We start from the raw sequence: 57,671 nt of genomic DNA, 5'->3' as shown, positions 1-57,671 counted from the left end.
TTTTTGTACATCAATGGCTTTTGCTGCTTTGAAGCATTCAGTTAAATACTTTGCTTGTGGATATTCATGTAGCTCAAAGCCCGTTCTTCCACGAATATCGGCATGGCAAGCTATAAGTACTTGAGGTAGTCTTTCTGGCTTACGCCATGCGTCCATGTTATTAAAAAATTTCAGTACTGTTGCTGGTTTTAATTCAAAAGCAGTATGGACATTTTGATGTAAGTCACTTACCAGTAATGCTAAATCTCGATAGCCATTCGGCACTCTTAAACGTTCACACATCTTTTTTATTAAAGGCAATCCAAGTTGACCGTGACCATGATGACTAGGCCATTTATCTTTTGGTGTTAGGCTCTTTCCAAGATCATGAACCAATGCAGCAAAGCGCACTTGTTTATCTTCAGTGAGCCGGGCTGCTTGCTCAAGTACCATGAGGGTATGAATACCAGTATCAATCTCGGGGTGCCACTTTTCAGGTTGTGGTACACCAAATAATTGTTCAATTTCAGGAAACAGGACTTGAAGTGCTCCACAGTCTTTCAATACTTGGAAGAAAACTTGAGGTTGAGAGTAAGACAGCACTTTTTCCAACTCTTGCCAAACACGCTCGGCGCTTAACGCTTGCAGCTCACATGATGCTGATAGTTGAGTCATCAAAGTCATGGTTTCTGGAGCAATAGAAAACCCCTGTGGTGCAAATCTAGCGGCAAATCGTGCTACTCGTAATACTCTAAGTGGATCCTCAATAAAGGCTTCTGATACATGACGTAAGGTTTTATTCTTGATGTCGTCAATGCCCTTATAGGGATCGTGAAGTTTGCCTTGTTCATCCTGAGCGATAGCGTTAATGGTAAGATCACGTCGTAGCAAATCTTCCTCTAAGGTAACGGATTGACTCGCATCAACACTAAAGCCGCCATAACCCACACCTGTTTTTCGCTCGGTGCGCGCTAAAGCATATTCATCATGACTTTTGGGGTGAAGAAATACAGGGAAATCTTTTCCAACTTGTTGGTAGCCTAGGTTTAGCATTTCTTCTGGAGTGCTGCCCACTACCATGTAGTCTTTATCTTTTACGGGGAGGTCTAAAAGGGCGTCTCGAACAGCTCCACCGACAAGGTATATTTTCACGATTGTCTTCAACTCTAAGCGATATCTATCTAAAGCTTATCAGACAAAACTTTGACAATAAAAGCACTTAGCCGTAAGTTGTTGCCATATTTGTCGATTATTTAGTTCATTGGTATGTATAAAGCGTTTTTTGGTTTAAAGGATACTCCGTTTTCAATCGCTCCAAACCCTGAGTACTTGTTTTTAAGTGATCGCCACCGTGAAGCGTTGGCACATTTAAGCTATGGTCTTGGTGACACTGGCGGGTTTGTGTTGTTAACGGGGGAAGTGGGTACAGGAAAAACCACCGTCTCACGTACCTTGTTAAAGCAATTGCCAGAGAATACCGATACGGCCTTCATTCTTAATCCTGCGCTAACTGAATTAGAGTTACTGGCGACCTTATGTGATGAACTTAAAATAAACTACCCAGAATCGCCAACACTAAAACAGCTTACCGATCGCATTAGTGAATTTTTGCTTGAAAATCATAAGAATGGTCGTAATACCTTGATGATCATTGATGAAGCTCAACACCTCAAAGCCGAAGTGTTAGAGCAATTAAGGTTACTCACTAATTTAGAAACTGATACCAAAAAATTGCTGCAAGTGATCTTAATTGGTCAACCAGAATTACAACAGTTACTGAGACGCCAAGAGCTGAGGCAGTTAGCACAGCGGATCACTGCTCGTTACCATTTGTTGCCGTTAACAGAAGATGAAGTGGCGCTTTATGTGCAACATAGATTAGAAGTGGCTGGGCGATATGAGCCGTTATTTACCCGTAAATCTATAAAAGCGCTACATAAACATACAGGCGGTATACCAAGGCTGATCAATTTGTTGTGTGAACGTACTTTGATGGCTGGATATGGGCAATCTAAAGTGCCGCTGGATCATCGCATGGTCAACCAAGCCGCTCAAGAAATATTGGGCGTGGAAGAAACATCAACTTCAAAATATAAATGGCCACTAATTACTGGTGGTACTTTAGTCGCCAGTTTTGCTGTTGCTTATGTTGGTTTTACTCTACTGCAATCTCCTCAAGCTGACTCTAAATCAGTAAATCAAGCCAACGGCGTTACTGACTCTGTAAAGTTACCGAGAAAAAATGCAGCTTTGACTCAAATGATTTCTAAAAGCCGAAATATTGATACAGCGTTTGCGGTGTTGTTTGGACTTTGGAATAAAACTCCTTATCAAAATCTCACTAGTTGCCAAGCGGCGCAGGCACAACAACTAAATTGCTATCAAAAGCAAGGAGACTGGAAAAACCTATTGAAAATGGGCTATCCCGCCGTGCTCTACCTTAAAGATGACGCTGGACAACCATTCTATGCGGTGTTAGCGGCCGTTGATGGTCATAAGGCCTATATTCAGCTTGGTGAGCAGCAATTAAAGGTTGAGCAGGATTGGATTGATGCACATTATGATGGCACCTTTGAATTATTTTGGCAGAATGTAGGTGCGCCGAATCAAATCATCACCCGTTACGCTCCCATTGAACAAATTCAGTGGTTAGAAAATCAACTCGCCAATTATAATCACGAAAAACCAAGGGAAATGACGCATTTTGATGCATCGCTGATCCGCAGTTTGAAAGATTTTCAAAAGCAAAATGGTTTGTCGGATGATGGTATTGCAGGCAAGCAAACATTGATACTATTGAGTTTGTATGCTGAGCATTCTGGCCCAGATTTATCTGCGGCTAAGGAGTTATATTAATGTCGATTTTGCTTGATGCGGTAACCAAAAGTAAACAGAAGAATGCACCGCTAGACCCTACGCTTTCCCCACAGCGACAATTAGCTTCTATGAAATCTGACAGGCAACTACCGTGGCACTGGTTTGGACTAGTGTTAGCGATTACTATTGGTGTTTCCGCTGCTTGGTGGTGGCTAAAGCCTGTTGGAACGGTTCAAACTCCGATCAAGCCTGAAGAAAACGTTACTCAAAAACCGGCTGCGAAATCACAAATTACTTTAGTAGAAAAAGTAGCGTTGCCACTCCCTCAGGCTTATCAGGTACCCAGTCAATCTATATCGACTCAGCCAAGCTCTCAAACAATACAAACTCCCAAAGATGAATCAAGTCAGCCGCAATCTGTTGCTGTTACGGTAAAACCTAAACAGACTCAGCACATTATTTTAGGAAAACCGCTAGATAAGAACAGTCCGATAGCCAGTGAGTATGGTTCAGAGCAGACTCAATTAGATTTGGAACAAGCCAAAGACTTAATGCTTGGGGCGAAACCAAATAATAGTCAGGCGTTGGATTTAGAGGCATTAAAAAGACAAGTGGCGTTGGCTGCATCGGATGTTGGTCTGAAAACAGATGAGCAGCATAAGCAAGACAAAGTTATCAAAAACTTGAAACAAGAATTGAGTCAGGTTGAGCATGAAAGGGCGGTACAAAAACCGTTTTCTGATGATCCGAAATTAGAAGCAAATGGCAAAGATAAATATACGCAGGTGCCTAAATACGGAGAGTTGCCAGCAAGTATTCAATTGCAGGTGCCGGAATTTAGTATTAATGCACACCTATATTCCACTACACCATCACAACGTCGTTTAAGTGTAAATGGGAAAGAGCTAAAAGAGGGCGATACCATCAAAGGTAAATTGAAAATCTTAGAGATCCGCCCTCAGGATGTCGTTTTAGGAATCGCGGGTGAGAAGTTTTCGGTGCCCGCTACTTAGCAAATGTACTAACCAAAAAAGTAACGCCCAACAATGAGCGTAAGTCCATACCCTAAGCTGTAGCAAATGAGTAAAGCAGGGAAGAACTTTAGGTAGCTGCCGAAAGTCAGTTCTTTCACTTTACTCATGGCTATAACACCAGCTGCGCTTCCTATTATCAATAGCGAACCACCGACGCCCACACCGTAAGTAAGCCCCAACCATTCAGGTGTCGTTAGATTTGGGTCGGCTTTTAGTAGTGCAGCCGTGAGCGGAACATTATCCAACAAAGCAGAAAACGTACCTGCAATATAGTTTGATACACTGGCGCTATGTTGGCTGTAAACATGGGCTAGTGTGTCTAATACCCCAATTTCTTTGAGCATGCCAACTAATAACAAGATGCCTAAGAAAAACAGCAACGTGTCAAACTCAACTTGTCTAATGTATTCCAATATCTTGACTTCTTCTCGATTAGAGCGTGACAAGCTACCAACTAAGAACATAATTGATAAGCCCGTTAAAAAAGTCAGTACTGGAGGAATGGCAAATAGAATATTTAGAACCATAGTCAATACGATCGTACTAAAAAATAAAATCGTGATTGCGACATCAATACCATTGTAATTCTTTTCAACTTTGGTGGTACTTACCGTTCCTTTTAAGTTGTATGAAAACATGGAGGACAGCAAGATAACACTGATGGCTGAAGGAATGATTAAAGTCACCAACTCAGACATTTTTACATGACCGCTCAAAAAGATCATTAAGGTGGTTACATCACCCGTGATCAAAGCAACGCCACCTGAATTTACGGCGAATACCACCAACACCGCCATTTTTAATTTCACTTCAGAGCTAAGGTCAAAAGTACTTAAAAGTCCTAAGGTCACAAGCGTTGCAGTGACGTTATCGCAAAAAGTGGAGAGGACTAAAGCAAACAGAGATACCTGTATCATTAACAGCCGAACTGAAATCTGGCTCGGAAAGATTTTTTGAACTATCAGCTGGATCATACCTTTGGCATTTAAATAAGCCACAAAGGTCATGGTAGACATTAAAAACAACCATAAAGTCGCTATCTCAAGTAAGTTCTCATTTAAATCTTTGGTGATAATTTGCTGGTGAGTTGCAGATCCCGCTCCAACATATAAGCACACCCATGAAAAACACCCCAGAAACAAGGTAGTTTTAGCTTTGTTTATCTTAGTAATGTCTTCAAAAATAATGGTGACAAGTGCGAGGACAGAAAAACCGATGAGAAAATAATTGAGCATGTGTGGCTCCGATATGACGTCTTGAGTAAAGTAATTGATACCAGTATAGGTGCTTTTTTCAGCAAAAATTCTGGCGCATAAAACCACAAATTTATTTGAGATACAAATGCCAACTAAGTAACAGACTTAGTAAAACTTTCAGAGTTGTCCAGAGTGCTTGTCAACTAGGGGATTGGCCAATATGAGTGTTTAATTAAATATACTTAATGTGTTGAATCTCAATGTTTATCCAGAAAGCAGCAACTGATTATTGAAAATAATGGCGAGCCTCTGAGTTTATTACTTGCCGTAAAAACGAGTTGTTCTGTGTTAAGTGCTTGTTCAAGCTAAGTCATTAAAATTAATCGCCTTAATTATAAATATTAACGAGAGGACTTGTATGGCTCCGTTATCATCATTAAGCATGATTTCTGCGCAAGCTGAATTTGTAGGTAAAGCAACAGATATTGCTAAAGATAAGGCCAACGAAATTGCAAAAGTTGCAAGCTTAGGAGTCGTTTTAGGGGCTGTAGGTGCTGCATCAATTCCAGCCGCGATAGTTGGTGGAATTTATGGAGGACTTGAAGCTACGGGTTTTCATTATTTTTCTCAAGGAGTCGGATGGATCGTCGGTCGTTGTGTGGAGCAATGTGTTGAAAACAGAAAGTTAGCTGAATTTTTTTCGAACGCAGCAACATTCGGGCTTGGTATAACCTATATTAACACTAAAGTCCCAACTGTGGTTCATACCGCTGCAGTTATCGGTAGTGGGGTAGTTACAAAGGCTTTAAGTGATAGAATCTCTCCCCCAAATAAAGCGTTTTCTGTTGAAAAATTAGTTGTGGATGCTACATGCACTCTTGGCAGTAGCTATATTGCTGTAAAAATTACAGATTTTTCTCTGGATGCTTTTTTTTCTGGGGAGCCACTTATACTTGAACTCAGAAAATTAGGGCCCTGTATAAGACCAACAATAAAGTTAAACCCTAAGTATTTATACGAAAACGACGGGTTAGTTCATTGTATGCCAGATCATTGTAATTATACTTTTTTCTCGGGTGGACAACGCCAGTTGTATACGATCCGCATTCCCAATGCTCATTCACAAAGTACGAATCCACTAACGTTTGTTGCAGATTCTGAAATGTGCTTCCCTTATATGATGATGGAAGATATTAACTTTTATGTGAAAGGAGGGGTATGCATAGACAATATCATTGTTAAGTCGTCAAAACCTAGAGCTGAGGCGATGTGTAAGGCAATCATGGGAGTAAGTGTATTTGAAGGCACTAGTTTAAACAGAGGGCGATTTTATGCTGAACGTAAAATTGATTTCTGGTCAAACATTCTTTTTAAGGACGAAGCTGGTTTTCGTAGTTGCTCAAAAATTGATGGGAATTTTAGTGTGGAGTTATTAGATAGCTCAATGAAATACGCTCAAATAAAGTTACTAGGGGAGTCAACTGCGTTCGTTTCAGATAAATCTTTATCTGCAGGAATGCTTCAACTTATCAATGCTAAAGCTAACTTTTCAGGTTTATCAGGAGACGGGGCAGAAATTTTTATTGATGAAGATAGCTTAGTTGAGGCTTCTGGAAAAGCATTGAATGGAGCTGTATTGTACGTAAAAGGAACAATCATAATAAGTGGTGGCGCTTGCGATGATGCCATTATTTATCGGGCCCCAAGTAGTACTATATTGATTAGGAAGAAAGATAGGAATTTTCGTTTATTTAAGACGCTGTCACCTTCTAAATTGGATGAAGAATTGTCGAAATCAATAGAATTTAAACAATCGACTGAAAAGATTTAGATCGAAGAACACTGTAGGTATTCTTCAATCTTGGTTACTCGTTAAATTACAAACTTGCTAACACTTTATCTGCCGCCGCAAGTGTTTTTTCAAGCGTTTCATCATCATGAGCCGCAGACAAGAAGCTGGCTTCATAAGCACTTGGTGCTAAATAAACGCCTTCCTCTAACATACCATGATAGAAAGCTTTAAAGCGTTCAAGGTCACATTTAGTGACTTGATCAAAAGAGGTGACTTTTTCATCTTCAGTGAAGAAGAAACCAAACATAGCGCCCACATAGTTGATGGTCATCGGAATGCCATGTTTATCAGCTAAAGCTTTAAAGCCTTCGGCAACGTATTTAGTTTTACGTGCCAGTTCTTCGTATAGTCCTTCTTCTTCCAATGCTTCCATTTGGGCAAGGCCTGCGGCCATGGCAATTGGGTTACCTGAAAGCGTACCAGCTTGGTAAACAGGGCCCGTCGGAGCAATGTATTGCATCACTTCTTTACGACCACCAAAGGCTCCCACAGGCATACCACCGCCAATCACTTTACCAAGGCAGGTAAGATCGGGTTTGACGTCATAGTGAGCTTGAGCTCCCGCTTTAGCAACGCGGAATCCCGTCATTACTTCATCAATGATTAGTAGAGCACCGTATTGATCACAAACATCACGCAAACCTTGTAAGAAGCCATCAACAGGAGGGATGCAATTCATATTACCCGCTACTGGCTCAAGAATGATACAAGCGATGTCTTCAGGGTATTCTTCAAACAAGGCTTTTACCGATTCTAAATCGTTATAGATTGCGGTTAGTGTATGTTTAGCAAAATCAGCTGGTACGCCAGGAGAGCTTGGTTGGCCTAATGTTAGTGCGCCAGAGCCCGCATTTACCAATAAGCAGTCTGCATGACCGTGATAACAACCTTGGAATTTTAGAATTTTGTCACGGCTGGTAAAGCCACGAGCTAAACGAATGGCGCTCATGGTGGCTTCTGTACCAGAGCTAACCATACGAACTTGTTCCATAGACGGCACCATAGCGGTAACTTTTTCAGCCATGGTAATTTCAAGTTCAGTCGGTGCACCAAATGACAGTCCGTTTTCAACAGCATCAAGAACAGCTTGGCGAATTTTTGGGTGGTTATGGCCTAAAATCATTGGTCCCCATGAGCCAACATAGTCAATGTAGGCATTACCATCAGCATCATAAATATAAGCGCCATCGGCTTTTTCAATAAAGCGAGGCGTGCCGCCAACACCATTAAAAGCACGAACTGGCGAGTTTACTCCGCCAGGAATGGTCTGTTTTGCCTGTTCAAACAGCGTATCAGAACGGGTCATTTGGTTTTCCTTAAATATTAAATCAATTACTTTCTTACATACCAGTTGACTGGTAACTCGTGCTGTTCTAGTTGAGAGTCAACACCAAGCGTAAGCGCAAAAAGTGCCATGCGGATCAGCAGGCCATTGTCAGCTTGACGGAAAATCGCCAAGTTGGGATTTGTGTTTAGATCATCGTTTAGTTCATTCGCCTCAGGGCGAGAATCACGAGGTAACGGATGTAAAATTACCGTATCTTGATGACAATGTTGAGCATAAACTCGTTGGTTTAACCTAAATTGTCCTCGATACTTATTAGCTTCATCCTGTGATGGAAAACGCTCTTCTTGAATTCGGGTTTGATACAAAATATCAGCGTGTTCAAGATTACCTTGAATTTTATCTACGATGTTCACTTTATGCCCTGCATTAACCACTTGGTCAATCACATGTTGAGGCATTTGTAATTCAGTTGGAGAAAGCAGGGTAAAGGTCACATTTTTATAAAGGCTAAGTAACTTAGAAAGTGAGTGTACAGTACGACCATACTTTAAATCACCCATCATAGCGATGTTCATACCATTGATGTCTTTGTTTTTCTCTTTTAGCTCTTTTTCAATGGTAAATAAATCAAGTAATGCTTGGGTAGGGTGTTCATTTGAACCATCACCGCCATTAATCACTGGCACACAGCTGCCTTTGGCAAACTCTTGCACAGAAAAACTTTCTGGGTGACGCATGGCAATGACATCAGAGTAAGTGGCCATCATCTTGGCGGTATCGAACAGTGATTCCCCTTTGGATAAGGAAGAGGTTCCTGAGCCAACGGTTTCGGCCACATGACCACCGAGTAGATTAAATGCGGTTGAAAAGCTGACTCGGGTGCGAGTGCTTGCTTCAAAAAATAAATTTCCGAGAATCGCACCGTCAAGAACACGAGTGCGTCTTTGTCTTAAAGCGTATGGTTGCATGCGTTGGGCAACAGAAAAAATGGTTTGAATGGTATCCAAATCAAATTGGTTTACCGAGAGGATGTGGGATCCTTCTAATTGTATCATCAGCCTATCTTCCAATTTATAGAGTAATACTTAAGTAGGTATAGAGATATTGCTGAGGGGCTATGTTACCAGAACTACATAGAATTTAGTATGTTTTTGAAAATGAAAAGATGCCTCAAAGGTCATTTATACATGACCTTTGCGAACTTCCTTATAAATCATATTCCAACTTATCAGCCCAACAATATTGCATGTTTGTTTTTGGTAAATAGCGATTTCTCCGGAACGTGAGGGAGCAAGAAGATGGTATGCATCATCAAGGGTTGCCGTATCAGGCAGTAATTTTAGTGGCGTTGAAGAAACTTGGAGAACTTCTGCATTATCTTCATTTTTTGCTACTTGGTGAATGTTTCCATCGTCAGTTTTTATTAGCACTAGTGATCCATCAGCGCAATGAGTGGAAGCGCTTTGTTGGAATTGAGCATGGTCTAAAATCAATATTTCTTTTTCCATTACAGCGCGAACACCACGCTTTTGTAGCCCAAGGTTCAACGGTGGAACTCGATATCCTAGCCCCATCATATCGAGCTGTCGTAGGAGAATGGAACGGCAATTAAACCCTTGGAATGCTAGTAGAAAAGCGGGGATCATGACAAACATAGCAGGAAGCAAAATGTTGGCATCGTAAGTAAGCTCTAAAAGGGCGACTAATGCAGCTAAGGGAGCATTTAAGCATACTCCCATCATTACAGTCATCCCTATAATGGTATATGTGCCAATGTAAGGAGCGCTCTCAGGAATTAGGTAGGCATTTATCTCTGCTAATATTGCGCCTAGCATAGCACCAATACCGTAGAGTGGGCCGATTAACCCACCAGGGATCCCTAGCCCTATAGCGCTCACTGTCGCAATGGTTTTTGCAAATAAGATAACAAGTAAAAACGTCATACCAATCGAAGTGTCAGTGGCGGTCATTATGGCTAAACCATCGCTACCTAAGGCTTGTGGAACCAACATTCCAATAATCGTGGTGACCACTCCGGCTAAAAACAGTTTAGGGAGTAAAGGCCATTGTTGACTGACTTCAGTTATTTTCAGTAAAGATGAATTTAATAGTGCGGCGAAACAGCCAAGTAACAAACCATCGGCTAATAACGCTGGATAGAGATTGAGTGGCATATCATTGATGGTGATAGCATCAAATTCATGGATATCGCCAAAGACCAACTGACTACTCATCGCTCCGCATACGGCAGAGATTAATATAGGGAAGAAATAGTGGATACGGTATTCCCTGATAATGACTTCAAAAACAAAAATCACTGCCCCTAAAGGAGCATTAAACGTTGCGGCAATCCCTGCGGCCACTCCGCTAGCACTAAGGATACGAACACTGTTATCTGGAAGATTAAATTTTTCAGCCATAACGCTGGCACTTACGGCACCAAGATGAATTGCTGGCCCCTCTCGGCCGACTGAAAAATTAGTGGCTAAGGCAAATAGTGCTTGTAGAAATTGCCCAGGAGCAGAGGGGAGGGGAATTTTTCCATAATACAGTTTATAACGATGTAAAACGTAGGCAATGCCCATTTGTTTGTAGCGTTTAGACCCTAGTCGAGCAGTAAACCAAATGAGTAAAACACCGAGTAAAGGCAAATAACTGCGCCAGTCGGTAAAATCAGCTACAAAGTCAGTATGTTTGAGCTCTGTAATTTCAAATGAAGCTTGTAATAGCCACCGAAAAAGAATGATCACACTGGATGCCACAATAGCAAAGGCCAACGCTAGTAGACATAACTGAACATTTGTCTTACTCCCTGACAGCAAATCTCTGAACTCAGTAGAGAAATATTCTGATACTTTTGAAGAACTTTGCTTATTCAGTAATTTTTTTATTGTAGAATGCACCTATCAAATGGCTCCAAAGGTAGAAAGAAAACCATGTCGAGATCGGAACGCAGGCAAGATCGCCTCCGAAAATTTGAACAGCATTATTTTCCCATAAATCGCTATATATTTTTAGTGATTTTGTTCTCTTTTGTGGCGGGGGGAGCAAGCTATTTTTATTATGATCAGTTGTTGCCAGTTCCTAAGCAGGGTAATGCGCAACTCCTGCAGCTAAAAAATAAACTAAACACTCAGTCCCAAGAGTTAGCTCAACGAAACTTAGAACTTAATATTGCTCATCAAACGAATAAAACGTTAAGAGATCTATTTGCCAAAAAACAAGCTACACAATCAGAAATTGAGCGTGAACTGGCTTTTTATCGAAGTATTATGGCTCCTGAAACCAGTGCTCAAGGGGTCAGTATCTCTGATTTGAGATTAGATAAAGCAATTACAGGGGAAGGGTATGAATTACATTTGATTCTGACTCAACTAAAAAAGCGCCGTTCTTCACTTAAAGGTCAAGCTGAATTAACTATTGTTGGTGTAAAAAATGGTAAAGAGGTTAAGCAGTCAATCAACCAGCTGGCCAATTACGATTTCAAATTTAGCTTTCGATTTTTTCAATCATTACAAGCTCGCCTTATTTTGCCTAAGGGGGTTAATTGGAAGCAATTGCTTGTAAAAGTAAAAGTTCCCGCCAGTCGTTGGAGTAAAGCCGAAGAAACCGAGAGGCATTTTAATATTGATGACCTATTAAAAGAGTCAGAACAATAATAGGTTGTTATAGTTAAATACTTGAACGAAATACTAAGGTATTAGATAATTAATACTATCAGCAGTAGCTGGTATTGATATGCATAACTAAGAGGTAATCATGGCACAATTTACTGATGCTGCAGGAACAGTTGAAAAGGAGCAACCACAACAAGTGGTGGTTCAACAAGAAGAACAAACTCAAAACGCGCAGCCAGAAAGTGATGCACTACCTATCCAATTTACCGATGCCGCAGCCAGCAAGGTAAAAGAGCTTTTAGAAGAGGAAGAGAACCCAGAGTTGAAACTTCGCGTCTATGTTACAGGCGGTGGTTGCTCAGGATTCCAATATGGCTTTACCTTTGATGAAAAGCAAAACGACGGTGACTTTACGGTAGAAAAACAAGGAGTACTGTTAGTCGTTGATCCGATGAGTTTACAGTATTTGATAGGCGGGGAAGTAGATTATACCTCTGGTCTTGAAGGTTCTCGTTTCTTTGTGAAAAACCCAAATGCCACAACGACTTGTGGCTGTGGTGCAAGTTTCTCAGTTTAGTTCCTTCATTTAATGTAAGGCGCAGAAAGCGCCTTATTTATCAAATCTTAGGTTAAGTTATGGATAACACGACAGTTAGAAATCAACTTCGCCAGCAAATCCGCAAGCAAAGACGAGCCTTATCTCAATTGCAGCAACAGCTGTTTGCAGAGCAAGCTTCAGAAAGGTTACTGTCACATCTTATTGAAACACAATCTCACTCCGTAGCTTTGTATTTAAGTTTTGATGGTGAACTTGATACAACGCCATTAATAACAAAATTGTGGGCGTCGGGAATCAAAACATATTTACCTGTACTTCACCCTTTTACTCAAGGTCACTTATTGTTTGTTGAGTATCAAAGCTCATCACCTATGAAGCATAATAAATTTGGTATTGCTGAACCTGTTTTAGCTTGTGATAAGGTTTTACCAGTAGATCAACTTGATGTGATCATTACGCCGCTGGTGGCGTTTGATGAACAAGGGAATCGAATGGGGATGGGGGGGGGGTACTATGATCGAACACTGGCTTACCTTGAATCAAAAAATTCAATTAAAATCATCGGCTTCGCTCATGATTGTCAAAAAGTTGAATCACTGCCCGTAGAAGCTTGGGATAAACCATTGTCTAGTGTCATAACGCCAACATTACATCATCGTTTCTAGACAATTAAAAAAGACACCCATAATTATTTGCACTTTCCAGAACCTTGTCTAAGCTTACAAACCATAAAATTAGACAAGGATGTCGTGATTATGCCGAAAGCTAGAAAGACGATTGTGAGTGTTCAAGATACGCCCTTTTATCACTGTGTTTCCCGCTGTGTGCGAAGGGCGTTTTTGTGTGGAATTGATAGATACACTGGCGTTAACTACGAACATCGTCGTAAATGGGTTGAGTCAAGATTACTTGAGTTAGCCGAAGTATTTGCTATTGATGTGTGTGCTTATGCCGTAATGACGAATCATCTGCATGTTGTACTTAGAATTGATGCTGAATTAGTGAAGGCTTGGTCAGGTGAAGAGGTTATTACTCAATGGCATAAACTGTTCAGCGGTTCCTTGTTATCTCAGCGCTTTGTTAAAGGCGACAAACTAAACCAATGGGAGAAAAAACTACTGGAGATACAAGTGGTTGAATATCGACATCGTTTGAGCGATATCAGCTGGTTTATGCGTGCATTAAATGAGCCTGTTGCCCGAATGGCAAACAAAGAAGATGGTTGTAAAGGTCGATTTTGGGAAGGACGATTTAAGTCTCAAGCCTTATTAGATGAAGCCGCTATTTTATCTTGCATGGCTTATGTAGACTTAAATCCCATTCGAGCCCAAATAGCTAAAACTCCGGAACAATCTGATTTCACCAGTATTAAACGTAGAATCAAAGCTGCGCTGAATAACGAACAACCTGAAGAGTTACTGCCCTTTGTTGGCAACGAACGACTCAATATGCCGAATGGTCTTACTTTTTCTGTAGAAGATTACTTGGTCTTGGTTGAAGAAACGGGTTGTTGTATCCGTGAAGATAAATGTGGCTCAATTAAACAAAGTCTGCACATTCTTGAGCGACTTAATTTACCTACTAAAAATTGGTTAAAGCTATGCAACGAATTCGGTAAGCTGTTTAAGGGAGCCGCTGGTAACTTACAATCACTCTCAACTTATTGTGAACGGCTGAAACGATGTCGCCGCCAAGGTGCCGCAAATGCTAAGCGGTGGTTTGAAACTAAAAACGCAATAGGCTGAATGAGATTTTCTAATTTGAAAAAAACAAAACCAAAACCAATTTTCTAGCACTGAATTGTCCAATAACGTGTTTCGTTCGGTATGACACTTATGTAGGCTCCCCATGTGTCAACAATAAATTGCTTTCGAGATTCAATGCGTACTTATGTACGAGCTCTAATTGAGAAGCTATCTCAGGCTCTATGATATTTACGCGAACTAGTAAACCAATCTTTAATGCGAGCTTGAAGCTCTGTGTATCATGCTGTTTTTACTAGCTGATTTTTATCTTCGATTTTGCATTTTATTGTATGAACTCAAAATAATGGTTTAACAAAGTCAGCTCTGTATTCAGTGCCTTGGCTTAACATTGCAAAAGCCGTTCGAACCGTTTTATTTGCTAAAGCAACAGCAGCACATTTGATACCTCTGCGATCTACCACGCCTTGTATCCATATTTCTTTTGCCGTCTTAGCTTCACGCTTAATAACGTGATTTACAAAATTTGACGCGCCAGTGATCAAGTTACTTCGAACAATCGTATTTTTAACATGTTTTCCAATCGAGCCAATTTTATTTTTTCCACCACTGGAATGCTGCAGAGGTGTTAAACCTATACAAGCTGATGCATCTTTCCCCTTATTGAAGCCTCCTAAGTCGCCACAACCTAGAGCAATATATAAATTAATCGCATTTATAGGGCCGACACCTTCAAGCTTCAACAACTTTTTACAATCAGGGTGTTCTTCAATCGAGTTTTCTAAGCATTGATCATATATAACAAGGGATTTACTCAATTCAATGTAAAGTTTCCAGGCTGTATCTAATGAGCTTCTAAAGTGTTCTGAAAACTCGTTTTTACTGTCTGCAAGAGTTCTTTCCACTGCACCTTTTAATCCACCATTGCGATTTGATGAACTGATATTAAATTCAGATAGCAATGCAATAAGTTGGTTGCTGATAGCCGTTTTTTGTTTAACACAAAGCTCTCTTAATCTCATAATTGATTGAAGCTGTTGTTGCTGTGCCGATTTACCTGAAATGAATCTCACGTCGGGTAATAAGGCTGACTGAACAATCGCTAGTGCATCATTTTTATCAGTTTTTTGGCTTTGCCTTACTGAAGCAACCAATTTTGCAGATATGAGGTGAGCATCATGCCCAAAGAATAAAGCTTTCTGCTTCCAATAGCTTGATGTGCTGCAAGCTTCGAATACCACAGACATTGGTTTGGAATTAGCAAGAAATTGAGTAAATTCGTTAGGTGTCATCTCAACATTAGAACGCACAGTATGGTTTGTACATGTACAAACTTGAATTACTTTTTTGGCTAAATCAACACCAACAATGGTACTTTTCATATCAGACTCCAGAATCTAGCGGTGAATACTTAAAATACACCGCATGACTAGGTATGGGGAGCCTAATTATCTTTATTACTCGACCACATAATGGTTGGATGTTTTATAGATAGCGAGTTAGCTGATGAGTTTTTGTAAAACCTCTAGTCCGAATGAATGACTAATACAGGTCTTCTAAACTTTCTTAAATAGAATTTTGTAAGCAAAAGTAAAGCTGCTTGCGTGCGTTATCGGGGTCAGTAAAATTGGACAAAATCTCACTCTATTTTTCGTATAGGATTTTATGAAAAAGTTCTTTCTAGTTTCTCTTGTTATTGCACTTTGTGTTTTGGGGTATTACTTCTTAAATCCTGAATCTCAATCTCCTCAACACAAGCGTCCTAGCAATATCATCACTCCGGTCGTTGTCACTAAAGTTGAAACGAAAAAGCTGACTGACGAGCTTGAAGCTTTAGGTAACATTAAAGCCAATGAGTCGATTGATTTGACTTCAAAGGTCAGTGAATTGGTTACTCATTTGTATTTTGATGATGGTGCCATGGTTAGAAAGGGACAGTTATTAGTTCAACTAAGAGACGCCAGTCAGCAAGCGGCATTACGACAAGCGAAAGTGGCGCTGGCCAATGATGAAAGAGATCTGCGTCGTATTGTGCAACTGGTCAAAGATAAATCCATTGCCGAAACCGAAAAAGATCAAGCACAAACTCAAATTGACACCGCGAAAGCTCAAGTGAAAAGTGCGATTGCTGATGTGAGAGATCGTAAAATTGTCGCACCATTTTCCGGCCGTCTAGGATTAAGGCAAGTGAGTGTAGGTGCATTAGTAACACCATCAACTGTCATTACAACGCTAGATGATTTATCTACGGTAAAACTCGACTTTTCTGTGCCTGAGCGTTATTTGCAAACCTTACAAGTTGGCAAAGAGGTTGAAGCTAAGGCGATAGCGTATCCTGATGAAACCTTTAAAGGTAAGGTTAAATCCATTGATAGCCGTATTGATCCTGAAACGCGTGCAGTGGTCATTCGTGCGGTATTGAAAAACCCGCAAATGAAATTATTGCCGGGCATGTTAATGACGGTGAATTTGATTAAAGATCATAAAACCTCATTAGTATTACCTGAAGATGCCATTATTCCTCGCCAAAATCGTCAATATGTTTATGTGGTTGATGACAAAAACAAAGTGGTGCAAAAGCAAGTGACCGTCGGTATTCGTAAATTTGGTATAGTGGAGATCACTTCAGGCTTAAAAGAAGGTGAGTCAGTGATCACTCGCGGTCAACTTAAAGTTCGACCCGGCTCAACGGTACAACCTCATACCCAAGAAAACTTCACCTTTAAGAAGAACGCCCAAGGGGAAGATGCATGATACTGACCGATCTTTCCGTTAAGCGTCCGGTACTCGCTTCGGTTATCAGTTTGTTGTTGGTGGTGTTTGGTTTGGTGGCCTTTGATAAGCTGCCATTACGCGAATACCCTGACATTAACCCGCCTGTGGTTTCGATTTCGACCAGTTACCGAGGTGCTAGTGCTGCGGTTGTTGAAAGCCGTATTACTCAAGTGATTGAAAACCGTATCAGTGGGGTTCAAGGCTTAAAAACCATTTCTTCTTCTAGCCAAGATGGGCGTTCTCGTATTACGCTGCAATTTACGGTTAACACCGATTTAGACTCAGCAGCCAACGATATTCGTGACCGGATTTCGGGATTAAGAAATCGCTTACCAGTAGAAGCCGATCCGCCTGAAGTTGAAAAAGCGGATAGCGGTGATGATGTAGTAATGTGGTTGAACCTAGTATCGACCAATATGAACACGCTGCAACTGACTGATTATGCTGATCGCTATCTTAGAGATCGCTTTTCTGTGGTTGATGGCGTATCGAATATTCGCATTGGTGGTGGCAAACAATACGCAATGCGAGTCTGGCTAGACCGAAAAGCACTCGCTGCACGTAATCTCACCGTCAACGATGTTGAGAACAAACTGAGATCAGAAAACGTCGAACTACCTGCTGGCTCAATCGAATCCAAAGATCGTCAATTTACCGTACGATTGCAACGAGGTTTTCGAACTGCTGACGATTTTAAAGGCTTGGTGCTGAAAAAAGGCAGTGATGGTTATCTGGTCAAGCTTGGTGATGTGGCGAAAGTTGAAGTCGCAGCCGAAGAAAATCGTGTGATGTTCCGTGGTAACGGCCAAAACATGGTAGGGCTTGGTGTTGCCAAACAATCTACTGCCAATACCTTAGGCGTCGCCCGTCAAGTGAATAAGCTGGTGGATCAAATCAATCCGACTTTGCCTGAAGGAATGAAGATCATTCGCTCCTACGACAGCTCAATATTTATCGAAAAGTCGGTGCAAGAGGTATACAACACATTATTTATCGCCATTACCTTGGTGATCATTGTGATCTACCTATTTTTGGGTAGTGTGCGCGCCATGTTTATTCCAGCGGTGACGGTGCCTGTATCACTTATGGGAACTTTCATTGTTCTTTATTGGTTTGGCTACACCATTAATTTGTTGACCTTGCTCGCGATGATCCTCGCCATTGGTATGGTGGTGGATGACGCCATCGTGATGCTAGAGAATATACACCGCCGAATTGAAGACGGTGAGTCGCCATTGGTGGCGGCTTTTCTTGGTTCAAAACAAGTTTCGTTTGCCGTAATCGCTACCACAGCTGTTCTTATGTCGGTATTTATGCCGATCACTTTCTTAGATGGTGACTTAGGTCAGCTGTTTAAAGAGTTTGCGGTGACCATGAGTGCAGCGGTGTTCTTCTCAAGTATCGTTGCTTTAACCCTCAGCCCTATGATGTGTTCTAAACTTCTTCGTCCAGCCAGTGAAGATACGTGGATGGTGCGTAAAGTTGATGGTGGCATGAATTGGCTTATCGAGAAATATCGTGGTGCTTTGGAATTCTCACTGCGTCGTCCTGCTCTAATTTCTGTTATCGCTTTGATTGCAGTGGGCTTAAGCTATGGCTTGATTAAAAAGCTGCCGCAAGAAGTGTCGCCAAGAGAAGATCGTGGCTCGATTTTCTTGATTGTTTCTGGCCCTCAAGGTGCGACTTATGAGTACAGCAAAGAATACATCGACGAAATTGAAAAGCGTCTGATGCCTTTGGTTAAATCTGGTGACATCAAGCGTCTATTGATGAGAGCGCCAAGAGGGTTTGGTCGCGCGGCCGATTTCTCTGGTGGATTCGGCATCATAGTATTGGAAGATTGGAGTCAACGTCGTCCCGCTAATGCCATTATCAATGATATTCGCAGTCGCATCGCTGATTTATCCGGTGTTCGTGCTTTCCCAATTATGCGACAAGCGTTTGGGCGAGGGTTGAATAAACCGGTGCAATTTGTGATTGGTGGCCCTGACTATGAGCAATTGGCTCATTGGCGAGACATAATAATGGAGAAAGCCAAAGACAATCCAAACTTGATTGGCTTAGATGATGATTACAAAGAAACCAAACCTCAATTACGCGTTGTTATCAACCATGACCGTGCTGCACAAATGGGGGTTTCAGTTTCGCAAATTGGTCGCACATTAGAAACCATGCTGGGCTCAAAAGTTGTCACCACCTTCATGCGAGACGGTAAAGAGTATGATGTGGTGTTAGAAGGTATTCGCAAGCAACAAAATACCGCCGATGACATGAAAAATATTTATGTTCGTTCTGATACTTCACAAAAGTTAATCCCATTATCTAATTTAGTCACGGTACAAGAGTTTGCGGATGCCAGTACTTTGCACCGCTATAACCGTATGCGAGCCATTACCTTTTCAGCTAACCTAGCAGATGGCTATTCACTGGGTGAAGCATTAAGTTATATGAATGGGTTGGTGAAGAGTTACTTACCTGACGAAGCTATTGTAAGTTACAAAGGTGCATCGCAAGATTACCAAGAGTCTGGTTCGTCTATTTACTTCGTGTTCGTTCTGGCCCTTGGTGTGGTATTCCTTGTGTTAGCTGCGCAATTTGAGAGTTACATTCATCCAGCCATCATTATGTTGACGGTTCCACTCGCCATTGTTGGCGCGTTAATTGGTTTGTATATTACAGGTCAAAGCATCAATATCTACAGCCAAGTAGGGATTATTATGCTTATTGGCCTTGCAGCTAAAAATGGTATTTTGATTGTTGAATTTGCCAACCAATTACGAGACAAAGGCTTAGAGTTTAACGAAGCCGTTATTCAAGCTTCTTGCCAGCGTTTACGCCCAATCTTGATGACGGGTATAACAACTGCCGCTGGTTCCGTGCCTTTAGTTATGGCAACTGGCGCGGGGGCTGAAACTCGCTTTGTCATTGGTGTGGTAGTACTGTTTGGTATCATGCTGGCGACCTTCTTTACTTTGGTTGTTGTGCCTGCAGCTTATGGGTTGTTAGCCCGTAATACAGGAACGCCAAGCTCTGTAACTCGTAAGTTAGAAGAGGGATTAGGTTAAAGCGTGAATAAGGCTCAACGCTATGATTAGGTTGAGCCTTATTTTTTACTGAATTACTTGTTCTTTATTGAGTTCACTTTCCACATTCTTTTCAAGAAATAACCCACACAATAGCAGTTTGTCTTGCATAGATAATCTAGACCAACAGTTTGGTTTTAGCTTATTGACCAGTAGAGAAATTGCTTCATTTCTTTCTCTGACAAATCTTTTTTCAACCTCAAAGGGGGCTTGTGTTAACAATCTATGTATTAGTGGTTTAATTTGATCTAAGGGGTAAGAAGACAACATTTTCTCAAAAGTCTGGATTCGTTGTTTTATTAATATCATCATCCTTTCTGCATAGACAATTCGTTGTTCAAAAGAGGTTGATGAGCTGAAAGGCATGGAAAATAAAAGCATAGATTGAATGATTAGATCAGAATCAAGTAACTGCTTTTCTTCTTCGGGAATATCTAACCATAACCGTTTGGCAAGCGTTATATATTCAGCGTAAGCGCAACTCATAAAGTGTGGGGATAGTTCAGAATGCTTGGATAAATATTCTAATTGAATTCCTTCAAACTCATGACCTGAAAAAAATAAGAAATGATTATTTACAGTATCAAATTCAGGCTGAAGCAATCTTTCGCTTTTAGCTATAAATGCTTGTGTTTTTCGATGCATAAGTAAGCTTGAGCTTTCTGAATGTATCAACCCTTCATGTTGCCAATCGTGAAATAGCATCTGTGGGGGGGAATAGTGTCCTCCATCATGAAATTCATGAACTTTTTTTATCATGCCCATAGGAACAAATGGCAGAAAAGTAAACAGATTCAGTTTTTTCATACTTAACGGTGAAAAACTAATAAAAATCACCTTTTCGGTAAAATGAGCCTTTACTGATTTCAAAAACGTATTGACACTAAAAATACCTCCTGTATTGCCCGTTTCAGTAAGCGCACTTATGTGAATAGATAGTAAGTCAAAATTGTCGGTATCCATTGCTAAAGGACTGGTCAGTTCGTGCCAAGGAAGTGTTAGTAATTCATCCACATTCTTCTTCATTTCGATATTAGAATAGCCGCCATAGATGGTTGTATTCTCTATGCAAGGTGTTTGACCTTTATTTACGGATCTGACTAGTTGCTCTAATTCATCACACCATTTTGGGTTATGTGGGTCATTGCACATATACACCAATTTTGCGCATGAAAAAATTGCACAAATGTGAATGGATTCTTCGTATGGGTAATTGTTGACAGCTAATTGTTGAATTCGCGTAATGAGCTTTTGTATTCCAGTTCTATCGTTAGGTTTTGTTGTTTCAAACTCGAGAACTTCATTTAACTGCTCAAGCATAATGTCACATGTGTGCTTAATCCCCAGCATTGGCAGTGGCGTCCCCCTCTTTAGGTTAGCCAAATAAACCTGTGAGCATTCCCAAGCCATGTCTCCTTCAGTTTGGCTGATCAGTTTATTGATAAAATCTTCTGGGGGCCACAAAGCTGGGTTTTCATTTCCCATTAATGAGTTAATGGTGGCTGGCATAGGAACTGAGTCAGTGAATACAGATGCGGCTGAATGCTTGCTGCATTTGGGGGATGTCTCAGATAGCCATTCTCTCCACTCAAATTCAGTAACCTTTTTTTCAAAATGGAATATATAGAAGTGTTCATTTTGCATCCGAAGGGCTTCTGTAGAAATCAATCTACTAGTCTTATTCTTTTCGTAATATAAAGCAGTAGTTACTCGGGCAATTTCAGGAAACATCAATATCAAGCTAAAATATACATGCTTTAAAAATAGTCTATACGTTATCGAAAAGCTCTATTCTAAATAAAGCTTAATCTCTTTTGGAGCTTGAGCATGATATTTCTAACTGCTCAGTTTTTGGTGAAGAAGTGATGAAATTAATAAGCTGGGAGGGATTTCTTTATCACATTTTTTCACTCTTAGGTTGTTATGCTAATATTCACTTTCTTCGACAAGACTATGTTTTAGGGACGTTATATGGAAAAACAACGTGGATTTAAACGCTTAATTTCTGCTTTTAAAAACTCTAATCGAGCGCTTACTTGGTTACTAAAAAATGAAGCCGCATTTAAACAAGAAGCGTGGTTGTTACTTATTTCTATCCCTGTAAGCTTCATTATTTCCAGCTCAATTGCAGAACAATTGTTATTGATTTCTAGTGTCGTGTTTGTGATGTTTGCAGAAGTAATAAATACCGCAATTGAAGCCGTGGTTGATCGAGTTGGACTTGAGCACCATGAACTTTCTGGTTTGGCAAAAGATTTAGGTTCATTGGCCGTTTTAATCAGTCTTTTGCTTTGTCTTCTTGCATGGTGCTATGTGATTGTTCAAAACTTTTAAAGCCCAGTCGAAGCAAAGCAAATTGATAAAGTGAGTCTATTTTTGAAGTAACTCAATTTAAACTTTCCAAGAAAAAGGCTTTTCTTGACGCACAGACAAAACCTTTTCATTATTGCCCTAGCTAACATAAACATACACGAATTATGACAAACACGCTGCGTTTACCCAATAGATCACAGATTGCCTCGTTAGATGTCGATGCCCAGAATTGTTTTACTCCGCTTTGCCCTGATGAATTACCCGTTCCTGATGGTCACTTGATTGTTGATGAATTGAATCTTCAGGCAAGCTTTGCAGATGTAAGAGTCGGATCTAAAGATGCGCATCCTAAAAATGCACTATGGGAAACTACAGATGAAAAGCCAATTCTAACTCCGGTATCAGCCAAAAATGTGGACTTGCATTGGCCTCGACATGCAATTGTTGGAACCTTTGGTAGTGAGCTTATCAAGGGCTTACCAAAACCTGAAGAATACGATTACTTTGTTTGGAAAGGCATTGAGCGAGACCTTCATCCTTATGGATGTTGTTATCACGATCTTACGGAATCTTTAAGTACGGGAATCATCGAATATTTATCTGCCAAAGGGATAAAGACCATTTTAGTCGGTGGCTTGGCGTTAGAGCATTGTGTTATGACTTCAGCGCTCCAGTTGTCAAGGGCTGGATTTGATGTTGTGGTCAACCTCAAGGCGACCAAAGGACTGGACTCTCTAGCAATTGAACAAGCAATTAAACAAATGAAAACCAAAAATATCAAGTTTATCGATGGTTGTGATCAATTAATGGTAACTGAATCGTGAAGCCTATAATCACTTCCTTGCTGGACACTGATTTTTATAAATTCACCATGCAGCAAGCTATATTTCATCATTATCCCAACACGCAAATTGAGGCTAAATTTCATTGCCGTTCAAACGTGGATTTATCATGGTTGATAGATGATGTGAGGTTGCAAATAGATTCGTTATCTAACTTGAAATTGAGTGATGATGAAGCCTCATGGTTAAGTCAATTAGGTATATTCGCCCCTGATTACCTAGAGTGGCTTGGCCAATTTCGTTTGCAGCCTGAAACGGTAAATGTTGGGATTACCAATGGTCAATTGAGTATTAGCGTAAAAGGTGGATGGTTAGAAACTACTTTATTTGAAATATACATACTGGCTATCATCAGCGAATTACATGGTGAGAAGTCACAAAGCAAAAACGTAATCGAACAAGGCCAAAGTCGCTTAAATGACAAGTTAGTTGATCTAAAAAAACACTCAATTTCAGGTTTTTGTTTTAGTGATTTCGGAACTCGTCGCCGCCATAGTAAAGTTTGGCATAAGCAACTGTTGCAGACGATTCAGTACCAAATGCCAGAGGTTTTAGCGGGCACTAGCAATATGTGGTTGGCTAAGTCCTTAAACCTGCCCGTAACGGGCACCATGGGGCATGAATGGTTGCAAGCTCATCAGGCTTTAGCCGGCGACTTGGCTGATAGCCAGAAACAGGCATTAAAAATCTGGCTGCAAGAATATCCTCGAAAGCTTGGTATTGCACTGACGGATACAATTAGCATGAAAGCTTTTTTGAGTGATTTTGATCTTGAACTCGCTGAAGCCTTTCAAGGCCTGAGACAAGATTCAGGTGATCCAATTTGGTGGGGTGAATTAGCTCTAAGTCACTTTGAGAGTTTAGGTATTGATGCAATAAGTAAGACCTTCGTGTTCAGTGATAGTCTAAATTTTGAAAAGGCATTGGCAATTTATCAGCACTTTTGTGGTCAAGTTAATATCCAGTTTGGTATAGGTACTTGGTTAACCAATGATGTTGGCCAACAAGCATTAAATATGGTGCTGAAAATGGTGAAGTGTAATGGGAAGCCTGTAGCAAAAATATCTGATGCTCAAGGGAAGACCTTGAGTAAAGATATTGAGTATCTGAAAAGGCTTAAGTCAGCCTTTGATTTGTAAGCTGAGGCACGCCCTAGTTGCGCCTTCCCGTTATAGGGCTCAAAAACAAAGAGGTTAACGGATTCCTTTTTCTTTCAGGTTTGGGGGATGTTAGTTTCTGCTCTCCAGAGCCGAGTTGCGAAGAACAAGTTTGAGGAACTTCTTCGGTTTCAATTTCTACATCTAACCAATCTGCTCTTTTTACGGTAATGGCTTGCTGCCATTGTTGCTGTATGTTCCTAGGTGTATTGTTACACTCTTGCTCTAAGAGTCCATGAATTAAGGAAGCTACATGGCTTAATTTAGACTCGTTTAAAAAGCGTAAAAGCAAACTCACATTTTTTTGGCTTTGTGTCCGGCTCTTAGTATTGAGAGTTTGGTTAAATTTCTCTCTATCAGTAATAAAATACTCACCAGTAGTAGCTGGCGATATTCCCCAAGTTTTAAGCGCTGTATCAAGGTTCACCTTGATATTTTCTCTTATTGCATCACTCGTATGAATTTCAATAACCATTTCTCGTGTAAGCAAAGGAGCTTTAGGGCAATCCCGATGTGGTTCAGATATTGGAAATAGTAAATGAAAATAATTATTTCCGTTCTCAAGTTGATTAGGTCTCATTGATTGAATGCTAGATAGCTTTAGTGTGCTTCCCGGAGCATTTTGCTTCCCGATCATGAAGTTTTTCCAAGCTTGTGTGATTTTATGGTGCTGTTCATGACTTCTTTTTGAAGCGGAACTAACGCTCCTTAATACTGCGGGTGCTTGGCTTTGAGTTGGGAGCAAAGGTGTGTACTCAGTGCAATCTCTTTGTGGGTTCACAGTCCACACTATTGGTTTTTTCAATAATGAAGTCGTTCTAGCACGTGAGTTAGGAAATGCAATGTTGACGTTTACAGTCGTATTTTGCTTGACCACTTTCCCGGCAGAGTTTTTCGATAACACTTGATATGCAATGTAGTCTATTTGCACATTTTCTGTTAAACAATCTTTTAGTCTAGACAAGTGATTTCTTGTCTCTGCTCCAGATCTTGAGTGGGATATGTGGAATATCTCAATAGCAGCTTTAGATTTATCTCTCCCACAGACCCAATTAATGAATCTGTGCCACTTTGATGTAAAATGAGCATCGAGATCAGTTAGTTCTCTCGCATTTTGTATTTTAGCGATTTCATTCGGCGAGAAGCTACTGCTGCTCAAATTAAAACGTGAGCGAAGCGGAATGGAAGGTGTAGCGTTTGCTGTAGCCATAGAGCATGCCCAAAAGGAGAACCAAATTGTGATTCTATGGAGAATCCAGCGAGTTTCAATAAGATAAATAAAGTTTAATCATTGTTCTAACAGCTAAACATAAATAACTCTCTATAACACAGTTTCTTAGACATATTTGGGTTTAAAAACAGCCTAAAAGTAATCAGAAGGATAGCGACCAGATATGAAAGGCTCAAATGCACGTTTTGCGGAATGCTTCAACTGGTCGCAAGTATATTATGTTTAGCTTAATTGGGAACGCCCCCTAGTTATTCTTGTAGGCTTTAAACACTTTCCCCGTTTCAACACCTTCTACTGCTCGGACATAATATTGGGCAACTTCTTTTGCTGAAATAGATTGAAAGCCAGGGAAGTAATCAGCATAAGTATCCAGCGATTCAGTGAGTACTGATGGACTTACGCAATTAACTCTAATACCTCTTGTTAGCTCTAGCGCTACATGAGGAACAAAATGATGAATCGCACCGCTTAAGGTTGCTGCACTAATCCCCGTTGAAATGGAATGGTCGGCAATAATACCTGTCGTTAACGTAATGCTACCATTATCATTTAGTATTCTGGCGGCTTGTTGTACTAAGTAAATCTGCCCCATTAAACGACTATTGATCCCAATATCCCATTGTTCGCGAGTCATTTCATTAAATGGTGCAAAAGCAACAGCCCCAGCTGCGCAGATTACTGCATCGAGATTGGTTAATTTTGCAAATGCAGAATTGATAGAAGCTGAGGAAGAAAGATCAATTAAAATATCGCCTTGAGAGCGAGAAGCTTTGATTATTTGATGTTTGGATTCTAATTCAGAGACAATGGCTTGACCTATAGTGCCAGTAGCACCAATAATGAGTATTTTCATAGTTTATTTAAGTGACCTTCATAAAAAATAATCATATCAAAATCAAAAGCTTTTGTGGTTAAACTTTGTTCATTCTAAATAATTTCCCTTGTAGTTTCAGGCTGAGAGTGCGAAGCAAATACAAACAAAGTTTAAAAGCCACTCACTCAGTGGTAAAATTCCCCGTTTTTGAATCTTTCACTAAGAATTAGGCAAAGAATGAGCGACATAAAACTGATCGTCGGTTTGGCAAATCCAGGTACTGAATATGAACGCACTCGCCATAATGCTGGGGAGTGGTATGTTCGAGAGTTAGCGAGAATAACCGGAGCCAACCTTGCCATGGACAGTAAATATTTTGGCTTAACGGCCAGAACCACCTTACATGGAAAGGACGTTCGTTTGCTTATTCCTACCACTTTTATGAATCTAAGTGGAAAGTCGGTTGGCGCATTAGCAAATTTTTATAAAATTGCGCCTGAGCAAATATTAGTGGCTCATGATGAGTTAGATATGCCTCCCGGCATTGCAAAGTTTAAGTTAGGCGGTGGTCACGGTGGTCATAATGGTTTAAAAGACATCATCGCTAGACTTGCCAATAACAAAAATTTTTATCGGCTTAGAATTGGTATTGGCCATCCTGGCAATAAAAACTTAGTCAGTAATTATGTATTGAGTAAAGCCAGCCCAACCGATCAAACTTTAATGGACGCCGCTATTGATGAAGCGGTTCGTTCTACTGAAATACTGTTTAAGCAGGACATGGCTAATGCCATGCAAAGACTGCATTCGTTTAAAGCATAACGCTAAAGGTAATTAATTATGGGATTTAAGTGCGGCATTGTTGGCCTTCCTAACGTGGGCAAGTCCACACTATTTAATGCATTGACTCAAGCTGGTATCGAAGCGGCAAACTTTCCGTTTTGTACTATTGAGCCTAATACTGGGGTGGTTCCTGTACCTGATGCACGTCTTAATGCATTGGCTGACATCGTAAACCCTGAAAAAGTATTACCTACCACTATGGAGTTTGTTGATATTGCAGGCTTGGTTGCGGGGGCTTCAAAAGGCGAAGGTCTAGGTAATAAGTTCTTAGCGAATATTCGTGAGACTGATGCAATTGGACATGTGGTTCGTTGCTTTGAGAATGACAATATTGTTCACGTTTCAGATGGTGTCGATCCAGCTCGTGATATCGAAGTTATCAATACTGAGCTAGCATTAGCTGACTTAGATAGTCTTGAACGTGCGGTTTTACGTCAAACCAAAAAAGCGAAAGGCGGTGATAAAGACGCTAAATTCGAGCTAACGGTTTTAGAGAAAATGCGTCCCGTTCTGGATGAGTGCAATATGTTGCGTTCTCTTGAGCTAGAAAAAGAAGAGTTGGCGGCAGTTCGCTATCTAAACTTCTTAACGCTAAAACCAACCATGTATATTGCCAATGTAGCTGAAGATGGTTTTGAAAATAACCCACATTTGGATGCGGTTCGTAAGATTGCTGAATCTGAAAATGCGGTAGTTGTTCCAGTTTGTGCTGCGATTGAATCAGAGCTTGCAGAAATGGATGCTGAAGAGCAGGAAGAGTTCTTATCTGAGCTTGGTTTGGAAGAGCCGGGACTTAATCGTGTAATTAATGCGGGTTACACTCTTCTAAACCTTCACACTTACTTTACCGCAGGTGTAAAAGAAGTTCGCGCTTGGACTGTCCCTGTTGGAGCATTGGCACCACAAGCTGCTGGTGTGATTCATACGGACTTTGAGCGTGGTTTTATTCGTGCCCAAGTAACTTCTTATAATGACTTTATCGAATTCAAAGGTGAAAACGGTGCTAAAGAAGCCGGAAGGCTTCGTGTTGAAGGTAAAACGTATGAAGTGAAAGACGGCGACGTGATGCACTTCTTATTTAATGTATAAACCTCCAGAGATAAACTTCTTTTCAACGCCACGTTTGTGGCGTTTTTTCTTTCTTATTTCATTACCTTATTAAATAGCTAGCTATATTCTTTGAGTATCTATGCTTTTGGTTTTACTTTTAAATATCCTTTACGATAAAAGAGTAATGTCATGGCTACCGCTTCTCCTGTCTCATCAATCCCTGAAATAATAATGAACGCACTCGTAGATAATGACACTTACCTTTTCGACGATGAGCATACCGTTAAAGCTGTAATTGATGGGCATCAATACGATGTTACTTTAGGCTGCGATAAAAATAAAAAATGGAGATGTGCTGTAAGAGCGTTGAATGAATCTCCAACTAATGAAGTGCCTGTTGTAAAAATGAGTCAGCTACAGCGCTGGGCTTCAGTTCGTAATATAGAAAAACAAGTAAAGAGCTTACTGAAAGTCAAAGGTTTTGCTGCTCATGGTGAAACTACAAAACTTAAAGCATTTTGTGGAAAACACCCCAGTGCTATTGAGTTGTGGGATGAATTTTTCAGAACCCCATTAATTATTTCGGCAGCTTTTGGCAAAAAAGGAACTGTCAGTATGCTGCTAGAAAGTGGTGCAGAAGTCGATGCTGTTGATGATCAAAAATCGAGTGCGCTTATTTGGGCTGCGTCTTTTGGAGAGAGAAAATGCTTAGAATTATTGATAAACGGTGGAGCGGATTTAAATAAATCGAATATTAGGGGGAATACTGCATTACACCATGCAGTGCTCAGAGAGCATTGGGGATGTGTAAAACTGTTGATTGAGCACAGAGCCGACATGACGATACAAAATCTTAATATGGCAAGCCCAATGGAACTATGTTTATCACAACATTATAAGCAAGATATTTTTGAGATGATGCTTGAATCGTCTATGTCATTAGTGAACTTTGATGCTGCGAAGCAGTTTAGGCTAGGTGCGATAGCTGCCAATACAGGGAATATTCGAGCGTTGAAGGCCATGAACAGCAGAGGCGTTTTACTATCTAATATGCTTGGTAAATTTGGTAGCGAAGATTTTAAATTCACAATACTCACGCAAGCTGCTATGAGCAACCAACCTAAAGTAGTTAAGTGGTTACTGAATAATGGCGCAGATAAAGCGATCTGTGATGCTAATGGAAAGAGAGCTTATGATTATGCGACTAAAAAAGTCAAAAGAGATTGTCCGGAGCTTATCGATGAAGGCGTTGCTTTTTCGAGTGAGGAAGAAAATCTCAGTGTAAGGTCGCAATAATAAGCAAAATTAGACAAATTTTAAGTGTCTTGCCCAATTCATGACCGTTTGATGAGATTAGGCGTGTTTTTGATAAAAAAGCAGTTGACCTGCTTGGGGCGAATAAGCATAATACGCCCCGTTCCTCACGAGGAGCAAAACAAAGTGGCTATGTAGCTCAGCTGGTTAGAGCACAGCACTCATAATGCTGGGGTCGCAGGTTCAAGTCCCGCCATAGCTACCATCTTCTCTAGGATGTAAAATATAGGGACTCCGTGCGGGAGTGGTGGAATTGGTAGACACGCCAGATTTAGGTTCTGGTGCCGCAAGGTGTGAGAGTTCAAGTCTCTCCTCCCGTACCATTTAATAATTTACTTTGTTAACGTTAAATTGTTAAATAAGCTTTCTTAGATTGGGGTATCGCCAAGCGGTAAGGCACCGGGTTTTGATCTCGGCATTCCCAGGTTCGAATCCTGGTACCCCAGCCATTTTAAGTAAGCGCCAATATGATTTAATGGGGTATCGCCAAGCGGTAAGGCACCGGGTTTTGATCTCGGCATTCCCAGGTTCGAATCCTGGTACCCCAGCCATATTACGGCTATGTAGCTCAGCTGGTTAGAGCACAGCACTCATAATGCTGGGGTCGCAGGTTCAAGTCCCGCCATAGCTACCATCTTCTCTAGGATGTAAAATATAGAGACTCCGTGCGGGAGTGGTGGAATTGGTAGACACGCCAGATTTAGGTTCTGGTGCCGCAAGGTGTGAGAGTTCAAGTCTCTCCTCCCGTACCATTTAATTTAGGCTGCTTGGTTTGAATTAAATAAACCCAATATTGGGGTATCGCCAAGCGGTAAGGCACCGGGTTTTGATCTCGGCATTCCCAGGTTCGAATCCTGGTACCCCAGCCATATTTTCGTACTTTAGTAAAAGTGCAATCTTGTCTATGCGGGAGTGGTGGAATTGGTAGACACGCCAGATTTAGGTTCTGGTGCCGCAAGGTGTGAGAGTTCAAGTCTCTCCTCCCGTACCATCTTTTAAGTATTCTTAATTTATTATCAAGCAAATATTCATATTCTTAATGCTATGCTTATCAGCATTACTGCAGTTTGAGTAGTGTTATGAGTTCTAAAATATCACCAGAAACCATTGATGCCGGTCAGGCTATTTACTCTAAAAAAATTTTAATGATCTATGACATTTGGGTGCTTGGCATTTCAAATCGTTTTATTTGGCGTTGTCCCACCAAACATCTTCGAGCTTTATTTTCTGAACACGTCAGTGACAATCATCTCGACGTCGGGGTAGGTACTGGGTATTTTTTGGATAAGTGCTTGAAAAACAAACCACGTAGAGTGGCATTATTAGATCTAAACCCAAACAGTTTAGCTGCTACAGCACAAAGGGTTCGCCGTTTTTCACCAGAAATTAATCAAGGTAACGTATTGGAGCCAATTTCGTTAAAAGGAGATAAGTTTGATTCCATCAGCATTAATTATTTGCTTCATTGCTTGCCCGGGAGCATGGCTGAAAAATGCCAGGCTTTTGGCTTTTTAGCCGAACATATTACGCCTGATGGAGTGCTATTTGGTAGCACTATAATCGGAGAGGGATTACCTAAAACATCCGTAGCAAGCAAATTGATGAATTTTTATAATGAAAAAGGCGCTTTCAGTAATATCGGGGATGATGTCTCTAGCCTGAAAGCGGGATTAAAGCATTACTTTGATGATGTAGAACTCTATACCATTGGGTGTGTAGCTATTTTTGTCGCACGTAAAGCTATTCAATAACTAAGCAAACTTACAGCTGCTGATCCAATTAAAAATTTCAGGAGTTTCTCACCTTCTTCACCTAGCTTTTTTTTGGCTTCTTCAAGACTGTTTTCTATTGCTTGAAATTGACTAATTGATGAATACTCATTGCCACATAGGCGAAAGAAGAGTGAAAGTACGGCTTTTGACTCTGGCTCATCAAATGATTTGAACCAAGATGCTTCGAGGCTATTAATAGATGTGAAATCGAGTGCTCCAACAAAGAGCTCAGCAATTCTGTCATCTAGTTTAACCAAGAAATCGGTTTTTTTAGGGAAGTGATGACTGATCCCCGTTCGACTGATCCCTGTTGCTTGTGAAAGGGTCGTGTACGACATATTATCAAATCCGATTTCTATGATTTGTTTAAATGCCTCATCTTTAATTTGGTTTATGGTTAATTCTGTCTGAGACTTAGATCGTTTTGCCATAGATCAGTTTCCTAATTCAACAATCAACAGATTTGTTTCCTCGAGCTTTCACGTTTTTATCGAAACCTGTTTGATAAAAGCGTTTTGACAAGGACTCAGTAATCTCTCTTCTCTTACTGATTAACAATGACTGATATTAAGTTGATTCTGAGCTTATCAAAGGGGAGCGGGTTTTGCTTTTAATTCAACCAATTGTTCAGGGGTGATTCAGATTATTGGCTAAAGGTAGTGCAAGGCTTTTAAGCAATGTGCGAGCTTGCTTTTTATCGAGCAATGCATCCAAGGTGGGAGCTAAATAGGCACTGAATTTTTCACGCCGCCACGACAAATACCGACGCTGATTAAACGTGCTATGGGAATGAAACAAATGTTTTATGAGGGAACGAAACTCACGACGTTCATCTTGGCTTAAAGGGGAGTAATGGATTAAAAGATCACTGGCAAACTCTGTATAAGAAGGAAACGCTAAGATGTCTTCAGCGTTATAGTGTTCGAGTACATAATACAACAGAGGCACGCTCCAGTGAGAGTAATCAGATTCCTGATTTATCACATTTAAGTTGCGGCGATGATATTGTTGCCACGCGAGTTCTAAGCTTTTGGTTTTGTTGACACTTTCCCACACTGTGTATAGATCAGCAAAGCTCTCGTGTTCGCTTTTTGTCAGTGGTCTTTTTAGCAAAGGTGCGATGATTTGATTATTTTGTAAATGCCCTTGTTCATGCCATAGGCTAAGTTGCAATGGTTGTTTCAGCTTTAGCTGAACCTTGCTTCCTTCAATAAAGCTGTATACTTCACTGGCAGTGGCTTTAGGGTTTAAAAAAATGACTCCGGATAACGTTTTATCCTTAAAGGAAATGACCATGGCATCGCGAAATGCCATATTATGTGCAATGTTTTGTGAAGATACGGTCTGTTGAACTGAGGTGGGGAGTTGCTGTATGCACTCACTTAGGCGATTGATATTACAGATTAACGCTTGTTTATCTTCAATATTTACCCAAAAACTGGCCGTTAACAGCAACCCAGACAGCATTATTGATTAGCCATAATATTTTCAATAATGGCGGTAGTAGAAATACCATCTTCAAAACAAAGAACTTTCACTTTACCACCTGCGGCTATCACTTCTTTACCGCCAGCAATGTCTTCAACTTGATAATCACCACCTTTAACCAGTAAATCCGGAAGTAAGTTTGCAATTAAACGCTGTGGCGTATCTTCGCTAAAAGGTACAACCCAATCAACCGCATTCAGCCCAGCCAATACTGCCATTCGTCTATCTAATGTATTGATAGGACGCTCTTCACCTTTTAGGCGTTTAACCGAATCATCTGAATTTACTGCAACGATGAGTCTGTCACCTAAATTTCGAGCTTGAGAAAGGTAGCTGACATGACCTGCGTGCAAAATATCAAAGCAACCATTGGTCATTACGATCTTCTCACCTTTAGCCTTAGCTTGTTGCAGGGTATCTAATAGCTGATGTTCAGATACAACACCTAAGCCTGACTCTCCGTGATGAGTCTTTAATGCTTCAATAAGCTCGATACGTGAAACTGTTGATGTCCCAAGCTTACCGACCACAATGCCTGCTGCGGTATTGGCTATCAAACAGGCCTGAGCTAAATCACTGCCAGCCGCCAAACAAGCGGCTAATGTTGAAATTACAGTATCGCCAGCCCCTGTCACATCATAAACTTCACGGGCTACAGTTGGGATATGTAATACTGGCTCGGAACGACTGACAAGAGTCATGCCTTTTTCTGAACGAGTGATCAAAATAGCTTCGATATCAAAGTCATTTAGAAGTTGTTCCGCTTTTTGTTGCAAGTCATGTTCATTTGCAACTTTACCAACAACTGCTTCAAATTCTGATAGGTTAGGAGTGATCAAGCTTGCGCCTTGATAGCGAGAAAAATCACTGCCTTTGGGGTCGACTAACACTTTAACATTCTTTGATTTTGCTTTAGCAATAAACGCTGTTGGATTGTAGATGGCTCCTTTAGCGTAATCGGATAAAATCGCTACAGAAGCACTATCCAGATGCTTTTCTGAACTAGTCAGTAATGCTTCGCTATCATCTTCTGTAAAAGGTTCTTCAAAATCTAAACGGATCAATTGCTGATGACGAGAAAGAACTCTTAACTTGGTGATGGTTGGTAGTTGAGAAACGGAATGCCATTTAGGCGTTACACCTTGTGCCTCTAATGATTTTGTTAATGAGCGACCTGTTTCATCTTCTCCAATGATTCCTGCTAGTTGAACTTGTCCCCCTAGGCTGGCGATATTGAGGGCAACGTTGGCCGCTCCACCCGGTCTGTCTTCACTTTGATCAATTTTTACTACAGGCACAGGTGCTTCTGGAGAAATTCGCCCTGTTGGGCCTGTCCAGTAGCGGTCTAACATCACATCGCCAACGACGAGCACTTTTGCATTTTCCAGCGCGGGAAGAGAAACCTTCATGGTATTTAATCTTTTACAAGAAATAATAAGGTTAGATTTTACCGTAGATGAGTTAAAATGTTACTAATTTTTATTTTGTAGTGAGTCACTCGTGGTAGATAAGGCTGATTTTTCTTTTCGATTATTACACCCTAAGTTTTGGTTGGTCTGGTTTGGTGTTGGCCTAGTTCGTTTAACCTTATTGTTACCGCTTTCTTTACAAATGAAATTGGGAGCAGGAATTGGTCGATTAGCGTTAAAGCTAATAGGTAAGCGTGCAAAAACGGCCAAGCGAAATCTTGAATTATGTTTTCCTGACATGCCGAAAGAGGAGCAAGAAAAGCTACTGCTAAGCAACTTCGAAGAAACCGGAAAAGCGATTTTTGACTCAATCAATGCATGGTGGTGGAGTGATAGTCGAGTGCAAAAGCACATGAGCTTGAAAGGTGCTCATCATGTAACTGATAACATTAACGCGGGTCATGGCGTCATTTTATTCGCAGTGCATTGCTTACCATTAGAAATGGGCGCAAGGATCATTGGTCAGTTTAATCCGGGAGTTGGGGTTTATCGCCCTCATAACAACCCTGTTATGGAATACCTTCAAGTAAAAGGTCGTTTACGTTCGAATAAAGGCCTCATTCCAAAGCGTGATATGCGTAAAATGGTTAAAGCTTTGCGAAATGCTGAGTTGATTTGGTACACCGCAGATCAAGATTTTGGCCGTTCTAGCGCCGTATTCATTCCATTTTTTGGCGTTAAAGAAGCTGCTACGATTACTGGCGCGACGACATTGGCTAAATTGGGTAAAGCTAAAGTGGTACCAATGTTTGTTGAGAGAAATGAAGGTGATACTGGATACAGTGTAGAATTAATGCCACCTCTTGAGGACTTTCCAGGAGAAAATGAAATAGATGATGCGCTTCGTGGTAATAAAATCATTGAAGAGTTGATCAGTCGCAATCCTGCTCAATGGATGTGGTTACATCGTCGTTTTAAAACTCGACCTGATGACGATAACCCGAATTTATACAAGTAACACCTGATACCATTTATTCTAAACGCTTTTACTCTAATAAATGCAGGCATTTTCAGTTGGTGTTTTGAAACTCTTAACTATACTGAATGCAAATTGGTATGAGAGTCTATTTATCGGAGAAAGTGTTATGAAATACTGTTTAGCGGCTTTACTGGTTTGTTCTTCTTTTCATGCATTAGCTGAAGATAACCATGCTTTGGCGATTGCATTGAACTTAGGCGATACCTCAAGCAATAGCAAAACAATTGAAACAGATAATGGTAAAATCGGTTTGGATTTTTCATATCGATACCAGCTTGATAACAACTGGGGCATTGAAGCCGGTTATAAATCGGTAGATACAGAGCCCCTAGAGTTAATCTTCAATCATGTTCTTAACATTTCTGCGCTAGATGCTCTAGATAGCTTTAGGTTAGCGGGTGTTTACTCACAACCTCTTTCTGAGCGAAATCGAATTGTTTTTAAATTGGGTGCTCAACGTTATTCCACTGAGTTTGACCAGAAAGTTTCTAATACAGAAACCAGAACTTATACCAAAACCGGTGAAGGGGTTTATGGCGCCATAGGTTGGCAGTATCAGTTTGATTTCGGTGGTGAAATAAATTTCTTTTACGATTACAGCAAAATGGATAAAGTGGATTTAAAAACCTTTAACCTTGGTTTTGGTTATCGCTTTTAATTGTGTATCAAAATTGTTAACTTAACTTTGTTTTAATGTTGTTAACAAAGGAAGTTAAGTGAAAAACACATTATCTTTTGCAGCCCTGTGCTGCATTTTTTCTTTTTCTGCAGCTGCGGATGAAATAGAACATCACCATATCTCTACAGGTTTATCATTAGGGACTATTCAAACAACCTCTAAACTTAAGTTTAATGAAGACTATTCATTGATGAGTCATGACATTGCTTATCAGTATCGATTTAATCAAGATTGGGCTCTTGAAGTCGGCTATCGATATGGCTCGCCACCATCAATTTACGCGGCATTCGGACGTATCTTTGGGCAAGAATTTGAATTCGATAAAGTTAAAAGCATGCGTTTAGCAGGTGTATATAATTGGTCACTATCGAGACGTAACCTGCTTCAAGCTAAATTAGGTATCCAGCAATATAATGTGAAATATACCATTATTGACGTTGAAAAAGATGAACCAAATGGTGTGAAAAGAGTGTACAACGGCTATACCAAATCAGGTGCTAATGCATTCGTAGGATTAGGATGGAAATATCAGTTCGATTCAGGTTTAAGTTTAGGGATTGATTTTGACTATCAGCCTATGGAAGTCGCTAAGACTCAATCATTTACTTTTAACGTTGGTTATCGCTTTTAAAGTCACTTACCTTATTTAGGCAATTGTATCCCTACGCGGCTAATTTTATCATCTTGCATTTCAGCCACAATCCAGCGTAGGGATTGCCATTTAAACTGATCACCTATTACAGGGGACTCACCAACCTTACTATCAAATAAGTCTTGTACTTTCCAATTTTGATACTCTTCGGTAAGCGTTATGGCATACATAGGCGCCAGTTGTAAAAGTGGTGTTTGTGGATCAATAAAGAAATCCCCCAAGAAACGAGTCGGTGTAATACCAATATCACTCTCAGGAGCTTGGCTGAAGAGTTCACTTAATGCCGTCAAGTTAATTTCTTTTGCTAGAACACACAGTACATCATCTTTTTTTAGCTTAGTTCTTGCGGATGGCTGTAACATTTTTTGATTTCTGAACAACGCGACCACTCTTGTGCCTTTAGGCATACTCAGAGAATTTAACGGTTCACCAATGCACCATTTGTTGGAGCCCAGTTGGTAAACAAAAACTTCCCAATCACTTTTTGGGTAGATCTCGATGCCTGAACGAGAAATGGGTTCTGGTTTCGGAGGTAAAATAACCTTTGCTAATTTTGCGGCATAAGTAAGTGTTGAACCTTGAGCTAACAATGAAACAAGAACAACGAAGAAGGCGACGTTAAAGTAAAGCTGTGCATTAGGTAGGCCTGCCATCATTGGATAGACGGCAAGAATAATGGGAACTGCTCCTCTTAACCCTACCCATGAAATAAACCAGCGTTGGCGTTTACTAAAATGTTTGAAAGGCAATAAGCTTACCCATACTGAAATAGGGCGGCCAATAAAGATCATTCCAAAAGCCAATAACAAACTTGGCACAATCATGCCGGTTAGTGATGATGGGGTCAGCAGTAACCCTAATATTAAGAACATACCAATTTGGCTCATCCAAGTCACGCCATCGAGTACTGCCAAAATAGTGTGGCGTCCGCGGGTCGGGTGGTTTCCAAGCCACACACCAGTGAGATAAATGGATAAAATACCGCTGCCACCTAGACTATTGCTGATAGCATAAATTAGTAATCCACCACTTAAGGCTAAAATGGCATACAAGCCTTCGTCTAATTGTATATGGTTGATGAGTTGCCAAAGTAGCCAGCCACCACCGATACCTAAAGCGATTCCTACTCCAAAGTTTTGAATAAAATGCCAAATCATCATAAAGCCTGAGGATTCTGCTTGGCTCATAGATAGAAGTGAAATAAGAGTAACGGTTAGAAATACCGCCATAGGGTCATTGCTACCTGATTCAATTTCCAGTGTTGCCTCTACCCTTTCATTAATGCTCAATCCTTTCATTAATGAGAACACCACTGCGGCATCAGTAGAGCCAACGATCGCTCCCAATAGTAACCCCTGCATTATGCTTAAATCAAAAAGCCAAGCGGCCATAGAACCTGTTATGATGGTGGTTAACGCAACACCTAAGGTTGAGAGAGATAAGGCTGGGCCAAGAGATATTTTAAAGCTACTTACCCGTGTTCGTAATCCGCCATCAAGCAGAATAATGGCTAGAGCAAGGTTGCTGACAAGGTATGCGAGAGAGAAGTCATTAAATACAATCCCGCCCAATCCATCCACGCCAGCTAAGATGCCAACGGCTAAAAAAACCAATAAGATAGGAACACCAAGACGAGATGATAGGGGGCTGAGCAATACGCTGATAGCGATCAAGATTGCAGAAATAAGAAAAAAACTATTTATCCATTCAGCGCTCAAGCTTTGCTCTCCTATAAACTAGAAACGGACAACGACATAGTCAGTATGACATATTTTTATTACGGATTGTGTTTAAGTTGAGGCCGTATATGGCCTCTAAAACTTGCTCAGTGGAAAAAAGACAATACGGGTTAGAAGAGCTGCGATAATAAAAAGTTCGATTTTGCTGAGCAATTTTGCTACATCAATAATATGTTGAGGTGTTGGCGCTGGTCCAGAACAATATTTAGCTTGATTAACTCTTATACCATTAAATAGCTGAGGGCCACCCAGCTCTATGTTAAGTTTTGTAGCGACAAGGGCAAACGTTAATTGAGGCTGGCCTATGTGTTGAGGAATTAACGCTTGTTGTAACCATATTTTCAAACCTTTCCAACCACAAGTTACGGCCATCATTCCTGAAAAAATAATACTAGGGATGAAGTTAAAGACTCTTAAAATGTGATAGAGAAAATAATTAAAACCTTGAAACTTTGGATTATTGATAGGCCAAGCTTCATCAAGTTGATGTAGCATTTTATAGGTGAGGACTAATGGTACTCCTCCAATTATGAATGCAAAAATAACACTGATAAAGTTGTATTGAGCTGAACTGATGCTCGTTTCAATACAGGCTTTGTTGATGCCAATTAAACTAAGGGACCTTGTATCTCTTTCTGTCCAATGCGCTAATTTTTGGCGTGCTAAATCTTTTTTCTGCTGGTGGCATAGTTGGGCAATTTTAGTGCTATCACTGACTATCCGAGTGTCTTGCAAGCAAAGGTAAATAATCAGAAATTCAAAGAACCATGGGTAGTGAGCTAAGGAGATGAAAAAATAAATTAACAATGCAAAAGGAAGTATGAGCAAGATTACAGAAAGGCAGCCTGCAATTTTTCTTTGGCTCAAAGCTCGTTGTGGATGGTTAACATGAGTTGCAAATTGCTTTGCCAGTTTGCCAAAAAGAAATAAAGGTTGTTGCAGACGCGGAAGCTGAATGAAATGCGCTATTATCAAAGCGACAAATAAAATTGCCGCTTGTTGATAATAAGCTAAATTTTGTTCAATGAGATTAACTAGCGCGTCCTGCATAATTCCAATTTTTGTTTATAAAAACTTAGTCAGTGCCAGTACCATAAGCGCAGAGTGATGGCCAGCTTTGACAATGTAGGAATCAAAATCCACAGCTGAATCATCATTAGCATTGTCAGATAAAGAACGGATCACAACAAATGGTTTTTGATACTGATAACAAACTTGAGCTACGGCTGCAGCTTCCATTTCACAGGCTGCCATTGTCGGGAAGTTAGATAGCATGATCTTGGCGCGCTGAGGGTCATTGATAAAACTGTCACCAGAGCAGATTAAGCCTTCAATGGTTTTCACTTGACCGATTTTATCTATGGCTTTTTTTGCTGCATCAACCAAAATAGGGTGGGGCAAGTAAGCTGCAGGCTGTTGAGGTACTTGCCCTATCTCGTATCCAAAAGCAGTAACATCGACATCATGATGACGAACTTCATTTGAAATAACGATGTCGCCAATCGTTAGTTCATCAGCAAAACCGCCAGCAGAACCAGTATTAATCACATAGTCAGGATTGAATTCTTGTATTAACAAGGTTGTTGCAATACTCGCGGTAACTTTGCCAATACCTGAACGAGTAATAATAAGCTGATGTTCGCCATATTCACCAGCGACGAATTCAATGCTTGCGATGGTTCGCTTTTTAGAGTTTTGTAAAGAATCGATTAAGTGAATAACTTCCGGCTCCATTGCGCCGATTACACCAATTTTCATATCTTTTATGCCTTCGGGGGTAAATGCGGCGAAATGGGGTATGAAATGAGTCGCCGCTCTTTTGTAATTATGCTTTTGACTCTAAATAATCTTTGAGTTTTTTAAGATCATTCGCTGAATGGTCTAGGATCAAGTTTAACCAAACTTCTTTATCTGTTTCCCAATCAGGCTCTTCACCATGTTGAAGCTTTTGTGCTGTTTGTTGGATACGTTTTAGGCCGACAGAACCAGCAGCTCCTTTGAATTTATGAGCCTCAGAGCATAAAGTGTCTTTATCTTTCGATTCATTAGCTTTAATTAGGTTATCTAGATACTCAGGCAGTAATTGCTCGAACAACACAACACTTTTTAATAAAGTGGAAGCTCCAATGGCATTACAATATTGCTCTAATGTATTTAGATCCAAAATGGGGTCTAATTTCGCTTCTGCCATTCTGCTACCTCTTTAGCTATTTCTACAATAAGTGAAAAACAATCCCTACTGATTGCTTTCCTTGAACAAATTAGTACATCATACCCAGTATGTCCTACTCTGAAAAGCGAAACCAGTATTTCAGTGGGGTGAGTATCAATATTTACGCAAGTAAATAACAAATCGAGATCATCTTTATGAAAAATTTACCAAGTTTGAAAAACTTGCATTACCTCATCCACTTACATCGTGAGCAAAATTTCAACCGCGCTGCGAAGGCTTGTTTTGTTAGTCAATCTACATTATCAACGGGAATTCAAAATTTAGAAGAGTTATTGGGGCAGCAATTAATAGAACGAGATAATAAATCTTTTATGTTTACAGCCACAGGGGAAGAGGTTGTAGCTCGGGCTCAACAAGTTCTTACCGATGTTACTGACTTAGTGGATTTGGTTCAGCAGCAGGGTAAGCCTATGACTGGTGATGTGAGACTGGGCTGTATTCCTACCATTGCCCCATTTTTGCTTGGTCGTTTACTTAGTCAATGTCAGCAAAAATATCCTGAATTAAACTTACAAATTAAAGAAGATACAACTGAGCAGTTATTATTAGCGCTTGGTGAAGGCAAGTTAGATTTACTGATTTTAGCTTTGCCTGTAGAAACTCATGGTTTCCATAGTAAGAAAGTGGGTATCGATCCCTTTAAAATGATCGTTCATAAGCAGTTTGTTAGTGGTTTAAAAGAGCCTGTTGATTACCATAGTTTGCCTGAAAATAGTATTTTTTTACTTCAACAAGAACATTGCATTACAGGTCATGCGATTAGTGCTTGTCAGTTACAGGACACTCGTAAAGTTCACCCTTTTTCGGCGACTAGCCTTCATACTTTAGTTCAGATGGTGAGCTGTAAATTGGGGGCAACGTTTTTGCCTCAAATGGCGATTGACTCTGGTATCTTAAAAGGCACGGAGCTTGAAGTACTAGACCCTCCAGGGGAAGAGCCTTATCGTGATATTGGAATTGTGTGGCGCCAAACTTCTAGTCGTTTGACAACATTTAGGGGAATTGGTGACGAGATATCATCGTTATTACAATAACTACTGGTGTATTTTTGTAACACCAAAGATTTGCATAGAGTGCTGCTTGCCTCTGAGTTTATGCTGCCCAAGATCTTCAATGTTAAAGTCTTTTTGTTGCTTGTTGAGTCTCAACGCTACGGCCGACGAAATGAGTAATTTTTGGTTGAGTGCTCCACACTTGTCTTGCAACCTTGATAGGGAGTTTAACACATCGCTAAAAAAGCTGATCTCACGTTTTTGTACTCCAACAACAGCTGTGACAACTTGCCCACAATGAACGGCTGCTTTAAATTCAGGTACAAATCCGTATTTTTTGTTGAAGTGGCTACCATGCCATTTCAAAATTTGATTGTATTCAAAATATAAGTGCAAGCAGCGTTCTTCTTCAATTCCACGTTCGACTTTCCAGTGAAGAAACACTCCATCTCCCATATAACGATAGATTTCTGCTCCGTTATTGCTTACTGGTTCATTGAGAAGTTTGAAGCAATCTTGAATCAAACAGCTGAAGCGATAATCTCCAAGTTTTTCGGCGTTAGTGGTGGAATTCGACATATCTAAAAACATGAATAATCGTTGTTCATATAGCGGGCGGTGGTACTTACCTATAGCGATGTTAAGTAATTCCCTAGGCCCAACTAACAATCCCATTTGTTCTATAAATGCCAAACTTATCCGCACAAAAACCAAATACACCAAAAGTAGTTTGAATGAATCACTGTATAGGATATTGGCGGCGTCCATTTCCCAGAAAGTAAGGTTGTGATTACTGATCCCCCAAAGTTCGAGATATTGAAAGAAACGTCCAATAGTGATTGCAGCAGCTAACAAAATAATGCCTTTAACGAATAAAGAGACAATATAAGGAAGACGGTAGATAAAGCTGTAATCAACAATGAGGTTTGATAGCCAGTGCAGGCAACCAAAAATTAGTCCTATACATAGAGCGAGAATTTGGAGATCCATTATGCTATTTGCCCAGATTGGATAGCCCGAATTATGGGAGTACCGGAAAAAAATAAACACCGACATAGCTATTACCCAAGAAATAACAGCAAAGGACAGCTTCTTTATTTGTTGCTCTAATCTCACAGGGGTATTTTCGCTCAGTTGAATAGGCTGCGCAGTCTATTCAACAAAAGGGAAACAGATCCAGTTTAATGAGTGATGTTGGTCACGATATCAAAAGAATTTGTCTAGCCAGCGAATACTTTAGCAAGAACTTGTGACGTAAATTGGGTTTTAAGATAAAAGCCTCTTGGGTTAGTCAGCTTTATTGTGCCATTTTCAGTTATGCTCTCTGTTAAAGCTTTACTATTTGCAGCCTTAGGTCTGAGTTGAAGTACTTCACCATGTCTTGCTGTAATGTTTTCAACTTTTCCCATCGCAATCATTTCCATGATTTCTTCCCAGTCTTGCCGTAATAGACTTAATTCCATGGGGTCGGGTTGCCATAAAAATGGTGTTCCTACCCTTCGGTCTGCAATAGGGATATCTCGCTCTCCTTCGACTGGAACCCATAACACTTGTTGTAACTTGTGAAAGACTAGGCTGTCGTAAAAATTTAGACTTTTTACATTAATTAATGGGGTTGTTGTTACAAAAGTTGTTTCAAGAGGTTTTCCGTAGCGATTAATTGGGATGGTTTTCAGCTCCACTCCAAGGTGAAGGAAATCTTGTTGGGCTTTAGAGCCAGCATCAGCACCCAGCTCAATTTCAATGAGCTGTCCTACCCAACCTTTATCTCTTTTTAAGTCTTGCGGTACAGGGATTTGATTGAGTCGTGCTAGCTCTCCTAGATTGAGTCCAGCCATGGCTTCGGCTCGTTGTAGAAGTTCATTCAGTGATTGAGGTGTGGATTTCATTGATAAAGGCAGTAAGCTATGACGAATACCCATAGTGTAACAATTGCAGAAACAACTGTCCTTGGTTAAAAATTGAGCAGGCTGGCAATGGTAAATATTAGTTTTAAAAAATACTTCTGAGAATGAGTGTTTAAAAGGGTTTGAGGCTTCCCTTGATAGTGATGAGCAAAGTTATACCATTTACACCAATATTACCCTAGGATTTTGCACAGTGTTATCCACAGATTAGTGGGATAACTCATGGCCTTAGATCATAAAATTAGATTGGTCAATGAAAAGTTGGTGATAATTTAACCTTGAAAAAGTGAGATTATGGTTTTTATGTGTATAAAATATTTGGGTTATGAGCATTTATTTGTGAATAACCTTTGGTGGTTATTTTTTGTTCGGTTGAGGGGGCTATATATTGGGTATACGTTTGCTTTATTTTAACCTGTTGATTTTAAATGTTTTGCCTGTTGTTCCTTATTTTTGTCATGCTCAGCTCCATATAAAGATATGAAGAATTAATCACAGTTTTCAATAGTTGCGAACAGGGATATCCACAACTTTTGTGGATAAAAAAATTATTTTTAAAAAATTATGTTGATAACTAAAAATTTTTGGGGCGGTTATCCAATATTAATAACAGTAGCGAAATTTGCTGGAATCCTTACTTTATGAAACAATCAGTTTATAAATTTGCAAAACATTTGGAGTCCATGTGATTGATAGTGACGGCTTTCGTGAAAATGTAGGCATCATTATCTGTAATAAATTCGGTCAGGTTATGTGGGCTAGAAGGTTTGGGCAACACTCATGGCAATTTCCACAAGGTGGTGTCGATGATGGTGAAACCCCTGAGCAAGCAATGTATAGAGAATTGTATGAAGAAGTAGGGCTTAAACCTGAGCATGTAACAATCTTATCCTCAAGTCGATCTTGGTTACGATATCGTTTACCAAAGCGCTTGATTCGACAAGATAGTAAACCTGTTTGTATCGGACAAAAACAGAAGTGGTTTTTATTGCAATTAAAAAGCCCAGAGAAAGCAATTAACCTTAATGCTTCTGGTCACCCTGAGTTTGATCACTGGCGTTGGGTCAGTTATTGGTATCCGGTTAGGCAAGTCGTTTCCTTTAAGCGAGACGTGTACCGTAAGGTAATGAAAGAATTTTCGCCAATAGTATTAGCAATGCAGCAAAGGGATTTTAGTGGAGGAAGAAAGCGCTTTAAAAAGCGTTAGTGCTAATTTGCAGATCAAAGCTTAATAATTAAAGGAGGCCGCCATTGTTAACTACGCTTAAAAAAATAAGTCAATCAATGGCTGCGGCTGCAAATTACGAACAAGCCTTAAATATCTTAGTGACTGGAACCAAAGAGGCCATGCTCACAGAGTGCTGTTCGATTTTTATTCTGGAAAATCAAAAATTGGTTTTATCTGCTACTGATGGTTTACAACAGTCAGCGGTTGGTAAAGTTAAAGTGCCCGTTTCAGAAGGGTTAATCGGCCTAACTGTTCAACGTGAAGAGCCACTTAATTTAGCTGATGCACATAGTCATCCTAGTTTTAAAGCTTATCCTGAAGTGATGGAAGAAGAATACTGTGCTCTTCTTTCAGTACCTATTATTCATCGTAAACAAGTACTTGGGGTCATAACCCTCCAACAGCATGAATCCCGACAATTTACTGAAAGTGAAGAAGCTTTTTTAGTCACCTTAGCAGCTCAGGTATCGTTAGCGATTGGGGGCTTACAGCAAAAAGAGAAAGTGAATAAGCCTCGTACGCAAGTCATTCTTCAAGGATTAGCTGCATCTCCCGGTATTGCGATTGCGCCAGCAGTAGTTATAGGTGGGCAAATTTCGATTGAACAGCAAGATGTCGTTAGTGAAGATGCAGATCTTGAATATCATCGCTTGCATCTAGCCATAACCAAGACTCGAACGATGCTGGATGAACTTGCTCAGCGTTTTGAACAAGAACAACAAGAGGATGTAGTATCCATTTTCTCTGCGCTGCAGTTATTACTTGATAACAGTAGTCTTGGTGGAGAATACGAAAAAGAGGTTAAGCTCGGATGGAAAGCAGAGACAGCTGTAAGTCGAGTTTCACTCAGGTTTATTAAACAATTTTCTGAAATGAACGACCCATATTTAAAAGAGCGAGCGAATGACGTTCGAGAATTGGGTCAAAAAGTGCTAAGGCATCTAATTGAACCTAATCGATTGAAAATGGAGTTTGATAAGCCTGTCATTCTTGTTACTCGTGATGCCGATGCAACAATTTTGGCTGAGTTCCCAAGGCAAAAACTTGCTGGGATCATCACTGAATTTGGTGGTGTTAACTCTCATGCCAGTATAATGGCACGTGCCTTGGGGATCCCCGCTGTCGTCGGTGTTAATAAATTATTATTAGCGGATTTAACAGATAAAAAGCTGATCCTAAATGCACATAGAGGCACCTTGCTTGTTTCTCCCTCTCGCGCTGTAGTTAAAGAATATCAGGCATTGGTGAGAGCAGAGCAAGCCCAAGAGAGACGCTATCGTAAAGAAATGAGTGAGCCCACTGTGACTCTAGATGGTCGCCGGATCAAGTTGTATGTCAATGCAGGCTTACTAGGTGGGATAAAAAGCGAAGTGGTCAATGAAGCAGATGGCATTGGTTTATATCGAACAGAAATTGCATTCATGCTTCAGTCACACTTTCCTAGTGAGATTGAACAAATTAAGCTTTACTCAGAAGTCTTGCAATCGATGCCAAATCGTCCTGTTGTGATGAGAACCTTGGATATTGGTGGTGATAAAGCTTTACCCTACTTTCCTATTTCAGAGGTGAACCCTTTTCTTGGTTGGCGAGGCATACGTTTATCTCTAGATCACCCTGATTTGTTACTTATCCAATTGCGAGCCATGATGCAAGCGGATCATGGTAAGCAGCAACTGCAAATATTGCTGCCAATGGTGAGCCACCTCAGTGAAATTGATATTGCCTTGCAATACATAGAGCGAGCGCACACCGAAATAGAGTCAGAGTTGGGTAAGGTCATCCCTAAACCAAAAGTGGGGGTGATGATAGAAGTGCCCAGTTTGGTTTATCAACTAGATCAAGTCGCGCAAAGGGTGGATTTTGTTTCTGTAGGCAGTAATGATTTAACTCAATACTTGCTGGCTGTAGATCGTAACAATCCCAATGTTAGTGAATTGTACGACAGTTACCACCCTGGAGTTTTACGTGCACTGCAACGAATTATGCTTGACTGTCGTCAGCATGAGCTCGAGGTTAGCGTGTGTGGTGAGCTAGCGAGTGAACCCATGGGAGCGGTATTATTATTAGCCATGGGCTGCAATAAGCTCAGTATGAATCACGGTAATATTCCTAAAATAAACTATGTACTAAGAAGAGTTAGTTTATCTGAGCTTAAACCCCTCCTAAGAAGTTGCTTACTTCTTGATAGCGGTGAAGAAGTTCGAGACTTAGTGCACAACTACTTCAGCCAAAAAAGTATTAAGTGTTCTTGAGTTCGGTGATAAGGCGTACAACTTGCCTTAAGCTATTTCTACTTGCTTCGTCGCTTGGCTCGTTATATATAGCGATTACGCAATATCTATGTGTATTTTTCTCAGCTGATTTTTCCTGTTTATCACCGTCTTGCCATTCGGTAGGAATTGGCTTGGCATTTACTTCAGGCTCAATATCTGAATCCGATTCTGGTTCAGAGTCGGATTCAGGCGATATGCTGTCCCATTTTGAATAATCTTTACTCAATAGATTTGTTGACGCTTCTTTCGCTAAATCTTCTGCTTTTTGGGCTGTTATTTTTTTACCAACTGTAGGCTGACTATGGAATTGAGCTGCTTTTGGGGATGAGGAAGGGGAAGCCTCATGTTGACCTAGTTTTCTTGCAGGTTCTACATTTGTCTCACCAATGCCTCCTGTATTCGTCTGAGGTAGTTGGAGTGCTGCTACTAGAGGTGCTGTTGCGGCCATAATTGCTCAATTTGTGTATGTTGTACTGATTAATCTTGAGCATATTTTTTTTGTATTTTTTTATCAATAAAATGAAACTGTTAGTTCAGCTTGCATTAAGTTTTGGGTTATTGCTTACTATTTTTTTCAGGCTTCAGCTTTTCATCAAGAAACTCTTGAGCAAAAAATTGAGCTCCTTCCTTGGCATCTTGTTCTGGGGTATTAGAATTCAGTGGTGCGAAAGCAAATATCCTTCTTGTGTTTGTTGTATATGTATACACTTTCCTTTTATCGAGATTTAATGCACCTATTTGTGTAGTTTCATGCTCTTCATCGCTTGATTCAACGTCAGAGCTTTCATCTGACGATACCTCCAACTTATCCCATTTTGAATAATTGTGGTCAAAATTACTCTTTTCTTTGGGCTTGGAAGTAAGAGTGCTATGAAAACGCATTTGATTTTCACTTGGAGGTTTAGCCGTTACTTCAGTTGCTTTTTTTTCGGTACGAAATTTTTTAGTACTCTGTTTAGAGCTTTTTTCGGCAGATGATGTTCTCCCGTGTGGAGTAGAATCATTAGACACTGATGATGAAGCCATAGATAACTCAAAAGTAGTTTAGCCATTGATACATCTGTACTCATTTGACCTTTATTGTCAAAAAATATAACGATGCTATTAAGCGAACTTTCAGTTTATGAATCTAAATATTATTGCTTTGAGAGATAGCCTGTTATTATTGCGGCGTTACATTTTGGTCGGTGAGGTTTAATTGGATTCTTTATGGTTAGCCATTGTTATATTTATGGCTTTAGGCTCTGTAGTTGGCTTTATGGCAGGATTATTAGGCATTGGCGGAGGACTGATTGTTGTTCCTGCTCTATTCTATTTATTGCCTAAGTTGGGCGTAAATGCCGATTATGTTCCATTGATTGCCATCGCCACGTCTCTGGCGAACATGGTTCTTACGACATTCTCGTCCGTTGCTGCTCATCATCGAAGACAAAACCTTGACTGGAATGTCGCTAAGGTATTGGTGCCGGGGATATTTATAGGTGCCATGTTGTCTGGAAGTGTAGCTTCTTATATCCCCGCAGAAGCCATGAAACAGTTTTTCGCGGTTTTTGTTATTTTGATGGCTATCAATATGGCTAAACCAATCAAAGCAGAAGCGAATGTTCGCAGTTTACCAAGTGTACCTGTTTTATTTGTTCTAATGGTAGTGATAGCTATTCTGTGTGGCTTATTAGGCATTGGTGGCGGAGTCATCATTGTACCCTTGCTTTGTTATTTTGGTCAGAAAATGCAGCGAGCGGTTGGTTTATCTAGCATGGCAGGTTTTTGTGTAGCGTTAGCGGGAAGTATTGGTTACATCATCGCCGGATGGAATGTACCTGATTTACCATCGGGCACAATGGGTTATATTTACACCCCTGCGTTAATTGGTATTGCGTTAACTTCAACCTTAGTGGCACCTCTGGGCGTAAAAGCGGCCATGACATGGCCTACGCCAACTCTGAAAAAGGTGTTTGCCGTGTTTTTATTTTTTGTTGGTATTGAACTTGTAATTAGTTCATTCAGCGGTTAATTTTATTCATAATTTTAAATGGTTACGAAAATATAATGGCATTAGAATTTCCCCATATTGATCCCATCATGCTGCACTTAGGCACATACGAAATTTTTGGGCATACCTTTGAGCCTGCGATCCGCTGGTACGGATTTATGTATTTAGTCGGTTTTGTGGCTGCGATGGTATTATTAAACCGTAAAGCTGATAACTCCAATGGGGTTTGGACACGAGATCAAGTTTCTGACTTGTTATTCTATTCCTTCTTAGGTGTGATTTTAGGTGGGCGCATAGGCTATGTTCTGTTTTATCAGTTCGACTATTTCTTATCTGATCCTATGTATTTGTTCCGTATCACCGAAGGTGGCATGTCTTTCCATGGTGGACTGATAGGGGTAATTTTAGCCTTTGTATATATCTGTTTTAGCCAAAAACGTAACTTCCTAGCTGTGGGCGATATGGTCGCGCCAGTGGTGCCAATCGGTTTAGGTGCAGGACGTATCGGTAATTTTATTAATGGTGAACTTTGGGGACGAGTAACCGATGTGCCATGGGGTATGGTGTTTCCGGGAGCTGGGCCTTTGGCACGTCATCCATCTCAGCTTTATCAATTTGCCTTAGAAGGCGTGGCGTTATTCTTAATTTTGTATTGGTTTAGTAAACGCACCGATAAAGTTGGTGCTGTTTCTGGGATGTTTTTACTTTGTTACGGTATCTTCCGCAGCTTAGTTGAATTCGTACGTCAGCCCGATGCTCAGCTTGGGTTATATTTAGGTGAGTTTACTATGGGGCAAATTCTTTCCCTACCTATGATTTTATTGGGGCTATATCTTATCTTTAGAAAGCAAGGACAGCAGTCATGAAGCAATATTTAGATCTTTGCCAGCGTATTATCGACGAAGGTGTTTGGGTTGAAAACGAGCGTACCGGTAAACGCTGCCTTACAGTGATCAATGCTGACTTAACTTATCATGTTGATCGCAATGAACTACCACTGGTGACCACTCGCAAAAGCTATTGGAAAGCGGCCATTGCTGAGCTGTTGGGATATTTGCGCGGTTACGATAATGCCGCTGATTTTCGTAAAATTGGTTGTAATACATGGAATGCCAACGCTAACGATAATGCAGATTGGCTAGCGAATCCTCATCGAAAAGGTGAAGATGATATGGGGTTTGTTTATGGAGCCGTGGCTCGTAATTTCCCTAAGCCAGATGGTGGTAGTGTTGACTTAATTAAGCAAGTGGTAGATGACTTATCAAAAGGCATTGATAATCGAGGTGAGATCATCACTTTTTATCATCCCGGTTCATTCCATTTAGGCTGCTTACGTCCATGTATGTTCCAGCATCAGTTTTCTATTTTGGATGGTACCCTTTATCTAAATAGCTACCAACGCAGCCAAGACGTTCCTTTAGGTGGAAATTTCAACGCCGTTCAAGTTTTTGCATTACTTAAAATCATGGCACAAATTACAGGGCTGAAAGCGGGTAAGGCATACCACAAGATAGTTAACGCTCACATTTATGAAGACCAGTTACAGCTAATGAGAGATGTACAAGTCAAACGTGAGCCTTTCGAATCGCCTCAGCTTCACACTAACCCTAAAATTAAGAGTTTTGAAGATTTAGAAACTTGGGTCACTTTGGATGATTTTGAAGTGACGGGCTATGAGTACCACGAAGCAATCAATTATCCATTTTCAGTTTAAATCAAATAAATACCATCGAAAGCTAAGTCATTATGACTTAGCTTTTTTGTCGATATGGAAGTCAAAATGAAAAATAAAAATAATGAAAGAGTAATTCATTGGGAAAAGTGGACGGCGTTAGGTACGGTTTTGATGGCTGTTTGTGCCATTGTCACTTCTCTTTGGCAAGGTCACTTATTAAAGAGGCACAATGAATTGTCGATTTATCCTCATTTAGCCCTAGAAGTGAATACAGATCCGCTGCCCAAAGGTAGGATGGCATTAAGTATGTACATTAATAACCAAGGACTAGGGCCTGCAAATGTGACTCATGTTGATATCTTGTGGGGAGAGAAAAAACTTAACCATACCGCAGATATTTGGAAGCAGATAAAATCTAAAAATTTCAATAAAGATTGCCGCAGAGGTTCAGGAGATATCAATCGATTCTACAAAGTAGAAGACAGACAAATGGTGATTAAAACAGTTGATTGCCCTTTAAGTGCTGAACAGATGTGGGAGTTGATGGATAATATACGCTTTAAAGTAACTTACGAATCACTTTATGGCGAAGCGTTTGTGCAAGAGTGGGCATTCTAGTAACCCAACTCAAGTTCAGTAATCATTAATCATAAAAAACGGGCAACTAAAATGCCCGTTTTTATTTAAAGCACCTAAGCCATTACAGGCTAAAGTTTACATTAGCCATTAGCCATAGCTTGTCAGTATCTTTATTAGTTTTAGGATCAGTGTTGCTGCTATCAGCGTCGTAACTAGCGTACTTCATAAGCAAAGTTGTGGTCTTATGAACTTTCGCGCTGGCTACCAAGTCGTATTCTGTTCCATAGTCACGGCTGTTTTCGACTGATTCAAATTTGTGGTAGAAAGCAGCCAGATTTACTGGGCCTACTTTTGTGGCTACTTTGCCGTAGAAGTCTTTTAAGCCATCTTTTGGAGTACCTAAGAACTTGTCAGCAAAACCATTAAATTTGTGAGCAGTAGCTAGTGGAGTGCTAAATCCATACTGTCCGTCGTCAGAACCAAGTTGCTCGATACCTAATGTAAATTTAAAGGCAGAAACACTCGCTGTACCATCTACTGCAAAATAATTGGCGTCATAATCGCCATTTGTCTGAGTTGCATAACTGGCGTGAACGTTTAGCCAGTTGAACTTACCCATGTAATCAAAGCCGTAGGTATTATTTGCATCAGTCCAGTTATCATCTTTAAGTAGGTAAGCAAAACCAGTGACTTTATGAGCTTTGTTTACTTTGTAGGTAGCGTTGATGAAGTTAAAGTTTCCATCCATACCGCGTTTAGGGCCGTCAGGACCAAAGATACGGCTTACATAGTATATATAGCTGTAATCAAACGATAGTTGGTCGTTGAAAGTATATTGACCACGAATACCATCAAAGGTTTGCTCGTTTTGACGCCATGCTACACCACCAACAAAGCGTTGATTTCCAAGGTTTATACGCTGGCGCCCCACAGTCACTGAACCTGCATCCCCTTGATACATCACATTAAATTGATTTAGGCTTGTCCCTGTAGGGTCGGCGACGACTGGGTAATCGGGGTTATTATCGTACTTATTGCCACTGTTGTATCTCTCTGCGCCAATACGAGTAACATTGTCAAGTTCAGCCAACACTCTTAAGTTGCTGAACGTACCACTTTTAAAAGCAATTCGGCTGCGAAGCGTTGATGCATCGGCTTGTTCTTTAATAGCTTGCTGATCAACATTTTCATAGCGATAACGGAAATTTAGGTTTGTGCTGCTACCATCGATAAAGCCTGTATCACTGGCCGCCATTGCAGACATAGAAGAAACGCCACCTAGTACAGCCAAAAGAATTGCTGATGTCTTAAAACTTGGTAGTTTTTTCATCATGGGTTATCCCTCAGTAATGATTTTTATAATTGGTTAAATGCTTGGAGCTATTATGTGCTTTTTTTATTTTACGAAGTTGACCGAAATCAAGACTACATATGTTTTGTTGTCGTCAGGCTACCAGCTATTAGCATTAAAACTTAGATTGAAATGATCTTTCCCATAAAAGCTGGCTATAAACAAGGAAAAAGAAATAACCGTGGGTACCCTAGAGGCCGTTCCCAATTAGATTTTTGATTGACCGACATACAAAGCTGTCGTTATTGCATTGGCTGCTGTTAATTTTTTAGGTTAAACAAGACGGAAAATGTGAAGTGTAGTTATTACCGACATACACTACTGTCGTTACTTCGTTTCTACATGAGCATTTGACAACGCCGTTTAAACAAAAAAGAAACGCAGCCCTACGGGTTACGCCTAAAATTGGCAAACTCTTCGTCACTCATCATTCATTTAGTTCACTAAACTTCAATCTTCGTGCCTTGATTTTGCCAATTTTAGTCTGTAACAAATCAAAAAGTCTTTAATCTCTTAGGGTTCAATTCCCCGCAGCTCGCTGCGGTTTGTAGCCAAAAGAGGTAATGTTAATACCCCGCTTTCGCTTGCGAAAGTCTGAGCGAAGCGAAGACAGCTTGCTGCGGGGATTATTTATTTGGGATCGGCCTCTAGCGATTGCTGAGTTGATTCCATGAAAGTTGAACCATGCCATAACCAAAGGAGAGCAGGTTCCTACGACAGAAAATGCAAGGTTTAAACAATAATATTGGTCGAGTTGCGAAAAGGATCACCTACTTGAGCGGCTTCACCTGCTATTTTAACGAGAAATGTTGTTGCCATGGTATGAGTAAGTTTGGAGCCATCTTGGCTGGGTGTTAAGGGTTCCTTTGAAGCTAAAACTTTTGTTTGTTGCTGCCAAAGCAGCCCTGCTCCCACTCTTGTCACTAATGATAAAGTTACGTCCCAAAGGCCAGTTTGTGACTTTCCTGATTCAGTCGGCTCCTTCTCGCTAGCATTCAGGTTAGTTAATTTAGCTGCTATTTCTGTTGCTGCGGCACCTAAGGCTTGAGGTATACCTTTGCTTTTCATTGGTCCTACACTTGTTACTAGTATATCAGTAGTCCCAGAGACAAAGCGATAAACCTCAGAGTTTGCTAGTTTTGGGGCAGATTGATATACGGTTTCGTCAAAAAAAACTTTTCCTAAAGCCAATCCGCCGTTAATCGCAGCACCTTTCAAACCACCGAACATAAGACCGCTTATCATGGAACCAGCAATGGCTTCTGTTTTTTCCAGAGTAGTAGAATAATAGCTTGGTGCCTGATTAGATGCAGTTATCGGTTGAGCCATAGGTTCACTCCATATCGTGCTAAGACAAGTTGAGGTATGAATGCAAAATGATGCTACACTAGCGGTCAATTTTGAAAAAATTAAACATTATTAATCTGTAACTTAGGATTGCTTGCGTGCCAGAAACATCCGTCAAAGTCTCTAAGCTTTCTTGGAGTCCAAATAATTCATTTGCTCTAGAAGGTATTAACTTTGAGCTGCAAACTGGGAAAGTGCTGGGTGTCATTGGGCCAAATGGTTCGGGGAAATCCAGTGTTCTTCGCTGTCTCTATGGTTATATCAAAGGCTGGTCAGGCTCTATTAAATTGTTTGATAAGCCGATAACTGAGTATTCTGCATTAGAGGTAGCAACCAAAGTAGCGGTAGTGCAACAGGATACCCCAAGTAATATTCATCTGACAGTCGAACAGTTAGTAGAGTTAGGTTTGACTCCGCATCGGCCATTACTTTCACTTCAGCGACCAAGCCGGGTTCCTGTTCTTGAAGCCATTTCTAAAGTGGGCTTGGCTGATAAAAGTCACCAAGATTTTCATACGTTATCAGGAGGTGAAAAACAAAGAGCATTAATTGCTAGAGCATTGGTGCAGCAACCTGACTTACTGATTTTGGATGAACCCACAAATCATTTAGACGTTCGGTATCAAATTCAGCTTCTTCAAATAATAAAAAATTTGTCGATTTCTGTTGTGATCTCTATTCATGACTTAAATTTGGCTAGTGCGTTTTGCGACCAATTGTTGTTACTAAATGCAGGAAAAGTGGTAGCGTACGATGAACCTGAACATGTACTTACTCAAAGCAATATATCTTCAGTGTTTGGTGTGAACTGTCAAGTGCAGCCTCACCCTAAGGTTGCAAAACCACATATTCAATATTGTTATGAGTTGCCGACTCATTTTGAGCGCAAGGTTAAAGCATGAAAAATGCCACTGTTATACATATCACAGGGTTGATGTTATTACTCATCAGTGTCTTTTTTTCACTAAGTTTTGGCTCTGTAACGACTTCATTAATAGATGTGTGGCACGCAGTTAGTGCTCCAAGTTCCTCTGATTTACTTAATCGGATTGTGATGGACCTTAGGCTGCCCAGAGTTTTATTAGCTCTATTAGCAGGTGTAGGGCTTGCAATAACAGGACATACGTTACAGACGGTTACTCGGAACTCGTTAGCTGACCCTTACCTATTTGGGATCAGCTCAGGGGCTTCATTTGGTGCAGTAATCTTTACCATACTTGCATCCTCTGTTGGGGTGTCGGCCAGCATTGCAGCCTCACTCGGCATCACAGCCTTTGCCTTTGTTGGTGCTGCCGCTTCGGTATTTTTAGTCTTGATTTTGGCTGGGGTTCACCAACAACTGCAAGTAGAGCGAATGTTACTGTCTGGGGTTGCGATTTCATTTATGTTTTCAGCATTCAGTAGCTTGCTTCTTTACTTTGCTCAACCTCAAGCAGCAGCTTCGGTGCTATTTTGGGGACTTGGAAGCTTTACTCAAGCCAGTTGGGACATGATGTTATGGCCAACTCTAGTTGTCAGTGCATCAATTTTAGTACTTAGGTTGGTTCAGCCTTGGATCAATGCTTTGCAACTGGGAGATGAAACCGCACAAACCCTCGGGGTACCAGTACAAAAGTTACGTTTAGGTGTATTGTTGGTTTGCTCTCTTATTACTGCTGTTTTGGTTGCGAATTGTGGGGGCATAGGTTTTGTTGGCTTGATGATTCCTCATTTGGTTCGTATGTTATTCCAATCAAATTCATTACTTCTTTCAGGCTTATTTGGTGGTATTTTTATGGTGTGGGTGGATGTACTTGCTCGTATTGCCCTACCATCACAAGAATTGCCTGTAGGCATCATCACCACGGCCTTAGGGAGTGTGTTTTTTATAGGTATTATGAGTAAAAAAAACAAAAATTAAATGTAAATGCTACATTAAACTTGTTTAAGAGTCTTACCTTAATTAGGCAGATAGATGTATCTTTTAGGATGAGTTAGCTAGTAAGGGATATCACCATGCCAGCAATATCACCAGAATCTGCTGCGATATGCAGCAATCGATTTCTAAAGTCTTACGACATTAGCCCAGATCAGCTTGATGGAATACGTAACGCCCAGAGTGGTAAAGAAGCTAGAAAGCTCAGAAGTGTATGGCAAAAGATCTGTGACTGGTTTTATGGCGACCGTCGCCAAGTCTATGATCAATTGAATTTGCTATTGCGTTATACCGATAAAAATGAAGTGTCTTTAGAACAGCTCCACAGTGGAATGTTAGCATTTAATGATCTTAGGGAGTGCTGCGGCTATCAATTTGAAAAGCACTTTAAAGTCGAGATAACAGACAGTAGAAATGGTTGCTTCAAATTTAAGTTTTATATAGAAGGGCTGGAAGATATTTTTCAAACTAATGAAGAAGACGAAGATCAAGATGAAGATGAAGATGAAGTAGCCCCATTAGATTGCCCTATTCCCTTATTTAAACGAAGTTCATTAGATAATCCGGGTGAACGTTCCGCTTTCCAATTAGCAAATAGTGGTGATACTCCCGCAAATACTTTAATTCAAGTGAATAATATTCTTTCTAAAGCAAGTCGTGAAATTAAAATGCTGAATCAGAGTCTTATAAGAAGAGAAGAAAGAACAAGTACTTGTGATTATGAATGGAATCAGAGAGTGCAAGAAATGATAGATGAGACCATATCTCAAGCAAGCACAGACTTACAGCTAGTTGATTCGAGCGTAGAGTGGTGTGTTGCACTTGTAAAAAAAAGGTTGGGAGTGAAGTAGGGCAGTTAAGCTGCCCTAGAGGCAGTTCCCAATTAGATTTTTGATTGACCGACATACAAAGCTGTCGTTATTGCATTGGCTGCTGTTAATTTTTTAGGTTAAACAAGGCAGAAAATGTGAAGTGTAGTTATTACCGACATTCACAACTGTCGTTACTTCGTTTCTACACGAATATTTGACAACGCAGTTTAAACAAAAAAGAAACGCAGCCCTTCGGGTTACGCCTAAAATTTGCAAACTCTGTGTTACTCAGCTTTCGTTGACCGACATACACTGCTGTTGTTACTTCGTTTAATCCACTAACCTTCAAACTTCGTGCCTTGATTTTGCAAATTTTAGGCAGTAACAAATCAAAAAGTCTTTAATTGGGAACGGCCTCTATACCTCTTATTTTTTATCAGCAAAATATTCTTTAGTTAACTTAAAGACTACTGGGCTAAGCAGTAATAAAGCAATTAAGTTAGGTAAAGCCATCATCGCGTTTAAAGTATCTGCTAGCAGCCAGATGAACTTTAATGAACTCACAGCGCCAATTGGAATCGCAATAATCCATAAAATTCTAAATGGCAATACGGCTTTTACACCAAACAAATATTGAAGACATTTCTCAGAATACAAACTCCAACCCAATACGGTAGTAAATGCAAAAATAGCTAATGCGATAGAAACAATATGCTCACCAGCAGGGATTGCTGTTGCAAAAGCTTGAGAAGTTAATGCCGCACCATCTGCACCCGATGTCCACTCACCAGAAACCACAATCGCTAAACCTGTAATCGAGCACACAATCAAGGTATCAATGAAAGTACCCAACATGGCCACTAAGCCTTGAGATACAGGGTTTTTAGTTTGTGCCGCAGCATGTGCTATCGGTGCGCTACCTAAACCTGCTTCGTTAGAGAACACGCCTCGAGCAACACCAAAACGGATTGCAGCCCAAACCGCAGCACCAGCAAATCCACCTGTTGCAGCAGTGCCATTAAAGGCTGAATCAAAAATCAAAGCGATAGCAGCAGGAATCTCAGAGACGTTAGTGGCAAGCACAAACAAACCCGCACCTATGTAGAAGAGTGCCATCAAAG

Annotated in this window: 52 protein-coding genes and 8 tRNA genes (2 of these 60 running past the window's edge); 37 read left to right on the top strand and 23 right to left on the bottom strand. The window is 40.4% G+C overall.

Translation table 11 applies throughout. The features are described 5' to 3' along the window. Positions 1–1,131, bottom strand: the 5' portion of a protein-coding gene (locus tag D5018_RS01125) for a multifunctional CCA addition/repair protein (RefSeq protein ID WP_121837139.1). 99 nt of this gene lie to the left of the window's left edge; the window shows 1,131 of its 1,230 coding nt (coding positions 1–1,131); it begins with the start codon at positions 1,129–1,131; its stop codon lies off the left edge, out of view. A gap of 114 nt (positions 1,132–1,245) precedes the next feature. Here D5018_RS01125 and D5018_RS01120 point away from each other — a divergent pair, with 114 nt between their 5' ends. Both D5018_RS01120 and D5018_RS01115 read left to right on the top strand, forming a co-directional pair. Further along, positions 1,246–2,835 (top strand): AAA family ATPase, encoded by a 1,590-nt coding sequence (locus tag D5018_RS01120; protein ID WP_121837138.1) that lies wholly within the window; start codon positions 1,246–1,248, stop codon positions 2,833–2,835. Further along, entirely contained in the window at positions 2,835–3,809 is a 975-nt protein-coding gene (locus D5018_RS01115) for a general secretion pathway protein GspB (RefSeq protein ID WP_121837137.1), read from the top strand. Before D5018_RS01120 ends, D5018_RS01115 begins: the two co-directional genes overlap by 1 nt. Positions 3,810–3,817: 8 nt before the next feature. Here the strand turns inward: D5018_RS01115 and nhaD are convergent, their stop codons facing one another. Continuing rightward, positions 3,818–5,065 (bottom strand): sodium:proton antiporter NhaD, encoded by a 1,248-nt coding sequence (nhaD, locus tag D5018_RS01110; RefSeq protein ID WP_121837167.1) that lies wholly within the window; start codon positions 5,063–5,065, stop codon positions 3,818–3,820. Positions 5,066–5,444: 379 nt separating this feature from the next. Between nhaD and D5018_RS01105 the strand changes: the two genes are divergently transcribed. Further along, the gene (locus D5018_RS01105) at positions 5,445–6,857 is read left to right on the top strand and encodes a hypothetical protein (RefSeq protein WP_121837136.1); all 1,413 of its coding nucleotides are present in this window, start codon (positions 5,445–5,447) and stop codon (positions 6,855–6,857) included. Between the two features lie 46 nt (positions 6,858–6,903). Here the strand turns inward: D5018_RS01105 and hemL are convergent, their stop codons facing one another. The 3 genes from hemL to D5018_RS01090 form a co-directional block, all read right to left on the bottom strand. Continuing rightward, on the bottom strand, positions 6,904–8,184 hold the full coding sequence (gene hemL / locus D5018_RS01100) for a glutamate-1-semialdehyde 2,1-aminomutase (RefSeq protein ID WP_121837135.1): 1,281 nt from the start codon (positions 8,182–8,184) through the stop codon (positions 6,904–6,906). A gap of 26 nt (positions 8,185–8,210) precedes the next feature. Then, on the bottom strand, positions 8,211–9,221 hold the full coding sequence (locus D5018_RS01095; RefSeq protein ID WP_121837134.1) for an aspartate carbamoyltransferase: 1,011 nt from the start codon (positions 9,219–9,221) through the stop codon (positions 8,211–8,213). Positions 9,222–9,347: 126 nt separating this feature from the next. Further along, positions 9,348–11,069, bottom strand: coding sequence for a chloride channel protein (locus tag D5018_RS01090; RefSeq protein WP_121837133.1), 1,722 nt, complete (start codon positions 11,067–11,069; stop codon positions 9,348–9,350). A 33-nt stretch (positions 11,070–11,102) separates the two neighbouring features. On the opposite strand from D5018_RS01090, the gene D5018_RS01085 reads away from it, so the two are divergent. The 4 genes from D5018_RS01085 to D5018_RS01070 all read left to right on the top strand — a co-directional run bounded on the left by D5018_RS01085 (position 11,103) and on the right by D5018_RS01070 (position 14,087). Then, positions 11,103–11,825 carry a DUF6776 family protein gene (locus tag D5018_RS01085; RefSeq protein ID WP_133309213.1) on the top strand — a complete coding sequence of 241 codons (723 nt, stop codon included), beginning with the start codon at positions 11,103–11,105 and terminating at the stop codon, positions 11,823–11,825. Between the two features lie 157 nt (positions 11,826–11,982). Then, positions 11,983–12,360, top strand: a complete 378-nt coding sequence (erpA, locus tag D5018_RS01080) for an iron-sulfur cluster insertion protein ErpA (RefSeq protein ID WP_121837166.1) — start codon at positions 11,983–11,985, stop codon at positions 12,358–12,360. A 59-nt stretch (positions 12,361–12,419) separates the two neighbouring features. After that, positions 12,420–13,007, top strand: coding sequence for a 5-formyltetrahydrofolate cyclo-ligase (locus D5018_RS01075; RefSeq protein ID WP_121837131.1), 588 nt, complete (start codon positions 12,420–12,422; stop codon positions 13,005–13,007). 90 nt (positions 13,008–13,097) lie between these two features. Next, complete coding sequence (locus tag D5018_RS01070) at positions 13,098–14,087, top strand: transposase (protein WP_121837130.1); 990 nt, start codon at positions 13,098–13,100, stop codon at positions 14,085–14,087. Between the two features lie 296 nt (positions 14,088–14,383). Here D5018_RS01070 and D5018_RS01065 read toward each other — a convergent pair whose 3' ends face one another. Next, positions 14,384–15,427, bottom strand: a complete 1,044-nt coding sequence (locus tag D5018_RS01065; RefSeq protein WP_121837129.1) for an IS110 family RNA-guided transposase — start codon at positions 15,425–15,427, stop codon at positions 14,384–14,386. 283 nt (positions 15,428–15,710) lie between these two features. Here D5018_RS01065 and D5018_RS01060 point away from each other — a divergent pair, with 283 nt between their 5' ends. Next, a complete protein-coding gene (locus D5018_RS01060; RefSeq protein ID WP_121837128.1) occupies positions 15,711–16,799 on the top strand; it encodes an efflux RND transporter periplasmic adaptor subunit in 1,089 nt (362 codons plus the stop codon). Next, complete coding sequence (locus tag D5018_RS01055) at positions 16,796–19,885, top strand: efflux RND transporter permease subunit (protein ID WP_121837127.1); 3,090 nt, start codon at positions 16,796–16,798, stop codon at positions 19,883–19,885. Before D5018_RS01060 ends, D5018_RS01055 begins: the two co-directional genes overlap by 4 nt. A gap of 45 nt (positions 19,886–19,930) precedes the next feature. Here the strand turns inward: D5018_RS01055 and D5018_RS01050 are convergent, their stop codons facing one another. After that, positions 19,931–21,634, bottom strand: a complete 1,704-nt coding sequence (locus D5018_RS01050; protein ID WP_121837126.1) for a hypothetical protein — start codon at positions 21,632–21,634, stop codon at positions 19,931–19,933. 240 nt (positions 21,635–21,874) lie between these two features. Between D5018_RS01050 and D5018_RS01045 the strand changes: the two genes are divergently transcribed. From D5018_RS01045 to pncB, 3 genes are all read left to right on the top strand, one after another. Then, positions 21,875–22,237 carry a diacylglycerol kinase gene (locus D5018_RS01045; protein WP_121837125.1) on the top strand — a complete coding sequence of 121 codons (363 nt, stop codon included), beginning with the start codon at positions 21,875–21,877 and terminating at the stop codon, positions 22,235–22,237. Positions 22,238–22,380: 143 nt separating this feature from the next. Beyond that, positions 22,381–23,040, top strand: a complete 660-nt coding sequence (locus tag D5018_RS01040) for an isochorismatase family protein (protein WP_207819178.1) — start codon at positions 22,381–22,383, stop codon at positions 23,038–23,040. Further along, a complete protein-coding gene (pncB, locus tag D5018_RS01035) occupies positions 23,037–24,197 on the top strand; it encodes a nicotinate phosphoribosyltransferase (protein WP_207819176.1) in 1,161 nt (386 codons plus the stop codon). Before D5018_RS01040 ends, pncB begins: the two co-directional genes overlap by 4 nt. 13 nt (positions 24,198–24,210) lie before the next feature. On the opposite strand, the gene D5018_RS01030 is transcribed toward pncB, so the two are convergent. Further along, positions 24,211–25,425 (bottom strand): hypothetical protein, encoded by a 1,215-nt coding sequence (locus D5018_RS01030; protein WP_121837123.1) that lies wholly within the window; start codon positions 25,423–25,425, stop codon positions 24,211–24,213. A 265-nt stretch (positions 25,426–25,690) separates the two neighbouring features. Then, entirely contained in the window at positions 25,691–26,299 is a 609-nt protein-coding gene (locus D5018_RS01025; protein WP_121837122.1) for a short chain dehydrogenase, read from the bottom strand. Positions 26,300–26,497: 198 nt separating this feature from the next. Between D5018_RS01025 and pth the strand changes: the two genes are divergently transcribed. From pth to D5018_RS00965, 12 genes are all read left to right on the top strand, one after another. Further along, entirely contained in the window at positions 26,498–27,082 is a 585-nt protein-coding gene (pth, locus tag D5018_RS01020; RefSeq protein WP_121837121.1) for an aminoacyl-tRNA hydrolase, read from the top strand. 18 nt (positions 27,083–27,100) lie between these two features. Beyond that, positions 27,101–28,192 carry a redox-regulated ATPase YchF gene (ychF, locus tag D5018_RS01015; protein ID WP_121837120.1) on the top strand — a complete coding sequence of 364 codons (1,092 nt, stop codon included), beginning with the start codon at positions 27,101–27,103 and terminating at the stop codon, positions 28,190–28,192. Between the two features lie 150 nt (positions 28,193–28,342). Next, positions 28,343–29,449 (top strand): ankyrin repeat domain-containing protein, encoded by a 1,107-nt coding sequence (locus D5018_RS01010; protein WP_121837119.1) that lies wholly within the window; start codon positions 28,343–28,345, stop codon positions 29,447–29,449. A 146-nt stretch (positions 29,450–29,595) separates the two neighbouring features. Further along, a tRNA-Met gene (locus tag D5018_RS01005) sits at positions 29,596–29,672 on the top strand. A 33-nt stretch (positions 29,673–29,705) separates the two neighbouring features. Further along, positions 29,706–29,790 (top strand) — tRNA-Leu (locus D5018_RS01000). Between the two features lie 51 nt (positions 29,791–29,841). Next, a tRNA-Gln gene (locus D5018_RS00995) sits at positions 29,842–29,916 on the top strand. A gap of 27 nt (positions 29,917–29,943) precedes the next feature. Further along, positions 29,944–30,018: transfer RNA gene (locus tag D5018_RS00990), tRNA-Gln, on the top strand. A gap of 6 nt (positions 30,019–30,024) precedes the next feature. After that, a tRNA-Met gene (locus D5018_RS00985) sits at positions 30,025–30,101 on the top strand. A 33-nt stretch (positions 30,102–30,134) separates the two neighbouring features. Continuing rightward, a tRNA-Leu gene (locus tag D5018_RS00980) sits at positions 30,135–30,219 on the top strand. Positions 30,220–30,261: 42 nt separating this feature from the next. After that, a tRNA-Gln gene (locus tag D5018_RS00975) sits at positions 30,262–30,336 on the top strand. 37 nt (positions 30,337–30,373) lie between these two features. Beyond that, positions 30,374–30,458, top strand: a tRNA-Leu gene (locus D5018_RS00970). Between the two features lie 88 nt (positions 30,459–30,546). Continuing rightward, positions 30,547–31,218 carry a class I SAM-dependent methyltransferase gene (locus D5018_RS00965; protein WP_207819174.1) on the top strand — a complete coding sequence of 224 codons (672 nt, stop codon included), beginning with the start codon at positions 30,547–30,549 and terminating at the stop codon, positions 31,216–31,218. Here the strand turns inward: D5018_RS00965 and D5018_RS00960 are convergent. From D5018_RS00960 to hldE, 3 genes are all read right to left on the bottom strand, one after another. Beyond that, positions 31,212–31,670 (bottom strand): TetR family transcriptional regulator, encoded by a 459-nt coding sequence (locus tag D5018_RS00960; protein WP_121837118.1) that lies wholly within the window; start codon positions 31,668–31,670, stop codon positions 31,212–31,214. The genes D5018_RS00965 and D5018_RS00960 overlap by 7 nt on opposite strands. Before the next feature lie 196 nt (positions 31,671–31,866). Further along, entirely contained in the window at positions 31,867–32,706 is an 840-nt protein-coding gene (locus tag D5018_RS00955; protein WP_121837117.1) for a hypothetical protein, read from the bottom strand. After that, positions 32,706–34,136 (bottom strand): bifunctional D-glycero-beta-D-manno-heptose-7-phosphate kinase/D-glycero-beta-D-manno-heptose 1-phosphate adenylyltransferase HldE, encoded by a 1,431-nt coding sequence (hldE, locus tag D5018_RS00950; RefSeq protein ID WP_121837116.1) that lies wholly within the window; start codon positions 34,134–34,136, stop codon positions 32,706–32,708. Before hldE ends, D5018_RS00955 begins: the two co-directional genes overlap by 1 nt. Positions 34,137–34,227: 91 nt before the next feature. On the opposite strand from hldE, the gene lpxL reads away from it, so the two are divergent. The 3 genes from lpxL (at position 34,228) to D5018_RS00935 (ending at position 36,485) form a co-directional block, all read left to right on the top strand. Next, a complete protein-coding gene (gene lpxL / locus D5018_RS00945) occupies positions 34,228–35,154 on the top strand; it encodes an LpxL/LpxP family Kdo(2)-lipid IV(A) lauroyl/palmitoleoyl acyltransferase (protein WP_121837115.1) in 927 nt (308 codons plus the stop codon). Between the two features lie 127 nt (positions 35,155–35,281). Then, entirely contained in the window at positions 35,282–35,833 is a 552-nt protein-coding gene (locus tag D5018_RS00940) for a porin family protein (protein ID WP_165904972.1), read from the top strand. 58 nt (positions 35,834–35,891) lie between these two features. Continuing rightward, a complete protein-coding gene (locus D5018_RS00935; RefSeq protein WP_121837113.1) occupies positions 35,892–36,485 on the top strand; it encodes an outer membrane beta-barrel protein in 594 nt (197 codons plus the stop codon). An 11-nt stretch (positions 36,486–36,496) separates the two neighbouring features. Here D5018_RS00935 and D5018_RS00930 read toward each other — a convergent pair whose 3' ends face one another. From D5018_RS00930 to D5018_RS00915, 4 genes are all read right to left on the bottom strand, one after another. Then, complete coding sequence (locus tag D5018_RS00930) at positions 36,497–38,224, bottom strand: potassium/proton antiporter (protein WP_121837112.1); 1,728 nt, start codon at positions 38,222–38,224, stop codon at positions 36,497–36,499. Positions 38,225–38,320: 96 nt separating this feature from the next. Further along, positions 38,321–39,295: a cobalamin biosynthesis protein CobD/CbiB gene (locus tag D5018_RS00925; protein WP_121837111.1), complete on the bottom strand. Its 975-nt coding sequence runs from the start codon at positions 39,293–39,295 to the stop codon at positions 38,321–38,323. Positions 39,296–39,310: 15 nt separating this feature from the next. Then, complete coding sequence (locus D5018_RS00920) at positions 39,311–40,003, bottom strand: 5'-methylthioadenosine/adenosylhomocysteine nucleosidase (protein WP_121837110.1); 693 nt, start codon at positions 40,001–40,003, stop codon at positions 39,311–39,313. A 67-nt stretch (positions 40,004–40,070) separates the two neighbouring features. Next, positions 40,071–40,436 (bottom strand): Hpt domain-containing protein, encoded by a 366-nt coding sequence (locus D5018_RS00915; RefSeq protein WP_121837109.1) that lies wholly within the window; start codon positions 40,434–40,436, stop codon positions 40,071–40,073. 176 nt (positions 40,437–40,612) lie between these two features. On the opposite strand from D5018_RS00915, the gene D5018_RS00910 reads away from it, so the two are divergent. Then, positions 40,613–41,512, top strand: a complete 900-nt coding sequence (locus D5018_RS00910; protein ID WP_121837108.1) for a hydrogen peroxide-inducible genes activator — start codon at positions 40,613–40,615, stop codon at positions 41,510–41,512. Here the strand turns inward: D5018_RS00910 and D5018_RS00905 are convergent, their stop codons facing one another. Together D5018_RS00905 and mutH are read right to left on the bottom strand one after the other, a co-directional pair. Next, positions 41,513–42,526, bottom strand: a complete 1,014-nt coding sequence (locus D5018_RS00905; protein ID WP_207819172.1) for an adenylate/guanylate cyclase domain-containing protein — start codon at positions 42,524–42,526, stop codon at positions 41,513–41,515. It abuts the gene before it with no gap. Positions 42,527–42,690: 164 nt separating this feature from the next. Next, positions 42,691–43,359 carry a DNA mismatch repair endonuclease MutH gene (mutH, locus tag D5018_RS00900; RefSeq protein ID WP_121837163.1) on the bottom strand — a complete coding sequence of 223 codons (669 nt, stop codon included), beginning with the start codon at positions 43,357–43,359 and terminating at the stop codon, positions 42,691–42,693. Between the two features lie 703 nt (positions 43,360–44,062). Between mutH and rppH the strand changes: the two genes are divergently transcribed. Next, entirely contained in the window at positions 44,063–44,584 is a 522-nt protein-coding gene (gene rppH / locus D5018_RS00895) for an RNA pyrophosphohydrolase (protein WP_121837106.1), read from the top strand. A 44-nt stretch (positions 44,585–44,628) separates the two neighbouring features. Beyond that, positions 44,629–46,857 (top strand): phosphoenolpyruvate--protein phosphotransferase, encoded by a 2,229-nt coding sequence (gene ptsP / locus D5018_RS00890; protein ID WP_121837105.1) that lies wholly within the window; start codon positions 44,629–44,631, stop codon positions 46,855–46,857. Here the strand turns inward: ptsP and D5018_RS00885 are convergent. Next, positions 46,844–47,326, bottom strand: a complete 483-nt coding sequence (locus D5018_RS00885) for a hypothetical protein (RefSeq protein WP_121837104.1) — start codon at positions 47,324–47,326, stop codon at positions 46,844–46,846. The genes ptsP and D5018_RS00885 overlap by 14 nt on opposite strands. A 107-nt stretch (positions 47,327–47,433) precedes the next feature. Continuing rightward, positions 47,434–47,904: a hypothetical protein gene (locus D5018_RS00880; RefSeq protein WP_121837103.1), complete on the bottom strand. Its 471-nt coding sequence runs from the start codon at positions 47,902–47,904 to the stop codon at positions 47,434–47,436. Between the two features lie 172 nt (positions 47,905–48,076). Here D5018_RS00880 and D5018_RS00875 point away from each other — a divergent pair, with 172 nt between their 5' ends. The 4 genes from D5018_RS00875 (at position 48,077) to D5018_RS00860 (ending at position 51,164) form a co-directional block, all read left to right on the top strand. Next, a complete protein-coding gene (locus D5018_RS00875) occupies positions 48,077–48,892 on the top strand; it encodes a sulfite exporter TauE/SafE family protein (RefSeq protein ID WP_416351521.1) in 816 nt (271 codons plus the stop codon). Between the two features lie 35 nt (positions 48,893–48,927). Beyond that, entirely contained in the window at positions 48,928–49,737 is an 810-nt protein-coding gene (gene lgt, locus D5018_RS00870; RefSeq protein ID WP_121837101.1) for a prolipoprotein diacylglyceryl transferase, read from the top strand. Then, positions 49,734–50,585 carry a thymidylate synthase gene (locus D5018_RS00865; protein WP_121837100.1) on the top strand — a complete coding sequence of 284 codons (852 nt, stop codon included), beginning with the start codon at positions 49,734–49,736 and terminating at the stop codon, positions 50,583–50,585. The genes lgt and D5018_RS00865 overlap by 4 nt, the downstream gene beginning before the upstream one ends. A 66-nt stretch (positions 50,586–50,651) precedes the next feature. Further along, positions 50,652–51,164, top strand: coding sequence for a hypothetical protein (locus D5018_RS00860; protein ID WP_121837099.1), 513 nt, complete (start codon positions 50,652–50,654; stop codon positions 51,162–51,164). Between the two features lie 82 nt (positions 51,165–51,246). Here D5018_RS00860 and D5018_RS00855 read toward each other — a convergent pair whose 3' ends face one another. Beyond that, entirely contained in the window at positions 51,247–52,458 is a 1,212-nt protein-coding gene (locus D5018_RS00855) for an alginate export family protein (RefSeq protein ID WP_121837098.1), read from the bottom strand. A gap of 750 nt (positions 52,459–53,208) precedes the next feature. Then, on the bottom strand, positions 53,209–53,805 hold the full coding sequence (locus D5018_RS00850) for a hypothetical protein (RefSeq protein WP_121837097.1): 597 nt from the start codon (positions 53,803–53,805) through the stop codon (positions 53,209–53,211). A 116-nt stretch (positions 53,806–53,921) separates the two neighbouring features. Here D5018_RS00850 and D5018_RS00845 point away from each other — a divergent pair, with 116 nt between their 5' ends. The 3 genes from D5018_RS00845 to D5018_RS00835 all read left to right on the top strand — a co-directional run bounded on the left by D5018_RS00845 (position 53,922) and on the right by D5018_RS00835 (position 56,589). Then, positions 53,922–54,725 carry an ABC transporter ATP-binding protein gene (locus D5018_RS00845; RefSeq protein WP_243637351.1) on the top strand — a complete coding sequence of 268 codons (804 nt, stop codon included), beginning with the start codon at positions 53,922–53,924 and terminating at the stop codon, positions 54,723–54,725. Next, positions 54,722–55,723 carry a FecCD family ABC transporter permease gene (locus tag D5018_RS00840; RefSeq protein WP_121837095.1) on the top strand — a complete coding sequence of 334 codons (1,002 nt, stop codon included), beginning with the start codon at positions 54,722–54,724 and terminating at the stop codon, positions 55,721–55,723. The genes D5018_RS00845 and D5018_RS00840 overlap by 4 nt, the downstream gene beginning before the upstream one ends. A 95-nt stretch (positions 55,724–55,818) precedes the next feature. Beyond that, positions 55,819–56,589: a hypothetical protein gene (locus D5018_RS00835; RefSeq protein WP_121837094.1), complete on the top strand. Its 771-nt coding sequence runs from the start codon at positions 55,819–55,821 to the stop codon at positions 56,587–56,589. Positions 56,590–56,976: 387 nt separating this feature from the next. Here the strand turns inward: D5018_RS00835 and D5018_RS00830 are convergent, their stop codons facing one another. After that, on the bottom strand, positions 56,977–57,671 hold the 3' portion of the coding sequence (locus D5018_RS00830; protein ID WP_121837093.1) for an alanine/glycine:cation symporter family protein. The gene runs 655 nt beyond the window's last position; 695 of the gene's 1,350 nt are visible here — the last part of the coding sequence; its start codon lies off the right edge, out of view; it ends in the stop codon at positions 56,977–56,979.

It is taken from the genome of Parashewanella curva, assembly GCF_003675895.1.
GTDB classification, from domain to species: domain Bacteria; phylum Pseudomonadota; class Gammaproteobacteria; order Enterobacterales; family Shewanellaceae; genus Parashewanella; species Parashewanella curva.
The sequence above is the reverse complement of the archived record's forward strand: the minus strand, read 5'-3'. Positions and strand labels throughout refer to the sequence as shown.

What these genes read in the sequence shown, in the direction of transcription:
- D5018_RS00860 (WP_121837099.1), top strand. Translation starts at nt 50,652, where the DNA reads ATGAAAAATAAAAATAATGAAAGAGTAATTCATTGGGAAAAGTGGACG.
- D5018_RS00960 (WP_121837118.1), bottom strand. Translation starts at nt 31,670, where the DNA reads ATGGCAAAACGATCTAAGTCTCAGACAGAATTAACCATAAACCAAATT.
- D5018_RS00965 (WP_207819174.1), top strand. Translation starts at nt 30,547, where the DNA reads ATGAGTTCTAAAATATCACCAGAAACCATTGATGCCGGTCAGGCTATT.
- hemL (WP_121837135.1), bottom strand. Translation starts at nt 8,184, where the DNA reads ATGACCCGTTCTGATACGCTGTTTGAACAGGCAAAACAGACCATTCCT.
- D5018_RS01040 (WP_207819178.1), top strand. Translation starts at nt 22,381, where the DNA reads ATGACAAACACGCTGCGTTTACCCAATAGATCACAGATTGCCTCGTTA.
- D5018_RS00840 (WP_121837095.1), top strand. Translation starts at nt 54,722, where the DNA reads ATGAAAAATGCCACTGTTATACATATCACAGGGTTGATGTTATTACTC.
- pth (WP_121837121.1), top strand. Translation starts at nt 26,498, where the DNA reads ATGAGCGACATAAAACTGATCGTCGGTTTGGCAAATCCAGGTACTGAA.
- D5018_RS01055 (WP_121837127.1), top strand. Translation starts at nt 16,796, where the DNA reads ATGATACTGACCGATCTTTCCGTTAAGCGTCCGGTACTCGCTTCGGTT.
- D5018_RS01105 (WP_121837136.1), top strand. Translation starts at nt 5,445, where the DNA reads ATGGCTCCGTTATCATCATTAAGCATGATTTCTGCGCAAGCTGAATTT.
- nhaD (WP_121837167.1), bottom strand. Translation starts at nt 5,065, where the DNA reads ATGCTCAATTATTTTCTCATCGGTTTTTCTGTCCTCGCACTTGTCACC.
- D5018_RS00850 (WP_121837097.1), bottom strand. Translation starts at nt 53,805, where the DNA reads ATGGCTCAACCGATAACTGCATCTAATCAGGCACCAAGCTATTATTCT.
- D5018_RS00835 (WP_121837094.1), top strand. Translation starts at nt 55,819, where the DNA reads ATGCCAGCAATATCACCAGAATCTGCTGCGATATGCAGCAATCGATTT.
- D5018_RS01075 (WP_121837131.1), top strand. Translation starts at nt 12,420, where the DNA reads ATGGATAACACGACAGTTAGAAATCAACTTCGCCAGCAAATCCGCAAG.
- D5018_RS01095 (WP_121837134.1), bottom strand. Translation starts at nt 9,221, where the DNA reads ATGATACAATTAGAAGGATCCCACATCCTCTCGGTAAACCAATTTGAT.
- D5018_RS00955 (WP_121837117.1), bottom strand. Translation starts at nt 32,706, where the DNA reads ATGCTGTCTGGGTTGCTGTTAACGGCCAGTTTTTGGGTAAATATTGAA.
- D5018_RS01070 (WP_121837130.1), top strand. Translation starts at nt 13,098, where the DNA reads ATGCCGAAAGCTAGAAAGACGATTGTGAGTGTTCAAGATACGCCCTTT.
- D5018_RS01115 (WP_121837137.1), top strand. Translation starts at nt 2,835, where the DNA reads ATGTCGATTTTGCTTGATGCGGTAACCAAAAGTAAACAGAAGAATGCA.
- mutH (WP_121837163.1), bottom strand. Translation starts at nt 43,359, where the DNA reads ATGAAATCCACACCTCAATCACTGAATGAACTTCTACAACGAGCCGAA.
- D5018_RS01010 (WP_121837119.1), top strand. Translation starts at nt 28,343, where the DNA reads ATGGCTACCGCTTCTCCTGTCTCATCAATCCCTGAAATAATAATGAAC.
- D5018_RS00855 (WP_121837098.1), bottom strand. Translation starts at nt 52,458, where the DNA reads ATGATGAAAAAACTACCAAGTTTTAAGACATCAGCAATTCTTTTGGCT.
- hldE (WP_121837116.1), bottom strand. Translation starts at nt 34,136, where the DNA reads ATGAAGGTTTCTCTTCCCGCGCTGGAAAATGCAAAAGTGCTCGTCGTT.
- D5018_RS00920 (WP_121837110.1), bottom strand. Translation starts at nt 40,003, where the DNA reads ATGAAAATTGGTGTAATCGGCGCAATGGAGCCGGAAGTTATTCACTTA.
- ychF (WP_121837120.1), top strand. Translation starts at nt 27,101, where the DNA reads ATGGGATTTAAGTGCGGCATTGTTGGCCTTCCTAACGTGGGCAAGTCC.
- D5018_RS00915 (WP_121837109.1), bottom strand. Translation starts at nt 40,436, where the DNA reads ATGGCAGAAGCGAAATTAGACCCCATTTTGGATCTAAATACATTAGAG.
- lgt (WP_121837101.1), top strand. Translation starts at nt 48,928, where the DNA reads ATGGCATTAGAATTTCCCCATATTGATCCCATCATGCTGCACTTAGGC.
- D5018_RS00905 (WP_207819172.1), bottom strand. Translation starts at nt 42,526, where the DNA reads ATGTCGGTGTTTATTTTTTTCCGGTACTCCCATAATTCGGGCTATCCA.
- D5018_RS00910 (WP_121837108.1), top strand. Translation starts at nt 40,613, where the DNA reads ATGAAAAATTTACCAAGTTTGAAAAACTTGCATTACCTCATCCACTTA.
- D5018_RS01025 (WP_121837122.1), bottom strand. Translation starts at nt 26,299, where the DNA reads ATGAAAATACTCATTATTGGTGCTACTGGCACTATAGGTCAAGCCATT.
- D5018_RS00865 (WP_121837100.1), top strand. Translation starts at nt 49,734, where the DNA reads ATGAAGCAATATTTAGATCTTTGCCAGCGTATTATCGACGAAGGTGTT.
- D5018_RS00940 (WP_165904972.1), top strand. Translation starts at nt 35,282, where the DNA reads ATGAAATACTGTTTAGCGGCTTTACTGGTTTGTTCTTCTTTTCATGCA.
- D5018_RS01065 (WP_121837129.1), bottom strand. Translation starts at nt 15,427, where the DNA reads ATGAAAAGTACCATTGTTGGTGTTGATTTAGCCAAAAAAGTAATTCAA.
- D5018_RS00880 (WP_121837103.1), bottom strand. Translation starts at nt 47,904, where the DNA reads ATGGCTTCATCATCAGTGTCTAATGATTCTACTCCACACGGGAGAACA.
- D5018_RS01045 (WP_121837125.1), top strand. Translation starts at nt 21,875, where the DNA reads ATGGAAAAACAACGTGGATTTAAACGCTTAATTTCTGCTTTTAAAAAC.
- D5018_RS01050 (WP_121837126.1), bottom strand. Translation starts at nt 21,634, where the DNA reads ATGTTTCCTGAAATTGCCCGAGTAACTACTGCTTTATATTACGAAAAG.
- D5018_RS01085 (WP_133309213.1), top strand. Translation starts at nt 11,103, where the DNA reads ATGTCGAGATCGGAACGCAGGCAAGATCGCCTCCGAAAATTTGAACAG.
- D5018_RS00885 (WP_121837104.1), bottom strand. Translation starts at nt 47,326, where the DNA reads ATGGCCGCAACAGCACCTCTAGTAGCAGCACTCCAACTACCTCAGACG.
- D5018_RS00925 (WP_121837111.1), bottom strand. Translation starts at nt 39,295, where the DNA reads ATGCAGGACGCGCTAGTTAATCTCATTGAACAAAATTTAGCTTATTAT.
- D5018_RS01120 (WP_121837138.1), top strand. Translation starts at nt 1,246, where the DNA reads ATGTATAAAGCGTTTTTTGGTTTAAAGGATACTCCGTTTTCAATCGCT.
- D5018_RS01030 (WP_121837123.1), bottom strand. Translation starts at nt 25,425, where the DNA reads ATGGCTACAGCAAACGCTACACCTTCCATTCCGCTTCGCTCACGTTTT.
- D5018_RS01060 (WP_121837128.1), top strand. Translation starts at nt 15,711, where the DNA reads ATGAAAAAGTTCTTTCTAGTTTCTCTTGTTATTGCACTTTGTGTTTTG.